Source organism: Thiomonas sp. SCN 64-16, assembly GCF_001725585.1.
Lineage (GTDB): Bacteria > Pseudomonadota > Gammaproteobacteria > Burkholderiales > Burkholderiaceae_C > Thiomonas > Thiomonas arsenitoxydans.
In genome coordinates, this window is the sequence record NZ_MEGQ01000016.1 from 1 (window position 1) to 48,550 (window position 48,550).

Below are 48,550 nucleotides of genomic sequence, written 5' to 3' on the forward strand. Positions count from 1 at the left end.
CACATCGGCGTTGCTCAGCCCGAAGCGTTCGCTGCCGAAAACAAAGGCCACGCGCCGCCCCTGCTCCGCACTTCGCTGCGCCAGTTGGGGCAACCACTCCGGCGTGTGCAGCGGAGGGCCGAAATCGCGCACCCGCGCCGACAGCGCCACGACCACGCCACAGTCCGCCACGGCGTCACCCAGTTCTCCGTGCACTTGTGCAGTCTTCAGCACATCTTCCGCGCCGCTGGCGAAAGCCAGGGTTTCGGGCTGGGTGAGCACATCGGCAAAGCGCGGAGCGACCAGCCGCAGGTTGGCGAAACCCATGTTCTTGAGGGCGCGCGCCGCGGCGCCCACATTGCCCGGATGACTGGTGCCCACGAGCACGAAGACCGTGTCATCCAGCGACGGTGCACACGCGGCCGCCTCGGCGTCGATAAAATGCGCGTCTTTCATCTGTTCTTTGTCACTTCCCGAAATTTCTCGCGCCATTGTCGTTGCTGGCGCCCAGGACACCATGCACCCCATGCTCAATGTGGCCGTTCGCGCAGCGCGCGAAGCCGGCAAAATCATCAACCGCGCGAGTCTCGATATTGACCTGCTGCGCGTCGCGCAAAAAGCCGCCAACGATTTCGTCACCGAGGTCGATCGCGCCGCCGAGCAAGCCATCATCGACGTGCTGCTCAAGGCCTATCCGCAGCATGGCATTCTGGGGGAAGAAACCGGCAGCGCCTTCGGCGATGCTTCGTCGGAATATCAGTGGATCATCGACCCGCTCGATGGCACCACCAACTTCATCCACGGCATGCCGGTGTACGCCGTCTCCATCGCACTGGCCCATCGCGGCGTGGTGCAACAGGCCGTGGTTTACGACCCGACCCGCGACGAACTCTTCACCGCCACGCGCGGCGCCGGGGCGTTTCTCAACAGCCGCCGCATCCGCGTCTCCAACCGCGTGCGGCTGGAAGACAGTCTCATCGGCACCGGGTTTCCGTTTCGCAAGAACGACGACATCGACACCTATCTCGAAATGTTCAAGCTCGTGGCGCAGCGCTGCGTCGGCCTGCGCCGCCCGGGCGCTGCCGCCATCGACCTGGCCTACGTGGCTGCGGGGCGCTACGACGGATTTTTCGAAACCGGGCTCAAACCCTGGGACATTGCCGCCGGCAGTCTGCTGATCACCGAGGCCGGTGGCCTGGTGGGCAATTTTGCCGGCGATGGCGACTTCCTTTTCACCGGTGAAGTGCTCGCCGCCACGCCCCGCGTCTATGGTCAGATCGTCAGCCTGTTGCAGCGGTTTTCCAAAGTCTCCCCAGCAGAATCGGGGCGCCGCGCGGAGCCCGATGCCTCTGCAACCGCCGCCCAAGTCGAATTGATGACTGCTGGGGCCGACAAAAAATCGGGCACTCTGGCCGTACCCGAAAGCAAACGGGTGAAAGCGGCACCGCGCCGCATCAAAGCCAGCGACGTTGCCCAGCCGCGGCAAACCGAAAAGTCGCTTCCCCCTTCCGTCTACAAGCCCAAACGCCCTAAGGAATAGATCGGCAACTCATTGAAATTATTGACATTTCAATAATTTTGCTGCAATGCACAAATTTTTCTTGCAATTCAGGAAGTCATCTCTACAATATGGATTGTGCAGTGCACAAATGAACCTGAGAAGGCCGTCATCTTCGTGACACCGTTGCGGGTTCAAAATGTGTTGGCTGCCGCCCCCTTTAGCAGTTAAACCGCAGCCAACGCCCTCAACCCAGGAGAGACATCATGATGACCCCCGAGCAATTCGCCGCAGCACAAAAAGCCCAGTTCGAAACCTTTTTCGGTCTGGCCGCCAAGTCCATGGACAACATGGAAAAACTGGTTGACCTGAACATGCAAGCCGTCAAAACCTCGCTGCAAGAAAGCGCCGATCACACCATGGCGCTTCTGTCGGTCAAAGACCTGCAGGAGCTGTCGACCCTGCAATCGGGCTGGATGCAGCCGATGGCCGAGAAGGTTCTGTCCTACTCACGTCATGCCTACGAAATTGCCTCTGGCGCCCAGGCCGAATTGGCCAAGACCGCCGAGTCGCAAATTTCTGAAACCCACAAGAAGTTCATGGACCTGGCCGAATCCGCCGCCAAGAATGCCCCGGCCGGTTCGGAAACCGCCGTGGCCATGATGAAAAGCGCCATGAACGCCGCCAACAACGCCTATGACTCGGTGCAGAAAGTCACCAAGCAGGCCGCCGAAGCAGTGGAAGCCAATATGAACGCCGTGACCAGCACCGCAATGAAAGCGGCGCAAACCACCAGCCGCACCGCCGCCAAGCGCGCCGCGGCCTGATCGTTCAGCCGTTATTTCGCGGTGTGGCGGCTTGTCAACTTTTGCTCCCACGCTGCGTTGACTGCGCATGAGGCTGAGCGGCCGATTCAAAAAGCGCCGCCTATCGCCCAAACAGTTGTCTCCTCGGTACCCCAAAGGTACCCTTCCAGCCGGTCTCTGACCGGCTTTTTTTTGCCAATCTTCAAGCCTTGCAAACCTGCCGATCAAGCTCACCCAGCAGGGCGCTCAGCGTTTGCAGAGTGGGCATGGGATGGTGGGCGAGGCGGGCCATTTCCAGCGGAGCGTGCAGCAAGGCGGCGATCTCCAGTGCGCGGCCGCGCTCCAGGTCTTGCAGGGTGGACGTTTTCACCGGGCCGATGCCGCGGGCGATGTCCATGCGTTGATCGATGCTGACCAGCGGATCGCAGCCATAGGCCCGCGCCAGGCCCATGATCTCGGCCATGCCGTCGCGGATGAGGGCGACGAGTTCGGGGTTGTCGCAGATGGCGTTCATGCGCGCTCGCGTCAGCGCGGCCACCGGGTTGAAGGTGGCATTGCCGACGAGTTTCATCCAGATGGCGTCGCGGATGCGGTCGGTGACTTCCGGCTCGCAGCCCGCCGCACGCAAGAGATCGGCCAGCGCCTGCACGCGTGGGCTGCGGGTGTGTATGGGTTCGCCGATCACATAGCGGTATTGCCCATTGCCGCGTATCACGCCGGGGCTGGCCACCTCGGCGCTGGCGTGCACGACGCAGCCCACGAGATGCGCCGGGTCGATGGCGCCCAGCAAGCGGCCACCGGGGTCGATGCTTTCCAGATGCGCGGTGCGCCCCTGCGCCGTGCGCGCCTGCGGGCTGGCGTCGGCGTGGAAATACCACCAGGGCACGCCGTTGATGGCGGGCAGCACAACCGTATCGGCATGCAGCAAAGGGCGAAGCTGCGGCAGAACGGGGCCGAGTTGATGCGCCTTCAGGCCCAGAATCACGAGGTCTTGCGGCGCGAAATCGGCCAGATCGTCGCTGGCCTGCACCTCGACACAAACCCGCTCTTGCGGGTCTTCCAGACACAGCCCGGCGCGTTGAATCGCCTGCAGATGCGCGCCACGCGCCAGCACGCTGACCGTGTGTCCGGCTGCCGCAAGCCGAACGGCCAGCGTACCGCCCACGGCGCCCGCGCCAACAACCAGAATTTTCCAGGGGGATGCCATGCTCTTGCTCCTCGTAGCACGTTCAGCCGTGCGCAAATAGACAACTCTCCAACGACAATAGCACGCAAAAAACACCTCCCATGCTGACACCGCGACAAGTCCTCGTTCTGCTCCACGGCCGCTACTTCACTAGCGGGCTGGTGTCGGCCGTGGGCGTCGCCCTGTTCGGCTTGGCGACCTACGCAATCGCGGGCTTGGGCCCTGCGATCGCCCTGGGCAGCGGCGCGCTCACCGTGTGCTTCGCCGACAACCCGGCGCCCACCCGGGTCAAGCGCGTGGAGTTGTTGTTTACCAGCGTGGCGAGCACGGTCGCCTTTGCGCTGGTCGGTGCCAGCCTGTGGTGGCCCGCGGTGCAGATCGTGCTTATTCCCGTGCTGGGTTTTATCAGCGGGTTGATCGCCGTGTGGGGCAAGCGGGCGCTGGCGATGAGTTTCAGCGTGCTGTTCATCTCGGTCATCACCTTGGGTTCTCCGCCATTGCAAGGCCCGGTGCAACTGGCTGCGGCCGTGACGCTGTTTTTCATCGGCGCATTGCTCTACACCGCCTATGCCCTGCTGCTGGCGCGCTGGCTGCGTCGGCGAACCAAAGAGCAGGCGTTGGCCGAGTTGCTGGCGCAGCTCGGCCAGTTTGCGCATTGGCTGGCCAATCACTTCGGCGGGCAGTCTTCTGGATTGAGCGGCGCGGTGGCGCAACTCACCGCGATCAACGACACCTTGCAGAACACGCGCGACATCGTGCTCCGGGATGTGCGCACCGCGGCTGATCGCGCCCTGGCGGCGCGGCTCATTCTGCTGCTGGAGGTCAACGAAGCCCTGCTGGCCGGCCAGACCGATGGCGACCTGATTCTCAAGCAGTTCGACGCCACGCCCGTGCCCGATGCGCTGCGCGACTGGGCGCAACGCATCGGCGATGCCCTCGACCAGCGCGCCGACGCCTTGTTGCGCGGCAGGCCGGCCAACACCCTGCCCGCCCACCTGCCCTGCGCGCAAACCATCGAGCACGCACTCGCCACCCTGCAGCCCAGCCAGCCCAGCGCCGAATTCGAGCAGGCCCGCATGGCCTTGCGCGCCAGTGCCGACAAGTTTCAGCGCATCAGCGATCTGCTCGCTCAAGAAAAACCCGTCGGGTCGCCGACTCAGCCCGATCCGCTGCAAGGCATGGATCTGCAGGCCTTTCTCAGCCCGCTGCGCTACGACCCGAACGCGCTTTGGCAATCCATCCGCTTTGAATCACCCATCCTGCGCTATGCCATCCGCCTGGCGCTGGCCTTGTTCGCAGGCGAATTGGTGCTGCGCGCCCTGCCCTATCACCCGCACGACTACTGGGTGTTGCTGACCATCGGCGTGATTCTGCGGCCGAATTACAGCGTCACCCGCCAGCGCATCAAAGACCGTGTGCTGGGCACGTTGCTGGGCTGCATACTGGTTGCGGCCCTGCTCTCCACCCACCCGTCGTTGGGGGTGATGACGCTGGGGGTGTTCGTCTCCCTGGCCTTTGCGCGCACCTTCATCACCCTCAACTACCGCTTCACGGCCCTGTTCGCCAGCGTCAACGCCCTGCTGCTCGTGGCCTTGCTGGAGCCGGGCACCCAGTTTCTGGTCACCCAGCGCCTGCAAGACACGCTGATCGGCGCGGCGCTGGCCTGGGCTTTCAGCTTTGTGCTGCCCAGGTGGGAGGCCAACGATCTGCGCCGCCAGGTCGATGCCTTGCAGCGCGCCGCGCTGGGCTATGCGCAGGCCGTGCTCGACCCGCAGCAGATCAGCGACCTGAACTACCGCCGCGAGCGCAAGCGCATTCAAGACGCGCTCGCCGCCGTAGGCGGCCTGCACGCTCGCATGCTGGAAGAGCCGCGTCAGCATCAGCGCATGCGGCGCGAACTCGCCGAGTTCATCGCCCACAGCGATCTGCTCAGCGCCCACCTCGCCACCTTGCGCGTGCTCAGGGCGCAGCGCGGCGACCGGGTGCTGTCTGCCGCCGAGCAGGCCCGCCTGCGCCACACCCTTGCCCTGTTGCAAGGCTGTCTCGACCAGGATGGGCAGGCAGTGTGCATCGAAGCGGCCGAAACCGGCGCCATCGACACCCCGATCGAGCGCCGCCTGCGCGAGGTGGAAGCGGAAGGGCGCACGATCGCCCAGTTGTCGCGTCAAATCCTTTCGCCCGTCGCCACCTAAAATAGTTGTTTGTGCGGCAACGCCCGCACGCCCCGGCACTCCCGGCCGGGCGCACTCCACCCCGTTCACCATGACTTCCAAGCGCCGATTCTTCGTCACCACCGCCCTGCCCTACGCCAACGGCCCGTTCCACATCGGCCACATCATGGAATACATCCAGGCCGACACCTGGGTGCGCTTTCAGCGCATGCAGGGCCATGAGGTGCACTTCGTCGGCGCCGACGATGCCCACGGCGCGCCCATCATGATCGCCGCCGACAAGGCGGGCAAGACGCCGCAGCAGTTCGTCGCCGACATCGCCGCCGGGCGGGCGCAATACCTCGACGGCTTTCACATCCGCTTCGACAACTGGCACAACACCGACGCGCCGGAAAACCATCAACTCGCGCAGGACATCTACCGCGCGCTGCGCAAGAACGGCCTGATTGCGATGCGCGACATCGAGCAGTTTTTCGATCCGGTCAAGGGCATGTTCCTGCCCGACCGCTACATCAAAGGGCAGTGCCCCAAGTGCGGCGCGGCCGATCAGTACGGCGACGCCTGCGAGGTATGCGGGGCGGTGTACGCGCCCACCGAACTCAAGCACCCTTATTCCACACTTTCCGGCGCCACGCCCGAGCTGCGCAAGAGCGAGCACTACTTCTTTCAGCTCTCGTCCGACCGCTGCGCCGACTATTTGCGCGACTGGACGCAGGCCGCCAACGCCCACGGTCAGCCGCATCTGCAAACCGAAGTGCTCAACAAGGTGCGCGAGTGGTTCACCACCGACGAAAACGGCCACGGCGGCCTGGCCGACTGGGACATCTCGCGCGACGCCCCCTACTTCGGCATCGAAATTCCCGACGCGCCGGGCAAATACTTCTACGTCTGGCTCGACGCCCCCATCGGCTACCTCGCCAGCCTGAAAAACCATTTCGACAAGGGGCAGGCCGCACAGCACTGGCACGCGCCCTCGCGCACCGCCCAGAGTTTCGACGCCTTCGTCGCCGATCCGGCGGTGGAGCAGGTGCATTTCATCGGCAAGGACATCGTCTATTTCCACACCCTGTTCTGGCCGGCCATGCTGCACTTCTCGGGCCGCAAGACGCCAAGCCAGATCAATGTGCACGGCTTTGTCACTGTCGGTGGCGAGAAGATGAGCAAAAGCCGGGGCACCGGCATTTCGCCGTTGAAATACCTCGACATCGGCCTCAACCCCGAGTGGCTGCGCTATTACCTCGCCGCCAAGCTGACCGCGCGGGTGGAAGACGTGGACTTCACGCCGGAAGATTTTGTCGCCCGGGTCAACAGCGACCTGATCGGCAAGTACGTCAACATCGCCAGCCGCGCCGCCAAATTCATCAGCCAATACTTCGACGGCAAGCTGGGTTATGCCCACAACACCGGCGATTTGCGCGACGCCGCAAAGGCGCTGGCCGACGACGTGGCCGCTGCTTTCGAAGCGCGCGAATACGCCCGTGCGCTGCGCGAAATCATGGCCTACGCCGACCGCATCAACACCGCCTTCGACGCCGCCCAGCCCTGGATTCTGGCGAAAGACGAAGCCCGCCGCGCCGAGCTGCAAGACGCCTGCTCGCAGGCCTTGGCCGGGTTCTGGCTGCTGTCGGTCATGCTCAGCCCGGTGCTGCCCGCGCTCACCGCTCGCGTGGCGCGCGAGCTGTTCGGGCTGGAGCGCGATTTCGTCTGGAGCGACGCCACCGAACTGCCGCAACACGCCGCGCCCTATCAGCACCTGATGCACCGCATCGACCCCAAGCGCCTCGACGCCCTGTTCGAGACCGATCCGCCCGCAGCGCCAGTCGCTGCCAAACCTGTTGCCAAGCCTACCGCCAAGCCCGCCGCCCAAGCCATGACGCCCACAGCACCGACTGCCGACGCCACGCAAGACCCCTTCATCACCATCGACGACTTCGCCAAGATCGATCTGCGCATCGCCCGCATCCAGCACGCCGAAGCCGTGGAAGGCTCGACCAAGCTGCTGCGCCTGACTCTCGACGTGGGCGAAACCACGCCCGACGGCCAGCCGCGCACCCGCAATGTGTTCTCCGGCATCTCCAGCGCCTACAAGCCTGAAGACCTGATCGGCAAGCTCACCGTGCTGGTCGCCAACCTCGCGCCGCGCAAGATGAAGTTCGGCCTGAGCGAAGGCATGGTGCTGGCCGCCAGCGCCGCCGACGAAAAGGCGCAGCCCGGCCTCTACATTCTCGAACCGCATACGGGAGCGCAGCCCGGCATGCGGGTGCGGTAACGCAGCCTCGTTACAGTCGCGCGCATCTCCGTCTCTCCTTTTCGCAAAGCCCTCATGAAACGCGTCGAACATGCTCTGGAAGTTCTGATTTTCGGCAGCCGCTGGCTGCTGGCGCCGTTCTATATCGGCCTGGTGCTGGGCATCGTTTTGCTGCTGGTGAAGTTTGTCAAAACCTTCGTCGGCGCGGTGTCCGTGGTGTTTTCCGGCACGGGCGGCGAGGCCATGCTGGCCATTCTGTCTTTGGTGGACATCGCCCTGGTGGCCAATCTGCTGATCATCATCATTTTTGCCGGCTCCGAGAATTTCGTCTCCAAGATCGACACCGGCGACCACGAAGACCGCCCCAGCTGGATGGGCCACGTCACCTTTTCCGATCTGAAGCTCAAACTCATCGGCTCCATCGTGGCGATCTCGGGGGTCGAACTGCTCAAATATTTCATCAATGTGCGCCAAGCTAGCCGTGACGACATGGCGTGGGCCATCGCCATCCATCTGGTGCTGGTGTTCTCCGGCGTGATGTTTGCGCTCATGGACCGGCTGTCGGGCATCAAGGCGGACAATCACTGAGCACCCTATTCTGTGCACCGTAGGCAGTCTATTTTTTGCAGGAGGTCATATGGCCGCACTCGACGACACCATCCGCAACTTTCCCGATACCGCCTGGGATGCCAGCCCTACCGAGCGCGCACCCACCGCCGGGGTGGAGCATCTGCTCGAAGGCGGCCATGTGCTGTGCTTCCCACAGCTGCACTTCGAACTGAGCGCAAGCGAGCGCCGCTTTCTCACCCCGGCCATCAGCGACGGCAAAGCCAAAAACATCAGCCTGCGCGATGACGGCAGCATTCGCGGCGCGTCGGGCAGCCCGCAAGACCAGGCCGAATTGCGCGACATGATTCAGCGATTCTCCCATCAGGCCCAGTCCCTGGTCGACCGGCTGTTTCCGCACTATCGGGGCAAGCTGCGCGCGGCCAAGGCCTCGTATCGCCCAATTCAGGTCGAGGGCCGCGAGACGAGCTGGCGCAAAGACGACACCCGGCTGCACGTCGATGCCTTCCCCTCCAACCCGATTCATGGCGTGCGGCTGCTGCGCGTATTCACCAACCTCAATCCCGAAGGGCGGCCGCGTCAGTGGCGGGTGGGCGAGCCCTTCCCCGAATTTCTGCAGCGCTTTGCACCACGGCTCACCCCCCCCGTGCCCGGCTCGGCGGCGGTGTTGCGCGCGCTCAAAATCACCAAATCGCATCGCACCGACTACGACCACTACATGCTGCAGTTGCACGACAAAATGAAGGCCGATCTGGCCTATCAGAAAGACGCGCCGCAGCGCAGTGTGGACTTCGCGCCGGGCACGACCTGGGTAGTGTTTTCCGATCAGGTGCTGCACGCCGTCATGGGCGGGCAATACATGATGGAGCAAACCTTCTACCTCGAACCTCGGCACCAGCTCTATCCGCACACCGCGCCGCTCAAGGTGCTCGAAGACCTGATGGGCAAAGCCTTGCTGCCCGCCGCATGACGCGAGCGCAGCTCCCACTGCGGTGGGGTCAGGGCGCCCTGCCGTCAGCCCCGCAGCGCATGCTGCTGGTGCAGTTGTCCGCCATGGGCGATCAGGTGCAGACTCTGCCCGCCGTCTCCGACATCGCCGCACGCTGGCCCGGCATCGAAATCGATTGGGCGGTCGATGCCCGCTTCGCCGACATTCCGCGGCTGCACCCCGCCGTGCGTCAGGTCTTTGCCCTGCCGCTCAAGGCGGTGCAGCAGCAGCGCAGCCTCGCCGCATGGCGCGAGTTGCGCGCTGTGCTACGCGCCCTGCGCGCCGAGCGCTACGACCTGATCTGGGACCCGCACAGCGTGCTCAAAAGCGCCATCATCTCCCGTCTAGCGCGTGGCGCGCTGCGCGTCGGCTATCGCGCGCAAGACTGCGGCGGCGAACCGCTCGCCGCTCGCGCTTACCACTTGCATTTCGCCCGACCCGTCGGCTTGCATGGCACCGAGGGGCGGCGGGTGTTTGCGCAGGCCGTGCTCGACACCGACCTGCACGGCCCAGTGGACTATGCGATCGATCAGCGCTACGCCCGCGAGCCAGGCGCTGCCAAGGCCGATACCGTCTTCCTCGCGCATGGCGCTTCCAAGCCGGAAAAGCTCTGGCCGCTCGACCACTGGCAGGCGCTATCCGCCCGTCTGGTGCAGGCTGGGCTGCGGCTGCAACTGACCTGGGGAAACGCCGCCGAGCAGGAGCGTGCGCAGCGCATCATCGCCGCGCTTCCGGCGGGCAGCGCGGCGATTCTCGACCGCCGCAGCCTGCTCGACATGCTGCCCGTCATTGCGCAGAGTCGGCTGGTGGTGGGCGTCGATACCGGCTTCACCCATCTCGCCGCGGCGCTGCGTCGCCCGGTGGTGGGACTGTTCGTCAGCACCGGGCCCGAGCTGTTCACCCCCACATCCCCCCACCTGGCCCGCACCCTTGGCGGCGATGGCATTACGCCGAGCATTGACGCCGCCTGGCAAGCGGTCGAAGAATTGCGCTGACCCGCCCTTCGCATCCCGCGTTGATGATGCGGTGCTTATGCGGCCGCCATGTCGGTGCGTCTGGCCGTGCTCCTGCAGCGGCCACCAGAACACCGAGCCGATATATTGGTCACACCGCAAATCCACTGGCTGAATAGCGCCACGGGGCGCACCCTAGGCTGGCGAGCCGCGGACTTGCAGCAAGGGCAAACCCTGGCCAATCAGGGCAAGTTCGTATAGGGCTTGTCTGGCTCCCAGCAACCCCAGCTTGCGCGTGGGGTAGTTGCCTGTAGTTGCCGATCTGCGGTGAGCGCATCGAGATCGGCCTGTGTGGCCCGCCAAAATCACGCTACCTGATGAAAAAACTCAGTCTTTCACTCGCACGGCCAACAACGCGGCGCCGACGATCAGCACCGTTGCCAGACCGATCCAGATCGTCAGCGCGCGCCCGGTCACGGCAATCAGCAGCAGGGTCGACGCCAAAGGCGTGAGGTAGCTCAACACCCCGATGGTGCGCGGATCACCCAGTTTCAGCGCCCGGTCCCACAACAAAAAGGCGCCGCCCAGGGGCCCCAGACCCATCACCACGATCAGCAGGCCATCGCGCAGGCCGAGGTGCAAAGGCGGTTCCAGCCAGACATGGCAGCCCAGCGCGAGCAGGCCGGAAATCAGGCCGAACAAGCCCAGCGCCGCCGTGGGAAACCCCTTGCCCGACTGCGCCATGCGGCGGCTACCCAGCGAGAACGTGGCCCAGATCAGCGCCGATCCCATGGCCGGAAGGTAGCCCCAGGCCCAGGCCGCCTCTAACGAGTGGCCGCCCAGAATCGCCAGCCCCGCCCCCAGAAAGCCCAGGCCAGCCGCCAGCACATGCGCAGACCGCAGGCGCACCCCGGGCAAGAGCAGCGGCGCCAGCACCACGATGAACATGGGCCAGAGGTAATTCACCAGATTGGCCTGCACCGGCGGCGCGTGGCGCAAGGCGATGAACAACAGAAAATGGAATCCGAACAGGCCATACACGCCCAACGCCAACGCCGCGCGAGACACGCGCCACTGCCGCCAATGGCCCCACGTCGGCACGCTGCCGATGATCAGTGCCACTCCGGTCAGCGCGAAGGCCGGCACCTGTGAAAGCGCCACCCCCAGGGTAGCGAGCGTTGCCCACAGGGCAATGGCGCCGAGGGCGTAGAGATTGGCTTGGGTGCTGAGTTTCATCGCTGCGCATGGTAGTGGGCCGACCTGTCATGCTTTTGTCAAAACGGTTACGCACACTTGGCTCTCATTAGCGGACCACCTGCCCAGATCGTGCCGATCAAACATTCTGTTCTATCGCTTCAATTTGCCTCAGCCCCCACACCCTGCCAGGACAGGAACAGCCAGCCTGTCGATGCCGATGAGGCCCTACGACGGCTGAAAGTCGGTGATGCCTGGGCCGTACTGGCTATCAGCGGCGAGGACGTGCATGAACTGACCAACTGGCTGATGCGCCTGCGACATCCTCTCGGAGGCCAAACGTCCCGCGTCATCGCCTTTTTGCCAGACTGCGCCTCACCCGGCGCCATGGCTGCGCTAAACGCGGGCGCCGATGCCCTGCTGCCGATCGACAGCCCGCCGCAGCTCATACGCGCCCAGCTCGCTCGCCTGCGTGAACGCCTCGCACCGCAGACTGGGCACCGCGTCCAGCTGGAACCCCTTCTGGAGCTCGACGGACAAACGCGGACGCTCCGCATTCAGGATCATTGCCTCAGTCTGCCCTCGCAGCAGTTTCTGCTGTTGTGGGCTCTGGGCGCACGTCCGGGCGACATCCTGAGCCCGCAAGAGCTGCGATTGGCCATGGACATTCCCGCACGCGCGCACGCCGATACCGTACACACCGCGGTGGCTCGCCTGCGTCGGCACCTTCGTCCGCATGATCTGCATCAGCGTGTGCAAACCGTGCATGGCGCGGGGTATCGCTGGGCCACGGAAAAGTCGATGCAGTGAAGCGAAGCATTCGCACTGTCAAGATTTGTTTACATCTTTGGCACGGCTGGACAGGATTCAGACAGGTTCTTGCAACCCCGCGGACATGTCGCAGGAATGGAATGACAGCTTTCGTCAACCCACCCGCCACCGCCCAAGGGAGCAATCAGTCATGTCTCGCCATCGACCCACCTTCAAGCCATCGCGACTCACCGAGTCCGTCCTGGCCGCCCTGCTCGTCATGCCGTTTGCCGCAGCCCACGCGCAGACCTCTCCCGAGAATCTGGGCACGGTGCAGGCGGGCGGGCAGGAAGGTCAGAAACCTCAGCCGGCGAAAAGTCACGAGGCAACCAAGCTTGAACAAACCCATGTGTTCAAGTCGGACCAATCGATCAAAGTACTCAGTAAGCGAGAGTTACAAGCAGCAGGCCCCGTCGGCGGCAGCGCGCAAGCCCTCTCGCTGGCCCCCGGAGTTGGCGTAACGGGCTATGGAGCGACGGGATCGACCAAAACCTCCATCAGTATCAATGGCATCAAACAGGGTTGGGGCGGGTTTTCAGGCGGCCAAATCGATAACGGCAGCATTGCCGTGACCTTCGATGGCGTCCCCATGTCGAATCCATCGACCGGATTGTGGGAATCGCCGCAAGTGCCGCAGCTTGGCCTCCTACAGGGAATCGGCATCACCTATGGCCCAGGCAGCGCCAAAGATCGTTGGTACAACAACATCGGCGGCGAAATTGCTTTCGTGCCGCTGCAGCCCACAGCCAAGGCTGGCGGCACGGTCGGTCTGAGTGTCGGCAGCTATGGCGCACGCAATCTGTCGTTGAGTCTGCAAAGCGGCATGCACGACGGCTGGGCCACAGTTCTCGCCGGAGGAGTAGGTTCCTCCGACAGTTATCGCACCAGCAGCGACGGTTTCAAAAACCATAGCCATAACTACGCCTGGTTCCTGAAAACACGCAAGACATTCGAAAAAGGCGATTTTTCCTTGGGCTTTTATCAGGCTGAAGGTCAGGGATATCGCCCAGTGCCGATCCCTTTGCAGCCGATCAGTGGCGTCACACTGGATGGCACTCCGAACACACCCTTGTACAGCCAATCCACATCCGGCTATTACAGTTCAATCCCTGCCAACGTCTGGTTCAAAGACGACACCAACAAGACGCGCATCATTTATGGCAAGGCCAATATTCAGGTGGACGACACCTTGTCACTGCACAATCTAGTATGGTATCGAATGGGTGAACGCCTGCATTATCACTACAATAATTATGGCCTGAGCAATCCTGCGAATCTTTACGAATACAACAACCCAAGCACGCAGGTTTATGGCGACAAAGCCTGGGCAGATATTTCATTACCTCATAATCTTGTGAGTCTAGGTGGTTTTTTCCTGAAAAGCCATTACAATTCCAGAAACGCATTCTACAATACAAATCCGCCTTATAACGGCAGCCAGGGTGTGCCAAACGCAAAATATCGCAGCGATTATTGGGATCAGACCGATCTAGCGCTGTTCATGCAAGATAAGATCAGTCCCATTGCGAACTTCGAAATCACTCCAGGTATCCGGTTTATCAACTATCAAACAAATTACTACCCTGCTGGGCAGAGCGATTTCAGCCAAGCCTACGCACTGTATCCGCAGCACGACCAGGGCAAATTGCCTGCGGCGAACGTGACACATCATGAGACCGAACCGTCGATCGCCGCCAACTGGCGCATCACACCGACGCTGGCGCTGTTTGGAAACTATGCAGTGGCGTACAAAGAGCCACAGGTCGGCGGCGGCGGGGGTATTTATCAGTCCACGCCCCCGGTTTACAACCTGGAAAAGAGCACGGACTACAACCTCGGGTTCAAGATGCATGTGAAAAACGATGGAATGCTGCGCAACTTCTTGCTGAGTGTGTCGTATTACCACCTACACTATACGAACCAGTACATCACGCTGAGTGACGCAAACGGTAATTTCCTCGGCGACGCCAATGGCGATTCGGTTTACAAGGGCTTCAACATCGCGGTAGCGGACGACATACTTTACAACCTGCACGCGTTTGCCAACATGAATTTTGAGAGCGCCGATTTCAATAACTACACAACAGGCGGCGTGAGTTATGCAGGACTTCCCGTCTCAAACGTACCCAACAAGACTTTCAATGTCGGATTTGCCTACGAAGACTACATCTCTGGAATATTGTTAACACCTCGCATATGGTATCAATATGTCGGCAAACAGCATATGTTCGACAATAATCTCGGAGCCCCAAGCCAGAAAACCATCCCTGCCTATGGTCTGCTGAATGTCGGGCTCGATGGCGAAGTACCCTTCAGCCATGCAGCCGTGCACGACGTACGTTTCAGCGTGAATGTTCTTAACGTGCTGAACAAACAATACAACCCGTTTGAGGAAGTGACCAGCGGTGGCCTGCTAGGCGGCAATTCGCAAGGGCAGATTCTGGGGCTTCCGGGTGCGCCACGCACGCTTTACGCCAGTCTGAGTGCAAGTTTTTGACGTTAATCCGGTTGCTCGCAATCCGTCATCGGCTCTTCACCTGGGCCGGTCAAACTGCACACTTGTTCCTTGAACATCTGGAGTTAGATCATGTCTCTCGACACCCTCACCCACCTGGCCCAGACCTCGGGCGGGATTCTCTACATCATGGCCTTGCTGTTGTTCATCGCGCTGGCCGTCAGCGTGGAGCGCTTCTGGGCGATTTCGCGCATGCTGGCTTCGGCCAAAGGCTGGATCCGCGAGCTCAAGAGCCACGCGCATGTGGATGTGAAGCAGCTCAAAGCCAAGGTGGATGATGACGCCGATTCGCCCGCGGCGCAGGTGGTCGCCGTGGCGCTGCAGCACGACCTGGCCGACCCGCTCGATCACTTCACCGACCGGCTGGAAGAAGCGGTGATGGATCAGGCCCCGCGCATCGACCGCGGGCTGTGGATGCTCGACACCATCGTCACCCTGGCGCCGCTGCTCGGTCTGCTGGGCACCATCATCGGCATGTTCAACACCTTCTCGGCGCTGTCCAACCCGGGGGCGGCCACGCAAGCGGTCACCGGCGGCGTGGGCGAAGCGCTGTTGGCCACGGCTGCGGGGCTGTTCATCGCCGTGCTCGGGTTGGTGGCCTTCAACGCGCTCAACCAGCGCGTGCGCCTGGTGATGCATCAGCTCGAGCGCATCAAGCTCATGCTGTCCAACCGCATGTACCCGCATTACCGCGAGGGCGGTGTGCGCCCGGTGGTCGTGGCGCAGAACGGGCAGGCCGTGCGCCCGGCGGCACAGCCGGCCGCAACTCTGCAGCAAAAGATGGCCTGACGCCGTTCGCACAACTTCTCCAGGTCGCGTGCGCTGGAGTTCGCACGCTTGGGCTGCGGCGCAATCGCCGCGGCATTTTTGTTTGATCCGCCATGAAATATTTTGAAGCGAAAAAAGCGCGCATCGAGATCATTCCGATGATCGACATCATGTTTTTCCTGCTGGTGTTTTTCATCATGGTCACGCTGCACATGATTCCAGACGCGGGCATCGCCTCGCGCCTGCCCACCAGTTCCACCGCGCAGAGCATGCCCAAGCCGCAGATCACCCTGGCGGTGGACAAGTCCGGCGCCATTCACTACGACAGCAAGGTGCTGTCGCCGCAGCAACTCACCGCCCTGCTCAAGAGCAAGCCGGACACCGATGCGATGCAGGTCACCATCGCCGGGGAACAAGACGTTTCTCTGCAGCAACTCATGACGGTCATGGACGCCTGCCGCGTTGCCGGGGTCACAAAAATCGGGCTGGCAGCCCGGCAGGCCGGGGACGGCGGGCAATGAGCGCCGTGCTGCATCATCCCCCCGCCCCGTGGCGCGAAGACCAGGACGGCAAACGCTGGCCCCTGGCTGCGCTGGCGGCGCTGTTGCTCGAAGCGGCACTGATCGTCGCCATCGTGTGGTGGAGCAGCCACCCTGCGCCACCGCCCCCGCCGTCGCCCGTGCAGATCGTGCTCGAAGCGCCCAAGCCCGCCCCCAAGACCGTGACCCCGCCCACGCCTAAGCCGCCGGAGCCCAAACCCGTGCCCAAGCCGGTGGTCAAGCCACTGCCCAAGCCTATCGTCCACAAGGTGCAACCTAAGTCGGTGCAGCCACCGCCGCCGCAGCCTGCACCACAACCCGATCCCGAACCCACGCCCAAGGTGCAGGCGCCGCCCGCACCCGCGCCCGACACCAGGCCCGCCATGCCGGTGGCCGCGCCCACTCCGCCCGCACCGCCGCAGCCCCCCGCCCCCCAGCGCCGGATGTGGCCTCGATCAAGGCCACTTTCGAGGCCGAGTTGCGCAGCGCCATCCAGGCCGCCGTGCGCTATCCGCAGGCCGCCCGCATGATGCAGCTCACCGGCAAGACGCTGGTGGGCTTCGACTTCCGCGACGGCGCCGTCAGCCATCTGCGCGTCGTCACCTCCAGCGGCGCCGACCTGCTCGACCATGCCGCGCTGGAAGCCGTGCGCAACGCCCCCTACCCCGCAACACCCAAGGAACTGCAAGGCAAGAACATGGCCTTCACCATCTGGGTGCGGTTTCACCTGAGCGATTCCTGATGTCAGTCTCCACCCGTTCTTTCGTCAACAAGCTGGCGCGCCTGCTGGGCAGCACCGCGCTTTGCGCCGCCGCCCTTGGCACGGCACAGGCCGCCACCCTGACCGTCTATGGCGCCATGGGCTATGACCAGCATGTGGCGCAGGCCTTCACCCGGGCCACCGGCATTCCGGTCAACCTCATTCACCTGAGCACCGGCCCGCTGCTGGCGCGGGTGCAGGCCGAAAGCCGCAACCCGCAGTGGGACGTGCTCTGGCTCGACGGCAACCAGGCCATGCAGACCTTTGCCGCGCAGGGCCTGCTGCAGTGCGGCTGGACGCCCGGGGTGCGCTACACCGCGCTGGGCCAGCAACTCGTGCCGCCCAGCCACTGCTGGCAGCCAGTGGGCGTGACCTATGCCGGCGTCATCCTCTACAACCCCAAGGCCATCGCTGCGGCCGACTGGCCCAAGACCTGGAACGATCTGGCCAAGCCCGCGCTGCGCGGCAAGGTGGGCATGGACAACCCGGCCATCTCCGGGCCGACTTATCCACTGGTCGCTGGTCTGCTGCAACACCTGGGCGATGCGCCTGGAAAGGCGTTTTTCGCGCGCCTCAAGGCCAACGACCTCAAGGTCTTCCCCACCAATAGCGTGACCCTGCGCGCGCTGCAATACGGTCAGATCGACGCTGCCGTGGTGCAGAGTTCGGCGGCCATCGGCTTCCTGCACGAAATGCCCGGTCTGCGCATCGCCACCCCGGCTCCGGCCACGGTGCTGCCGTCCGATCTGGCCATCGGCAAACAGGTTTCCGGCCCGCTCGAACAGCAGGCGCAGCGCTTTGTGCAATGGGTGTTGTCGCCAGCGGGACAGGCCGCGATGCAGCAGGGTGATGCCAATGCAGATTCCAACTACCTGCCCCTGGTCGAGGGCGTCGCCCCGCTGCCCAGCCTCAAGCAACTGGGCACGGTGCAGCCGCTGGTGATCGACCCTGCGGTCTGGGGGCCGAAAGAGCCGCAGGTGATCGACTGGTTCACCGCGCACATCGCCCGCTGAGATTGAACAGCGACGCACCATGATCGCCCTGCTTCAAGCCATGAACTGGCTGCCCGGCGCCGACGCCTCAACAGCGGCTGGCCGCAGGGCGGCTGGTCTGCGACATTGGGTATCGCGCCTCGGTCTGCTGCTCGCCGCCGCCGTATTCATCGCACTCTGGGCCTATCCGCTGCTGGGCTTTCTGCTCTCGGCGGCGATGCCGCATCTGCTGCAAGGCGACCTGCGGCCCACACTTGAACCCATGCTTCACGCCGTGCAGGGCTATGAACTCCACGCCCTGTTCAACTCGCTGTGGGTGGCGCTTACCGTGGGCGCTGCGGCGCTGCCGTTCGGTCTGTGGCTGGCCTGGCTGCGCGAACGCACCGATCTGCACGGACGTGGCTGGATCGAGGCCGGGGTGTGGCTGCTGCTGATCTTCCCCGACTTCTTCCTCGCCTCGGGATGGATGCTGCTGGCCGCGCCCATCGGCCCGCTGGCCGCATGGCCCGCGGCGCTGCATGCGGCGCAATGGCTGCTCGGGCCGGTGGGCATCGTCATCACTCTGGCGCTCAAGGTCGTGCCCTATGTGTTTCTGGTGGCGCAAGGCAGCCTGCGCCACACCAGCGCGGCACAGCAGGAGGCGGCGCGCGTGCATGGCCTGTCCAGGCTGTGGCGGCTGCGGCTCGGGCTCAACGCCCTGCTGCCCGCGCTGGCAGCCGGGTTTGCCATCGCTTACGCCGAATCGCTGCGCAACTTCGCGGTGGTGGCCACGCTGGGTGCGAGTAGCGGTTTCACCATGGGCACGTATGCCATCTATCAGGCGGTCAACGGCATGCCGCTGAACTTTCCGCTGGCCGCGGCCACGTCCTGGCTGCTGCTCGGGCTGGTGATTCCCGCGCTCATCCTGCAGAACCGCGTGGGGCAACGCGCCAGCCAGCACCAGACCCTGGGCGCCAAGCACCGCCCCGCCGCGCGGGTGCGGCTGCGGGCCAGCCATCAGTTGCTGCACGGCGTTTTGCTGATCGCGCTGGGCCTGTTCGCCCTGGCGCTGCCCAGCTTCGCCGCACTGGGCGTGGCCTGGCCCAAGGCGGGCTGGATGCAGATTGCCGCGTCACTGCCGCCGCTGCTTGCCGCCATCGGCTATTCGCTGCAACTGGCGCTGGTGGCCGCCAGCCTGACGGTGGGCATCGCCCTGCCGATTGCCTGGATGATCGCCCGCCCCGGTCGCGTGGGCCGCCTGCTCGACGTGGCCTTGCTGGCAATGATGGCGTTGCCGCTCATCGTGCTGGCCGCCGCCTATCTGCAGGCCTACAACCAGCCTTACGCGCCGCTGTATGGCGGCAGTCTGCTGCTGGGCATGGCCTATGTGGCGCTGGCCGTGCCCGCCACCAGCCGCGTGCTCATGGGGCCGGTGGCGCAGTTGCACCGCTCACTGGCCGACGCGGCGCGGGTGCATGGACTGTCGCGCTGGCAAACCCTGCGCCATATTCATTTACCGCTGTTGTCCGGCGCCTTGTTCTATGGCTGGCTGCTGGCGGTGCTGTCGATTGCCTTCGAGCTGCCGGCCTCTGAGTTGCTCTACCCCGCCGGGCATCCGCCACTGGCCGTGGCGCTGCTGCAATACGCCGGGGGTTTCCAGTTGCATCAGCAGGCACGGCTGCAGGTGCTGGGCATGGCGGTGCTGCTGGCCTTCGCGCTGCTGGCGCGCTGGGTCTATCAGCGCTTCACCCCCGTGGCTTGGCGCCAACTCGGCGCCCACTGAACCATGACCCTGCTCCACATCGATTCGGCGCGCAAGCGCTTCGGCGGCACCACCGCGCTGCACGACCTCAGCCTGCAACTGCAGGAAGGCGAGATCCTTTGTCTGCTCGGCCCCTCCGGCTCGGGCAAAACCACGCTGCTGCGCCTGGTGGCCGGACTGGAGCGGCTCGATGGCGGCAGCATGCGCCTGGGCGCCACCGTGATCGACGCCGCGGGCGGCCCCTTTCTGCCGCCAGAGCAGCGCCAGCTCGGCATGGTGTTCCAGGACTATGCGCTGTGGCCGCACTTGAGCGCCCTCGACAACGTCGCCCTGCCGCTGCACCGCCTGGGCCGCGACAAGTCGCGCGAGCAAGCCCGCGCCATGCTGGCCGATGTGGGCCTGGCCGATCTGGCCGAGCGATATCCGCACGCCCTCTCCGGCGGGCAGCAGCAGCGCGTGGCGCTGGCCCGCGCGCTCGCGGTGCGGCCTCGGCTGCTGTTATGCGACGAACCGCTGTCCAACCTCGACGCCGGGCTGCGCGAAGAACTGCGCGATCTCATCGGCAGCGTGGTGCGCGAGCACGGCATCAGCGCGCTCTACATCACCCACGACCACCGCGAAGCCCTGGCCCTGGCCGACCGCGTGGGGGTGATGGCGCAAGGCCGCCTGCTGCAGCTCAGCAGCCCGCGCGCCCTGTTGCGCCAGCCGTCAACCGAGTTCGTCGCCCACTTCACCGGGGCGCATGGGCCGTGGCCAGCGCAGCTGCGTGCCGGGCGCTTGCATGCGCCTTGGGGTGAGGTGTGTGCCCCGCCGCAATGCAAGGCGCTGGCCGATGGGCCGCTCTGCCTGTATTTGCGCACCACGGCGCTGCACCTCCCCCATGCCCGCGTCAACCAGGACGCTCTGCTGTGGCCGGTGCAAGCCCGGGTGCTCAGTCGCCTCACCGTGGGCGAGCACACCGAATTGCGCATCGACCTGCACGGCGTGACTCTGCGCCTGCCTGTGCCCGATGACCTTGCGCCTGCTGCGGGCAGTACCGTCTCCTTGCGCATCGCCGCCGAGCAAACCCTGTTCTACCCCACCATGAATCCCACACGCAAAACAACGACAGAGGAACTCACCTGATGAACGCAACCCAATGGGGCGGTATGACCGCCATTTTCCTGGCCTCCGCCGTCGAGTGGGTGGAAGCCTTCACCATCGTGCTTGCCGTGGCGCTGACCATCGGCTGGGCCCGCGCCGCCGGAGCAGCCGCCGCCGCATTGGCGGTGGTGGCCGCGCTCATCGTCGTCACCGGCACGGCGCTGAATGTGGTGCAGGCCGACATCGACCTCATCCGCGCTGCCATCGGCCTGTTTCTGCTGCTGTTCGGTCTGCGCTGGTACGTCAAAGCCATCCGCCGCTACGCCGGACGCACCAAGCTGCACGACGAAGCCAAGGAATTTGCCGAAACCCGCCACAAAATCGACCACGCCGAAGCCCGCGTCGCCTGGGCCGTGGCCTTCAAGGGCGTGCTGCTCGAAGGGCTGGAAGTCTGGCTGCTGGTGGTGGCGCTGGGCCGCTCCATCAGCTACGGACAGGCGGCGGGCAGCGCGGTGGCCGCCTTGCTCGCCGTCATCGCGATGGGCCTGGTGCTGCGCGCACCGCTGACCAAAGTGCCTGAGAACACCCTCAAGTTCACCGTGGCCTGCGCCCTGCTCGCCTTCGGCACTTTCTGGAGCCTTGGCGGCCTGCTCGACGAAGCCAAAGTGTGGCCACTGGGCGATGCCACGCTGCTCTTGCTGTTCGCCGTTTATGTCGTCGCGGGCCGCCTGTCTGCATTCAAGCTGCGCGTACCGCAACTCACCCCCCAAGGAGCCCGCGCATGAAAAAAGTCTTGCAACTCATCTTCGGCGACGCCCGCAATGTGGCCTCGGTGGCCGTGGCCGTGGCGCTGGCCTGGGGCGCCGCGCAATGGCAGCCTGCAGCCAGCGGCTGGGTGCTAGTAGCCGCACTGATCGCTGCGACGTTCTGGCAGGCAGTCTGAGCGGACTCAGCCCCGATGCAAGGTCTTACTTCGCCTTTTTCGGCCTGCCGGTCTTGATGGCGGGCACGGCCTCCAACGCGGCCAGCAAGGCGGCATCGTTGAGCGCGGCCAGCACGGCAATGCCGGCGCGCAGCACTTCGCTTTTTTTCGCAGGACGCGTCAGCTTGACCAGACGATCCTTAATCGCATCGAGCATCTCGTACTCAGCGCGAGGAATGGTGAAACTGTCGCGCACCAGTTTGATCTTGGGCGGTTTGCTCAAGGCGGCAGGCGCGGACGTTGATTTCTCTGCCTTGGCGACTGCCGTCTTGCGTGCGGGCGCCTTGACGGTGGGTTTAGTCGCCCCCTTGGCAGCGCCCTTGGCTACCACATGAGGGGTCGCCCGCTTCGCGGCGGTCTTTTGCGGCGTGGCGGGCTTGGCGGTTTTGCGTGGCGCGGAAGCGGGCGCTCGTGCGGGCACGACGGCGGATTTAGTGACTTTGGCGGACGGGTTGGATTTGGCAACAGGCATGGTGGCCTCCTTCAATGAAAATAGAATAAACAGTTTATACCGTTTTTCCAAAACCGCAATTTCGCGCAGGCGATGCCTCTTGTCTGACACAAATGGTCACCTCTTTTTTTGATCTTGACACGCCCGTGACGCTGTTCCTGCCTATGTTCAACAGCGACTTGTTCAACGCCAAATTCAATGACCAGAGGTCTACACGATGACTCGTCCTTCCCCCCCTTACCCATCCCTCCTTGTGTTCGGCGCCCTTAGCCTGTCCCAGAGCGTCCTCGCGGCTCAAGCGCCAAGTGCGCTCCTGCCCAGCGGCCGCCTGCTCACCCCGGCAGGACAAATCGTTGAAACCCCGAACTTCCCCACCCAGATCGCCCTCAGCGACGGCCATGTGGCCGTGCTCACGGGAGGGGCGAGCAAACAACAAAACGTGCTGCGTTTCGCTGCCGAGACCCTGCAGCCCGAAGGCCGGGTGGGTGCCCTTTTTGCCAAGGACAAAAAGCATGCAGCACCCGGAGCGACGGTCGCACAGGGCGATCAGAATGGCGGCAAAGCCGATGACGGCGAGCAAATCATCAAGGGCCAAAGCCTGTTTCAGGGGCTGGCCGCGGGGCCTGACGGCACGCTCTACGCCACGGGCGGCAATAGCGACGACCTTCTGGCCCTCGGCTCGTCTGGCAACGGCCCGCTGCGTCTGCTTCGCCGTTATCGCTTGCAGTGGCAGCCCTTCCCGCGGGATCAATACCCCTATCAATATGCCGGCGACTGGCAGCAGACCCGTCACTTCTATCCCGACAGCGTGGTCATCGGCCCGCACGGGCGGCACGCCTATGTGACCGGGATGCTGGCCAACAGTCTGGCGCGCATCGACCTGCAGACTGGGGTGACCCACTATCTCAACGTGGGCAGCTACCCCTTCGCCGTCACTTTGGCCGATGGCGGCAAACGGCTGGTGGTGAGCAACTGGGGCGGCAATGGCGTCACCATCATCGACCGCGCGGCCTGGAAGGTGCTGGGCGCAGTGCCCACAGGCCCGGTGCTCGGCCCGCGCAGCGGCGCAGCCGGCGCCCATCCCACCGCGCTGGCGGCGCAACCCGACTCACCGAACGTCTGGGTGGCCGACGCCAACCTCGACCGCCTCGTCGCGGTGAACACACAGACCCTCAAAGTCGTGCGGGTGATCGACGACAGCCCCTACCCCGGCGCGCCGCCCGGCTCTTACCCGGACGCACTGGCGGTGTCGCAAGGCAAGTTGTTCGTGGCCAACGCCGGCAACAACGATGTCGCGGTGTACGACCTCGCCAGTGGCAAACGCCTCGCCCTCATTCCGACGGCTTGGTATCCCACAGCGGTGACGGTACAGGGCAACGCCCTGTACGTTGCCAGCGCCAAGGGCATGGGTGGCGGGCCGAATATCCACCATCAATGGGTGGGCAATTTCATGCAGGGCGTGCTGCAACGCATCGACCTGCGCGAGCTGCCCATACACGCCCCGGCCTGGACGCAAGCTGCCTTGTCGAACAACGGCTTCAGCGCCGCGCAGCGTCGGCAACTGGCGTCCGAAAACGCCAAAGCCGCAGCCTGGTTGCACGGCCACATCCAGCATGTCGTGTTCATCCTGCGCGAGAACAAGACCTTTGACGAAGACTTCGGCAAATACGCTGCGGCGGGTCATTGGGCCGACCCTGCGCTCAACCTCTACGGCCCGCGCGAACTGCCCAACCTCTATCGCATGGCCGACCTGGGCGCGCTGTTCGTCAATTTCTACGCCGATGGCGAAGTGACCTCGCAAGGCCATCAATGGACGACCGCCGGATCAGACTCCGACTTCCTTCAGCGCACCTGGCCGTTGTACTACTCCGACCGCGGCTACATCGCCAATTCGGGTTGGACGCAGTCGCTCGCCCCCGGCGCCAGCGATGCGCGCAACCCTTATGCGATCTACAAAAATCTCTCCGCGCTCGGGCATTGGAGCAACCCCTGGATCACCTACCCGGCGCGGCTGTTTCTGTTCAACGATCTGCTCGCGCACAAGGTGAGTTTCGAAGACTTTGGGGAGTTTGCCTCGCGCAACAAAATCGGCGACATCTCGCCTGCACTGCGCGCCCATCTGGCCATGGACTACCCGGCCTGGGATCGCCTCATCCTCGACACCGACCGCGCCAAAGTCGTGGACAACTGGCTGCGCCATCACCCCCTGCCGCGCGTGCTCTATATCTGGCTGCCCGACGACCACACCGCCGGCCGCCATCCCTGCCTGCCCAGCCCGGACAGCTATGTGGCCAACAACGATGAAGCCACCGCGCAGGTCATCCACAGCCTGTCCAAACTGCCGGGTTGGAAGCACACCCTGGTGCTGCTGACCGAGGACGACGCGCAGTCGGGCGCCGATCACATCGACGCCCACCGCACCTTCGCCGTCGCCGCCGGGCCGTGGGTCAAGCCTGGCGTGCGGGTCACGCAGCATCTCTCGCAGGTCGATCTGCTGCGCACCATCGAAACCGTGGCCGACATTCCGCCGATGTCCCAATGGGACGCCAACGCCCATGTGCTTTCCGGCATCTGGCGCAGCACGCCCGATGCCGCGCCCTACCCCGTGCTGCCGTCTCTAGTGCCGATGCAGCGCAACCCCGGCGTCTGCCCAGCCGACGCCCCTTTTCGCGCACTGCCTGAAGTCGTGGTGCCGGGTGTCGGCCAGGTGGCCCAGAGCGCACCGCCCCCTGCTCACCGCTATACCCCGACCGCATTGCTCAAGGTTTCCGGCCCCGAGCAGATGCGGCAGGAATGGCTGGCCAGCCGAGGCCCAGCGGCCTACGCCGCCATGCTTGCGCATGTGCAAGCCCTGGCCAAAGCACAGCGGCGACCTGCCTCCAGCCTGATTGCCGGTCAAGACGACGACTGAAATCGATGCACCCCAAAAGGCATTTAAACCCATCTCACCAGGCCCCGAAAGGGGCCTTTTTCATGGCAAGAAATCCCGCGTCTGCAGAAAAACAACGTCATCGTTCTGACACATGAATTCAACAGATTTTCACATCGTGTCTCAAAAATGACGAGTTCTTTTCCCCCTTCTGCAACCACCATGAAACCCGCTGTGCATTGCCCATCACAAAACCCACTCAAGCGATCAAACCTCAAGCTCACCGTCGCCCTCGCGCTGGCTTTTGGCGCCGCAGCGCAAGCCCACGCGCAAACCAGTCTGGGCGAAGTGCAGGCGCAAGGACAGACCAGCGCCACAAAGCCGGGGGACGGCTTTTTCCTGAAAGCGCCATCGGGCACGGTAACCTCCATCCCCGAAAGCCAGCTCAACACCATCCAGCAGTTCAACCCTGAGGCCACACAGGCCCAAACCGAAATCACTGCCGGCCAGTTTCAGTCGCTCGACCCCACCGACTCGTTCACCCGCGGGCTGGAAAACATGCCCAATGTGGTCGTCACTAGCGATGGCGACAGCATGAACGGCGACACGGTGTACATCAACGGCTTCGGACAGAATCTCATCAACTGGACACTCGACGGCATACCGCTGAACGACAACGACAGCTACGCCTTCTACACCAACGAGTTCATCCACACGCGCCTGATCGCGGGGACGCGATATTTTCCGGGAGCCGCTTCAGCCGCCATTCCGGGCTTGGCCGCATTTGGCGGCTCGGTCGAGACCTATTCGCTGAACCCGAGCGCCAAACCTTCTGTTTCCCTGCTCGGCGGATACGGCTCCTTCGGCAAATACAACTTCGGCACCCTGGTCAACTCCGGGCTGCTCGGCGCCAATAGCGGCGCCCCGACTTCATTGTGGTTCTACGCGAACAAAACCCACAGCGACGGCTATTTCGACAACACGCCCAGCGACCAGAAGCAATACCTGTTCAAGAGCGTGACCCAACTCGGCACCGGCGCGCTGACCCTGTTCTACACCCAGAACAACCAGAAGTTCAATTACTACGGCGGTTGCACCAAGGCCGACTACGCCAAATATGGCGACACCTGCAACGTCTACCGCGGCGACCCGGTCGTCAATGGCAAACAAAACGGTCTCTCGCCCACCTACAACTACAACCAATATCAAAACTGGCTGACCTATGCCAAATACGAAGCCACCTTCGGCAAGGTCACCGTCTCCAACCAGCTTTATTACTACCGGGGCAACGGCTACGGCGGCGGCGCTTACACCAACAGCACCTACAACCTGCTGCAGCCCAATGGGGTGTATGGCTCGGTCAAAGCGCCAGTGGGCGGCCTGTTCATGTCGCATGGCATCAACGACACCCGGCGCTGGGGCAATATTTTCAAGCTGACCACGCCCATTACCGACAACCTGGGGCTGGAAGCTGGCATCTGGTTCAACAAGAACGACACCACGCACGACCAGCAGTTCATCAGCAGCACCACGGGCCAGTATCTGGGTTCGGTGTACAAGGAACCGGTCTCGACCAAGCTCTACGAGCCCTATTTCAACTTTACCTTCAAGCCCACCGACCGCCTGACCCTGCAGGCCGGACTGAAATACCTCAAGACTGAGCGCGACTTCATCGACTATGCGGCAGTCGCCAAATCCAAGGGTACTGCGGGGCAGTACAGCTCCAGCTTCTCGACCACCATGCCCTCTCTCGGCGTGAACTACAAGCTGGCACAGGGCATCAACGTTTACTCCAACTACACCCGCAACAGCAATCCGCCGCAATACAACCAGTACTACACCGGCACCTACAACCCCGATCTTGCCCCGCAGAAGGCCACGACCTACGACGCTGGCGTGATCTACGACTTCGGCATGTGGAGCGGCGGCGTGGATGTATTCCGCGTCAACTTCGACGACTACATCCAGAGTTTCAGCTACACGCCGCCTGGCGCCACCCAGTCCATCTCCATTCTGGCCAACGTGGGCAAGGCTGTGAATGAGGGCATCGCCTGGCAGAACAATTTCCAGATCGACAAAAACTGGTCGGCCTACGCCAACCTGGGGCTGCTCAACGCGCAGTTCACCTCGGCCAAGGTGCCCATGCCGTATTCGCCACACTCCACGATGGCGCTGGGCGGCATCTACACCGTCGGCCCGTGGCGAGCCAAGCTGGGCGTGCGCCACACCAGCGAGGCCTACTGGACGGACTTCAAGTCCCCCATTCCGGCGCACACCATCGCCGATGCCTCGCTGCGCTACACCTGGAAGGGCGGCGACACGGTGCGCGGCTTGGGTCTGCAAAAAGTCAGCGTAGGCTTCAACGTGAACAATCTGTTCGACAAGCGCTACATCACCAAATACAGCACCGGCTTTCCGGGCAGCGCCAAAGACCCGCTCATCAAATACAACCTGCCACGCAGCTACTACCTCAGCCTGGAGGCGCAGTTCTGATGGGCGCGGCGCCGAAGACCGCGTTGATCCCTCCGACCCGCCGCGCATTCTTGCGGGGCGGTCTGGTGACTTCCGCGCTGCTGGCCACCGGGCAATGGCCCTTTCCTGCAGCCTGGGCTGAACCAGCCGCCCCCGGCGTGCTCTACGCCGGGCCGATGCAGGGCTATGTGGCTGCACGCTCTGCCCTCATCTGGGTGCAGACGCCCGGCGCAGCCGAAGTGGCGTTGGAGTATGCCCCAGAGAATCAGCCCGGCGAGAAAAAGCGCTCCGCGTCGGTTCGCACCGATGCGGCAGGGCAGTTCTGCGCTCATCTGGTCATGGACGATCTCTCTCCCGGCACGCGCTACCGTGCTGTGGCCTGGGTCAATGGCAAACCGGCTGCGAATCGCACCCTCGTCGTGCGCACGCAGCCCATCTGGCAGTTTCGTTCACCGCCGCCCGATGTCACCCTCCTGACGGGTTCTTGCGCGTATCTGAACGACCCGCTATTCGATCGGCCGGGCCAGCCCTATGGCGGCGGCTACGAAATTTATGAGCCGATGACGCAGGAAGGCGCCGATCTGATGGTGTGGCTGGGCGACAACCTCTATTACCGCGAGGTGGATTGTCAGAGCCCGCAAGGCATGGCGCTGCGCTACCGCCAACAGCGCGGCTTCGCTCCGCTGGATGCGTTTTTACGCTCAACCCCGCAAGTGGCGATCTGGGACGACCATGATTACGGCCCGAACGACAGCGATGCGAGTTTCGAGTTCAAGAACGCCTCGCTCGATCTGTTCAAAACCTATTGGGCCAACCCGACGTATGGCGTTGGCGACGTCGCCGGAGTGTTCACCAAGACCAGCATCGCCGATGCCGATATTTTTCTGCTCGATGATCGTTGGTGGCGCAGCGCAGACGCCACCAGCCCGGGTGACCGCGGCAAGGTGATGTTCGGCCCGGCGCAGATGCGCTGGCTGCGCAACGCCCTGCTGTCCTCGCGCGCCCGCTTCAAGATCGTCGCCGCTGGCGGCCAGTTTTTCAACGACGACGACGCTTACGAGGGCTGGAACCAGTTTCCCGAAGAACGCGCCGCATTTCTCGGCTGGCTGCAGCAATACCGCATCCCCGGCTTGCTGTTTCTCTCGGGAGACCGGCACATCACCGAGCTGATCCGGTATCCGCGTCCGGCCTACGGCGGCAAGCGCGACTATCCGCTGGTGGAGTTCACCTGCTCGCCGCTGAATTCCAGGCCGGCCAAAGGCGACGGCAATCCCAACCGCGTACCCGGCACGCTAGTCGCTGAGCGCAACTACGGCGTGCTCAAATTCAGCGGCGAGGGCAAGGAGCGGCGGCTGGAGCTGCAAGCCAAGAACGTCGGCGGCAAGCTGCTGTGGTCGCACACCCTGGCGCTGGCCGACCTGGGCTGGAGCTAGAGCGTACATTCGCTGCCCACCGACGCCTCACCACGACGCCTCGCGCTCCGGGGTGGCGCTGATGCGGTGGATGGAGAGGTCGGCGCCGTTGAATTCCTCTTCGGCGTCGAGGCGGATGCCGAGGGTCTTTTTCAGCACGCCATAGACCACGAAGCCGCCGATCAGGGCCACTGTGATGCCCATCAGCGTGCCGACGATCTGCGAGGCCAGCGACACCCCGCCCAGCCCGCCCAGCGCCTTCATGCCGAAAATGCCCGCGGCAATGCCGCCCCAGGTGCCACACAGGCCGTGCAGCGGCCACACCCCCAGCACGTCGTCGATCTTCCAGCGGTTTTGCGTCAGGGTGAACATCCAGACGAACAGCGCCCCGGCCACCGCGCCGACCACCAGCGCGCCCAGCGGGTGCATCACGTCTGAACCCGCGCACACCGCCACCAAACCGGCCAGCGGCCCGTTGTGCAGAAAGCCAGGGTCGTTTTTGCCCGCGGCCAGCGCCGCCAGGGTGCCGCCCACCATCGCCATGAGCGAGTTCACCGCCACCAGACCGCTGATCTGGTCGAGCTTTTGCGCGCTCATCACATTGAAGCCGAACCAGCCCACGATCAGTATCCACGAACCCAGCGCCAGGAATGGGATGGACGAGGGCGGATGCGCCGACATCTGCCCGTTGGCGTGATAGCGGCCGCGACGCGGCCCGAGCAAGAGCACGGCGGGCAGCGCGATCCAGCCGCCCATCGCATGCACCACTACCGAGCCGGCGAAATCGTGAAAGGGCGCGCCGAAAGTGGACTGCAACCATGCCTGAATGCCCAGATTGCCGTGCCACACAATGCCCTCGAAAAACGGGTAGATAAAGGCGACGATGGTGAAGGTGGCGATGAGCTGGGGCCAGAACTTGGCGCGCTCGGCAATGCCGCCGGAAATGATGGCCGGAATGGCCGCGGCGAAGGTCAGCAAAAAGAAGAACCGGGTCAACTCGTAGCCATGATCGCGGGTGAGCACGTCATCGCCCACGAGAAAATGATGACCGTAGGCGATGCCGTAGCCGAGCAGAAAGTAGGCAATCGCCGAGACGGAAAAGTCGGTGATGATTTTGGAGAGCGCGTTGACCTGGTTTTTCTTGCGCACCGTGCCCAGCTCAAGAAAGGCGAACCCGGCGTGCATGGCGAGCACCAGAATGGCGCCGAGAAGGATGAACAACACATTTCCACTGGAGGCGTCTTGCACGATTGGGGTTCCTGATAAGAGTTAGGTAGATACAGCAAACTTCGTGCCCATAAATGGCGCACGGTGCCCCTGTTGGGTTCACAACCGCTCACAAACTGCGCATTTTCGGTGCATGACAGGGCTTGGTTCGCACCATATCAAGGCGTTGCGCACCGTATTCGGGCGCATCGATCAGAGCAGCCGCTTGCTTAGAATGGCGGGCTCGTTGTTCCTCCTGCGGTTTCCATTCGAGAACGTCCATGCCTTTCAAAGTCAAACCTTACGTTTCTGAAGTGACGCATTTCATCCAGGATCTGAAGCACAGCGATCCGCAGCTTGAGGCCAAGCAAAAAGAAGGGCGTGCCCGGCTTTGGGACAAACCGCAGAACCCCGAGCTGACCCGGGAATTCCAGGCGGCCCGCGTGCCGCAGAAAGCCTACGTTTACGGCAGTCACTGAAGTCGCCCCGAGCGTGGCGAGCTTCGCTGCAAGCCATTCCATGACCGCCGCGCCCGGCGACGCCGCGCTGATGTCTCCGGCGGTGGACAGCACCCCGGCCACGGTCGACGGCATGGCGGTCGCGCGGCTGTACGGCGAGCCGCTGTTCGAGCTGCCGCAAGACCTCTACATCCCGCCCGATGCGCTCGAAGTCTTTCTCGAAGCCTTCGAAGGGCCGATGGATCTGCTGCTCTACCTTATCCGCAAGCAGAACTTCAACATCCTCGACATTCCGCTGGCGCAGGTCACGGCGCAGTATCTGAGCTATGTCGAGCAAATCCGCCGACACAATCTGGAGCTGGCCGCCGAGTATTTGCTGATGGCGGCCATGCTCATCGAGATCAAGTCGCGCATGTTGCTGCCGCGGCCGCCCACCGAGCCCGGCGCCGAGCCCGAAGATCCCCGCGCCGAACTCGTGCGCCGGCTCTTGGAATACGAACGCTTCAAGCTCGCTGCGCAGCAGCTCGACGCCCTGCCCGTGCTCGGACGCGACTTCTGGCGTGCGCAAGCGCTGTTCGACCGTGACGCCGCACCGCGCCTGCCCGACGTGACGGCCGACGAACTACAACAGGCGTGGAGCGACATTCTCAAGCGCGCCAAGTTGCATACTCACCACAAGATCACCCGCGAGCAACTTTCGGTGCGCGATTACATGAGCCGCGTGCTACGCCAGTTGCAAGGCAAGCGCTTCCTCGAATTTCACGAACTGTTCGACCCCGCACAGGGCGTGCCCGTCGCCGTGGTCACGCTGGTGGCGCTACTCGAACTCACCCGGGAAGCGCTGGTGGAAATCACCCAGGCCGAAGCCTTCGCCCCTCTGTATGTGCGGCTGGCTTACACCCCAAGTTGATGCGCAGGCCAGAAATCGAACGCTCGTTCGCAAAAACCAACCCGGCGCGGGCATAATGCCCCGGTTTCCACCTGAGCTCAAGCCATGTCAGCAGACTCTCCCGCGCCCTACGGCGCTGCGCCCCGCAGTGATAGCGCTCCGCGCAAACCGCTCACCCTGCACCGCCTGCGCGCCATGCGTGAGGCCGACGAAAAAATCGCCATGCTCACCGCTTACGACGCGGCCAGCGCCAGCTTGCTCGACGCTGCCGGGGTGGATTGCCTGCTGGTGGGCGACTCGCTGGGCATGGTGATGCAGGGTCACGGCTCCACCCTGCCCGTCACGCTCGAACAAATGGTCTATCACACGCAGTGCGTGGCGCGCGGCAATCGCAGCGCCTGGCTCATTGCCGATCTGCCCTTCGGCAGCTACCAGGGTGGAGTCGAGCAAGCCGTGGCCAGCAGCGTGGCGCTAATGCAGGCCGGTGCGCAGATGGTCAAGCTCGAAGGCGGCGGCTGGACCGCGCCCGTCATCGCCGCCCTCGTGGAGCGCGGCATTCCCGTCTGCGCCCACCTCGGCCTCACGCCGCAGAGTGTGCATGCGCTCGGCGGCTACCGCATTCAGGGCCGCGACGCGCAATCGGCCGACACCCTGCGCCGTCATGCGGCCGAAGTCGGCGCTGCGGGCGCGGCCATGCTGGTGCTCGAACTCGTGCCCTCCGATGTGGCAGCGCAGATCAGCGCGGCCTATCCCGGCATCACCATCGGCATCGGCGCGGGCGCGCGCACCCATGGCCAAGTGCTGGTGCTGCACGACATGCTCGACATCACCCGCGGCCCCAAACCGCGCTTCGTGCGCAACTTCATGCAGGGCGCGCCCAGCCTTCTCGACGCCGTGCGCGGCTATGTCGACGCCGTCAAACAAGGCACCTTCCCCGACGAAGCCCTGCACGGCTATACCGCCTGATTCTTCCTCCCGCCCTTGCCCATGCTGACCGTCCACACCGTCGCCGACCTGCGCGCCGCGCTCGAGCCGCACCCTGATCGGACTCTAGTGCCCACCATGGGCAACCTCCACGCCGGTCATCTGGGCCTGATCGCCCGCGCGCGGCAGGAAAACGTCCCGGTGGTGGCGAGCATTTTCGTCAACCGCCTGCAGTTCGGGCCGAACGAAGACTTCGACCGCTACCCGCGCACCCTTGCGCACGACGCGGCGCTGCTGGCCGACGCCGGCTGCGACCTGCTGTTCGCCCCTGACGAAGCCGAGATGTACCCGCAGCCGCAGACCTTCCGCGTGTTGCCCGATCCGGCCATCGCCGACATTCTCGACGGCGCCGCCCGCCCCGGTCATTTCGAAGGCGTGGCCACCGTGGTGATGAAGCTGTTCCAGATGGTGCAGCCGCGCCATGCCGTGTTCGGCAAAAAGGACTATCAGCAGTTGCTTCTCATCCGTCGCATGGTCGAGCAGTTCGCCCTGCCCATCACCATCATCGGCCTCGACACGGTGCGTGCCGACGACGGACTGGCGCTGTCTTCGCGCAACGGCTACCTCACGGCTGAAGAACGCGCGCAGGCACCGCAACTCCAGGCCGCGCTGCGCGCCCTGGCCGAAGACGCCCGCAGCGCGACCGCCCCCGAGCAGATTCACCTGCTCGAACAACAGGCCATGACCCGCCTCGACCATCTCGGCTGGACGCCCGATTACCTCACCCTGCGCCGCCGCGCCGACCTGCAGCCGCCTACCGCGCAAGACCTGCACCGCGGCACGCCCTGCGTCGCGCTGGCCGCCGCCCGCCTGGGCCGCACCCGGCTGATCGACAACCTGGAGTGCTGAACGCCCCCCGGCAACCTTGAGACGGCGCCCTCAAGCCCGGTATCCGGGATCGGTGCGTTCGAGCTTGCGCAGCAGCGCAGGCCAGACAAAGGCGCCGCCCATGCCACCGGTCTGCACCCGCATGGCCTCCGCCACGCCGCTGAGAATCTGCGGATGCACCTGGCGCAGCCCTTCCACCCCCTGCTGACCCGCCAGCGCGGCGATCTGGATCTGACAGGCGCTCTCCAGCACATACATGCCCAGAAAGGCATCGGCGATGCTAGCGCCCACGGTCAGCAGGCCGTGATTGCGCAGAATGAGGAAGTTGGCGTCCCCCAGATCATCCTGCAGACGCGGCTTTTCGTCGGAACGGAACGCCACGCCCTCATAGTCGTGATAAGCCACCGATGCCAGCACGAAAGTGCTCTGCTGACTGATGGGCAACACGCCGTGCTCCTGCGCGCTCACCGCCACACCGGCGCGGGTATGGGTATGCAGCACGCAGACCGCATCCGGCCGCGCCTCGTGCACCGCACTGTGGATGACAAAGCCCGCCGGATTGACGAGATAAGGGCTCTCGCTCAACTTGTTGCACTCGGCGTCCACCTTCACCAGACTCGACGCCGTGATCTCCTCGAACATCAGGCCATAGGGATTGATGAGAAATTGGTGGTCGCCACCGGTCAGCGAAAGCGGCAGCTTGGCGCTGATGTGAGTGAACACCAGATCGCTCCAGCCGTGCAAGGCCACCAGCCGATAACAAGCCGCCAGATCGCAGCGCAGCGACCATTCCTGCGGGTCCACCGCGTGTTCCAGGTTCGGTATGTTCATGTTTGTCTCCTTCGTTTTTATGGAAGCTGATTTTCGGCCCATTTGCGCGCCTTGTCAGCGAACAAGGCGCTGGCCGCGCGAACAAGGGACAATCACCTTTTCATCACCCCTTCACTGACGCCCCTCCTCCAAGCGCTGACCCACGCGTTGACCCACCATGCCCCAAAGTGATGTTCTGATCCTCGGCGCCGGTCTGGCCGGCCTGTCCACCGCACTGCATCTTGCCGAGCGCCTCAAGGTGACGGTGCTGGCCAAGCGCACGCTTGACGTCTCGTCCAGCCAATGGGCGCAGGGCGGCATTGCCGCGGTGCTGGCCGAGGGCGACAGCTTCGAGGAGCACGTGCACGACACCCTGGTCGCCGGTGCGATGCTGGGCGATCTGCCGGCCACGCGCTTTGTCATCGAGCACGGGCCGGACGCCATTGCCTGGCTGCGCGAACAAGGCGTGCCCTTCGACACCGAAGGCGCCGCGCTGCACCTCACCCGCGAGGGCGGCCACAGCCAACGCCGCATTGCCCATGTGGTGGACGCCACGGGCGCGGCCATCCAGACCACGCTGCTCGCCCGCGCCAAGGCCCATCCCAACATCACCCTGCTGGAAAACCATGTCGCCGTCGATCTCATCACCGACCGTCATGTGGACGGCAAGGCCAGCCCGCGCTGCTGGGGCGCCTACGCCCTCGACACCGCCAGTGGCCGGGTCGAGACCTTCGCCGCAGCGCACACCGTGCTGGCCACCGGCGGCGCCGGCAAGGTGTATCGCTACACCACCAACCCCGACACCGCCAGCGGCGACGGCCTGGCGATGGCCTGGCGCGCAGGCTGCCGCGTGGCGAATATGGAGTTCATCCAGTTCCACCCCACCTGCCTGTATCACCCCAAAGCCAAGAGCTTCCTCATCACCGAAGCGGTGCGCGGTGAAGGCGGCAAACTCGTGTTGCCCGACGGCGCCCGATTCATGCCCGCGCACGACCCGCGCGCCGAACTGGCCCCGCGCGACGTGGTGGCCCGCGCCATCGACTTCGAGATGAAAAAGCGCGGCCTCGACTGCGTCTATCTCGACATCACTCACAAGGGCGAAGCCTTCATCCGCCAGCACTTCCCCACCATTCACGCCCGCCTGCTCGAACTCGGCATCGACATGGCGCGCGAGCCCATACCTGTGGTGCCCGCAGTGCATTTCACCTGCGGCGGCGTGCTCACCGACCTGTCGGGCCGCACCGACCTGCCCGGCCTCTACGCAGCGGGCGAAGTCGCCTACACCGGCCTGCACGGCGCCAACAGGCTGGCGAGCAACTCCCTGCTGGAATGCGCGGTGTTCGGCAAGGCCGCCGCGCTCGCCATCCAGGAAGCCGCGCCTCCCGCCGTGCCCACGCCCCGCCGCTGGGACGAAAGCCGCGTGAGCGACGCCGACGAACTCGTGGTCATCAGCCACAACTGGGACGAACTGCGCCGGATGATGTGGAACTACGTTGGCATCGTGCGCACCGACAAGCGGCTGGAGCGCGCCGCCCACCGCATCGCCCTGCTGCAAGCCGAGGTGGACGAGTTCTACGCCAACTTCCGCGTCACCCGCGATCTGCTGGAGCTGCGCAATCTGCTGCAAGTCGCCGCTCTCATCGTGCGCTCGGCGCAGTTGCGGCACGAAAGCCGCGGCCTGCATTACAGCCTCGACTGGCCGCAGACCGCCGCGCCCGCCGCACCCACCATTCTCGTGCCCTGACTGCCCATGCCCACACCGCACGCCCTCCCCGATCTCGCCCTGGTCAGCGCCTTGCTGCGCAACGCCGCACGCGCAGAAATTCTGCCCCGTGCGCAGTCGCCCGACCCACGCCTGAAGGCCGACGGCACCTGGGTCACCGACGCCGATCTGGCCATGCAAACCCGAGTGCAGCACGAACTCGCCGCCCTCTGGCCGCACATTCCCTTGCTGGGCGAAGAAATGACCGCCGAAGCGCAACAGCAACACATGGCGAAAGAAGCCGCCTCGCCAGACGGCCCCGGCCTCTGGGTGCTCGACCCGCTTGACGGCACCAGCAACTTCTCCGCCGGCCTGCCGGTGTTCGGCCCCTCGCTGGCGTGGATACAGGGCGGCCGGGTTCGGCTGGGCGTCGTCGTCGATGTGATGCGCGACGAAGTCTTCAGCGCCGCCCTGGGCGCCGGCGCATTTCTCAACGGCCAGCCCTTGCGCGTACCCGCCACACAAGTGCCGCTATCCAAGACCATCGCCTGCATCGACTTCAAGCGGCTTTCAGCCCCGCTGGCCACGCAGTTGGCGATGCGCCCACCCTACAGCTCGCAACGCTCCATCGGCTCAGTAGCGCTCGACTGGTGCTGGGTGGCCGCAGGCCGCTTCCACCTCTACCTGCACGGCAGCCAGGGCCTGTGGGACTACGCCGCAGGCAGCCTCATCCTCAGCGAAGCTGGCGGTCATGGGCAAACTTTGGTGGGCGAAGCCGTGTTCAACAACACCCTCGAAAAACGCTCGGCCGTATGCGCGGGAGATGCGGGGTTGTTTGCGCAATGGACGCAGTGGTTGGCTGCGAACGGCGGCGCGCTCGACTGAGCGCCCAACCGCCCGAGCTGCGGGCAAGTCTTGGCACTACCGCGGGCGGACGCTTTGCTTGAAACCCTGTTGCTTGCCCATTGAAATTCGTCTTTACTGTAGCTACAGTAAAGCATGCGTATCGAGTTCGACCCAGCCAAGGATCTCTCGAACCAAGCCAAGCACGGCGTGTCGTTGGCTTTTGCCGGTGAACTCGACTGGGAAGCTGCGTTGGTGTGGATCGATGCGCGGTTTGACTACGGCGAGACGCGAATGATCGCCCTCGCCCCAAAAACCGGCACCCTCTACTACGTGGCATTTATCGATCGCGACAACACGCGAAGGATCATCAGCCTTCGCCGCGCCAATCGACGTGAGGTCAAACACTATGTCCAAAACTTCTAATCGCCCCATCGTTCGTATACCGACGACCGAAGAGGACAAAGCCATCACTGCGACCGCTCGAAGCGACCCCGATGCTCAACCGCTCACTCCCAAGCAACTCAAGGCCATGGTTCCCCTAGCCTCGGTTCGTAGCCGCCCCAAGTCCGCAAACAAGAAGTTGCTCGTGTCGGTGCGCTACAGCCCCGAGGTCATCACCTATTTCAAATCCACCGGCGAAGGTTGGCAGTCCTTGATGGACAGCGTTCTCCGCAAATACGTCGCACGTCATTCTCGCGGTGCGTAAGCTGTCTGGATTATGGTGCTCCTCGTTAACAAGCAACCAGTTATGGATGCAACCGCTAGACCTGACGCCAATCATATGACCCCAGCTGTGCAAACATGCGTGACCCCTAACCATGCGCCGTATGCAGCCATTCGTGTAATCTTCTGTAATGACACTCAACACTGATAATAGTAGGCAATTTTCTAACTTGGAACGGCAGGTATTGAGAATGAACGTGGCTCTGATTGATGGGATTCGTGATGTTCTATCTACAGGATGGGTGGGAAATTTTATTGGGATCGCAGGAGCAATATTGGCTATATATTTTTATTATTTATCCCGCAAAAGATCCATTATTGCATTTCAGGAAATGCATGAGAAATTATTAGGCGGAATGCTCCCAAAGGCGATTACTATATTCTACGATGGGAATAAAATTCCAAAGCTTTCTCGTTATACGGCGATTATTTGGAATGCTGGGGAAAATACAATAAATGGCAGCGACATAGTTTCATCCAATCCAGTTCGAGTCAAGCTGAAAGATAAATCCCTTAAAATACTAGACAGCAGGATAATTGAAACGACGAGAGATTTTTTGGGCATAAAATGCATATACCCATCACAGGATGATATTGCAGCAGAATTATATTTTGATTATCTTGACGCAAAGGATGGATTTACATTAGAGATTCTTCATACAGGTGACCCAAATTCTGTAGAACTATGTGGCTCCATAAAAGGCATCCCAAATGGATTGACGAATTATGGCTTATTGCCAGCATCTGCAGCGGCCAAAAAATCAAATAGAATGCACCTTAAAAGTGGATTTTTTATTTCCAAATCATTCTCAGGTTGGATAGTTTTTATTGGCGGCATCGTGTTTTTTGTGGGCAATTTATTCTTTCCACTGCACTTTCGGAGTGGATTTTATTTTAATAACAAGCCTATAGATTACTTATACACATATCTAGGGGCTATCTATATAATTATAGGACTCAGGCTTATTTTGCGCGTAAGGCGTCGATTTCCAAATACTTTAAAATTCCATAAACTTGAAGATCGCTGGTGAAATCGATGAACGCGCGTACGAGTTACGGGGGTCACGCGCTCGACGCACGCGTACGCGTAACGGGGGTCAGGTAACGGGGGTCTAACTTCGTAGCGCCCGATCCATCACTCGCCCCGCCTTCACCGCCCCAACGCCGCGCCGAAGACTTTGCCCAGCAGCTTGCTGCCGGTGCCCACGGGGTCGGTGCGGATGGCTTTTTCTTGCTCGCCGATGGCTTGGTACAGGCGCTTGAGCGCCTCTTGGGTGACGTACTGCTGAATGCTGGCCTGATCGGCCTTGACGAGGCCGAACTGCGCGGCCTGCCCGGCGAAGCGGTTGTAGGTCTGGGCGAGGCCGACCTTGTCGGTGGCCTGGGTGACGATGGGCAGGAATTTTTGCGTCAGGGGTGCTTCGGTCTTGCGTTTGAAGTAATCGGTCGCGGCCTCGTCGCCCCCGGTGAGAATGCCTTTGGCGTCTTGCACTGACATGCTTTTCACCGCATCTACCAGCAAGGTTTTGGCTTCGGGCACGGCGGCTTCGGCGGCGCGGTTGATGGCCAGATCGAGCTGGTCGGCCTGAGCGCCCATGCCGGCCATGCGCATCAGGCCGCTGGCCTTCTCGATGGCGGGCGGAAGGGGAATGCGCCACTTGGCGTTGCCATAGAAGCCGTTTTCGCGGCCCAGCTCTTTCACTGCGATGTCTGCGCCGCGCGACAGTGCGGTCTTCAGTCCCTGATCGACTTCGCCGTTGCTCAGCGCCGCCACTGCGGCATTCACCGCGCCCGAAGACGCCCCGCTGCCCTGCCCGGCCGAGTTCGGTTGGGCGGCTTGCTGCGCAGGCGCTTGCGCCGTGCCCAGCGCGCCGCTGAGCTGGTTGGTCAGGTTGCCGAGATCGAAGGCCATTGCGGGCAGTGGCGCGGCGAGCGCCAGCACGACGGCAAGGGCAAGAGGCAAAGCCAGGGGACGTGTTTTCATCGAATTCTCCGAGGGTCAGCGTTGTGGATCTGGGGTGGCGCGCAGCACTTCGTCGAGCGTGGTGACGCCTTCGGCCACCTTGATGGCGCCAGCCAGGCGCAGCGGCTTCATGCCGTCTTTGATGGCTTGCGCCCGCAGAGGCGCGAGTTCGGGGCTGCGCACCAGCAACGCCCGCAGCGCCTCGCTGCAACTCAGCAGCTCATACAGGCCGATGCGGCCGAGATAGCCGGTGTTGCGGCATTCCACGCAGCCCACGGGTTTGTAGGGGCGCACCTCCGATTGCGTTTTCCACGGCGCCACGGCCGCGCGAAAGGCCTCTTGGTCGAAGGCGTCGTCGGGCTGCTTGCAATGCGGGCAGAGGGTGCGCACCAGACGCTGCGCGAGCACGCCGAGCAAGGTGGCACTAGCGAGGTAGGACGGCACGCCGAGTTCGAGCAGGCGGGTGATGCTCGACGGTGCGTCGTTGGTGTGCAGGGTGGACAGCACCAGATGCCCGGTGAGCGCGGCCTGCACCGCCATGTCGGCGGTCTCGCGGTCGCGGATTTCGCCGACCATGATGATGTCGGGATCTTGCCGCATCAGCGCGCGCAGGCCTTCGGCAAAGCTGAGGTCGATGGCGGGCTGCACCTGCATCTGGTTGAACGCGGGCTCGACCATCTCGATCGGGTCTTCCACGGTGCAGACGTTCACCTCCTCGGTGGCTAGGCGCTTGAGGGTGGAATACAACGTGGTGGTCTTGCCGCTGCCCGTGGGCCCGGTGACGAGGATGACACCGTTGGGCTGATGGGTCAGGCGCTGCCAGTCGCGCGCTTCGTGCGCCGGAAAGCCGAGTGCGGGCATGTCGCGCACAACCACGTCGGGATCGAAGATGCGCATCACGAGTTTTTCGCCAAACGCAGTGGGCATGGTGGCCAGGCGCAGCTCCACCTCGTCGCCCGAAGGCCGACGGGTCTTGATGCGGCCATCTTGCGGGCGGCGCTTTTCGACCACGTCCATGCGGCCGAGCAGCTTGACCCGGCTGGTCATCGCGCCCATCACCGAACCGGGCACCTGATAAACCGTGTGCAGCACGCCGTCGATGCGAAAACGGATGACTCCCATGTCGCGCCGCGGCTCGAGGTGGATGTCGGAGGCGCGCTGCTCGAAGGCGTATTGCCACAGCCAATCGACCACCTGCACCACGCCGGCGTCGTTGGCGTCGAGCGTCTTGCCGCTGCGGCCCAGTTCCACCAACTGCTCGAACTGGTTGACCCCGCCGGTGCTGCCGTTTTTCTGCGCATGTTTGACCGAGCGCGCGAGGTTGAAAAACTCCACCGTGTAGCGGGTGATGTCGGCCGGGCTGGCGACCTGCAGCTCGATGGGGCGGCGCAGCATGCGCTCCATCTCGGGCACCCAGCCGCGGTCGAAGGGCTCGCAGGTGGCGATGGTGACCGCCTCGGTCGAGGCCGCCACGGGCAGAATGCGGTGGCGCTCGGCGTAGCTGGTGGACATGAGATCGCCGATCTTGCTGATCTCGACCTTCAGCGGATCGACGCGCAAATAGGGCAGATTGGCACGCTGCGCCAGCCATTCGGTCAACACATCCAGATCGAGCGTGCGGCCATCGCTCAGACGCTTGAGCCCGGCCAGCGCCACGCGCTGCAGCGCATGCAGCTTGCCGCTGGCGTGAGCGCAGCGCTCCCAGCCGTAGCGGCCCGCAGCCGCGTCAATCAGGCCGTCTGCCTCCAGCCACTGCAGCAGTTCGCGCCAATCGAGCCGACCCTGCGCCGCAGGCGGCGCACCCGGTGCAGATCGCGCCTTGGGCGGGGCGGAAGGGTCGGCCGAGCGAGTGGGGGGGCGGGAAACGTCCATAAAAACCGAGTGTAGGACAGCCCCTTGTGACGCCGTGTTAACGCGCCGGATGCAGGCGCTTGAGCAAGCGCGCCCAGCGCCGCGCCGGCAGGCCGCCGGTGCGCTGCGCCACGGCATCGGCGCGCTCCAGCAACTGCGCGCGCGTCGGCAGCGGGCTCTGCGTGGCGTCGCGCAGGGCGATGGCGATGAGGTTACCGTCGCGGTTGGGCGGTAGCTGCCACACGCTGTCGCCCGGCTGGTTGAACGCCGCGACGATGCGCTGCAGATTGCGCTCCAGCACGCGCACATGACCCGGCCCGCTGAACAGATTGACCACCATCACCCCCTGCTCGCCCAGCAGTTGGCGGCATGCGGCGTAAAACTCGGCAGACTCCAGCGCGGGGGCCGCGGCTTGCTCGTCGTACATATCCACATGCAACACCGCCGCACTGCCCGCATAGGCGGGGTCGGCCGCATACGCGCCGGCATCCGCGCACAGCACTTGCAACTTGCCGCCAGGCTCTGGCAGCGCAAACCAGCGATGCGCGGCCAGAATGACGCCCGGGTTCAGCTCCACCGCCACGCAGGGCAGCCGCAAGCGCTTGAGCATGAATTTGGTGATCGCCGCGGCGCCCAGGCCCAACTGCACCGCCGTGCCGCCGCGCCAGGCTTTGTCGGGCAACAGCAGCATCCAGGCCATCATGCGCTGCACATACTCCAGTTCGAGATCGTTGGGACGGGCGATGCGCATGCTGCCCTGGATCCAGGGCGTGCCCAGATGCAAATGGCGCACGCCGTCCTCTTCGGAAAGGGTGGGTTGGGGCAAGGTGGGTTTACGGGCCATATCAAATGAGTTTTGCAGCGATGAATGCCTCCCGCCAGGCGGCACGCTTGCGCTCCAGACTCCAGCTCGCATTCGCCGGGCTGGTGGAGGGCAGACGGCGCACCTCGGGGCCGAGGCTGCGGGTGATGCGCATGGCGCGGGCCGATTCGCCCCCGTTGTGCGCGATGAGTTGCAGCGCAGGCAGCCGCGCGACGAGGGCAGGAAGATCATTGGGCAGCGCATCCGCAATGGCGCTGTCCAGACTGCCCTGGCGGCGGCAGTGGGCGTACACATCCCAGATGCCCAGCCCGCGCGCGCACACCGCCTCGATGCGCTGCGCGTAGGGCCGCTGCATCAGATCCAGCCCGAACAAATCGCCCACGATGGGCCAGAACTGATTGCGCGGATGCGCGTAATACTGCTGCGCCTGCAACGAGGCGACGCTCGGGAAGCTGCCCAGCACCAGCAGGCGGCAATCGCCCCGCACCGCAGGCGCCAGCCCCCGCAGCATCGGCGCGGAAGGTGCAACAGGAGCAAGGGCGGAAGCGAACGAACGAGCCATACCGTCATTGTCGCCGCTGCCGCCATGGCCGCGGCCAAGCACCTGCCTATAATCGCCAACCTTGTCGCGTCGCGGGTGTAGTTCAATGGCAGAACGGCAGCTTCCCAAGCTGCATACGAGGGTTCGATTCCCTTCACCCGCTCCAAATCATCTCCGGCCTGAGCCGGATTTTTTTCGCCATGACGGCTGACCCTAACCCCGCAACAGACGACGCCGACACGCTCCGGCAACGCGGCATCCGCAGCTTTGTACTGCGCGCCGGGCGCACCACCGAGGCGCAGACGCGCGCGCTGGCGGAACTGGGGCCGCGCTGGATCGTGCCTTATGCCGACGCCGTCACCGATTGGTCCGCCGTGTTCGGCCGCGCCGCGCCGCGGGTGCTTGAAATCGGCTTCGGCATGGGCGACGCCACGGCGCAGATCGCCGCAGCAAAGCCCGAGATAGATTTCATCGGCGTGGAAGTGCACCCACCCGGCGTGGGCGCGCTACTGCAGCGCATCGACGCCGCCAAGCTCGCCAATTTGCGCATCGTGCAGCACGACGCGGTGCAGGTGCTGCGGCACATGATCGCGCCGCACAGCCTGGACGGACTGCACATCTACTTTCCCGATCCGTGGCCGAAAAAGCGGCATCACAAGCGGCGCCTGATCCAGCCGGAATTCGTGCGGCTGGCCATCAGCCGTCTGCGCCCGGGCGGCTATCTGCACTGCGCCACCGACTGGCAGCCCTACGCCGAGCACATGCTGGAGGTGTTGCGCGCCGAGCCGGGACTTGTCAACACGGCCGCCGATTACGCCCCGCGCCCGGACTGGCGCCCGGTGAGCAAATTCGAGCGCCGCGGCCTCAATCTCGGCCACGGCGTCTGGGATCTGGTGTTCACCACCCGGTGAATCCGTCGAACTTCATCCAGACCAGTTCACCCAGCCGCCCCAGGCGGTGACCAGCACCAGCGCGCCGAATACCACCCGGTACCAGGCGAAGGGCACGAAGCTGTGCCCGCCCACATAGCGCAGCAACCAGCGCACCACCATCAGCGCCGAGACAAATGCCACCGCCATGCCGAGGCCGAAGGTGGGCACATCGCTCAGGCTGAGCAAGGCGCGATTTTTGTAAAGCTCGTACACCGTGGCGGCCAGCAGGGTGGGAATGGCGAGGAAGAAGGAGAACTCGGTGGCAGCCGCGCGGCTGAGGCCGAACAACATGCCACCAATAATCGAAGCACCCGAGCGGCTGGTGCCGGGAATGAGCGCAAACGCCTGGGCGATGCCGACCTTGACCGCATCGATGGCACGCATGTCGTCCACATGGTGAATGCGCACATGCTGCGCCGACCGCTTCTGCCAGGCTTCTGCCCAGAAGATCACCAAGGCGCCAACGATAAAAGCCAGCGCCACCGGCACGGGTGCGAACAGCCAGCGTTTGATGGCGCTGGCAAACAGCAAGCCCAGAATGGCCGCCGGGATGAAGCCGATGAGCACATTGATGGCAAAGCGCCAGGCGGTGTTGCGGCGCGCGGGTTCGTCGGCGGTCAGTCCGGTGAGCACTTCGCCGATGCGCATGCGGTAATGCCACATCACCGCCAGAATGGCGCCGCTTTGAATCGCGATTTCGAACACCTTGGCCTTGTCGCTCACCCAGCCCAGCAAGCTGGCGGCGAGAATGAGGTGGCCGGTAGAGGAAATCGGCAGAAATTCGGTCATGCCCTCGACCAAGCCGAGAATCACCACCACGATGGCGGAATGCGCGTCCATGCTGACCCTTATGACAAAAGGTTGCGATTATCCGCAAACTTTGCGTCAAAAAGGCTCACACCAGGCTGCTCAGCCCCCCATACACCCCTAAACCAGCGGTCAGCACCACCACGGCGACGACCACCCAGAAGTACGCGCCGCGCAGGCGATGCTCTGGGGGCAGTGCCTTGGCAGCCAGCGCGACCAAAAACCCCAGCACCAGCGGCAGCATCAAGGCGTTCATCACTTCCACCCCGATGGACAGAGCGACCAGATCGGGCACGAAAGCCACCACCAGCGCCCCGCCAATCACCCCCGCGCTGAACACGGTGTAGAACCACGGCGCTTGCCTCGGATGCAGTTCCAGCGAGTGCTTGTAGCCGGTGACTTCGCCAAACCCCCAAGCCGCCGCCAGCGCCACCACGATGGCGGCCACCATGGCCGCGCCCAGAATGCCCAGGCCAAAGACGGTGCGCCCTAGCGTCTCGCCCAGCGTCGGGGCGAGCGCCTGCGCTATTTGCCCCACGGTGTTAAGCGGCGCGGTGCTGTGCCCGCTCCAAAGCACCGCAGCGGTCACCATGAGCACCGCCGCCATGATGAGCTGGGTGAGCGCGGCGCCCACCGCCGTGTCCCAGCGGGCGGCGGCGTACTGCTCCGGCTTGAGCCCTTTGTCGGCCACGGCGGACTGTTGATAGAACACCATCCACGGCATGATGACCGCGCCGATATTGGCCGCCACCAGATACCAATACGCCGGATGCTGCACCGGCACATGGCCCAGCCCCTGCAACACCTGCGCGCCATCGATCGGCGCGCGAAACGCCACCCAGACGAACACCAGCTCGAACAGCCCAAGCGCGATGGCGATGCGCTCCACCCGGCGGTAAGACCCCGTCCACACCACCGCCAGCAGAAATATCGCCGCCAGACCAAGGCTCCAGCCGCGCGGCACGCCGAACAGCGCCCCCACTCCGGCGACCCCCGAAAACTCGGTGATGATGGCCCCGACCGAAGCCACCGCCAAGCCCGCCACCGATACCCAGGCCCAGCGCGCACCGAAGGTCTCGCGAATCAGCTCGCCATGCCCCTTGCCGGTGAAAATGCCCAGCCGCACCGTGAGCTCCTGCACCACATACAAAATGGGAATGAGTACCAGCTGCAAGCTGAGCAACTGGTAGCCCCACTGCGCCCCGCTTTGCGCCGCAGTGATCACGCTGCCGACGTCAGTATCGGCCAGCATGACCACCAGCCCCGGGCCGAGCACGGCCAGAAAAATGGCCAGTCGGGACAGCGCCCGGGGGCCGGGCTGTGGCAGGGTGGAACTTGCGGACATGGCATTTGCCTCTCATCTGCCCACGCGGGAGCGAAGGCTTATGCTGCAAATGCTATTTACTTTTATTTGTAATTCAATCGCATTTACTCCTGCTCACACTTCTTTCGTTCTTCGCCAACCATCAAATCAGCTTCCACAGCAATAGCGCATTCAGTGCGATGATCAGCGCCGTCACCGCCCACCCAACCCAGCGCACCGTCGGCCGATTGACCAATTCGCCCATCAAACCCCGGTTGGAGGTGAACAGCAGCAAGGGCACGAGTGCGAAGGGAATGCCGAACGACAGCACCACCTGCGAAAACACCAGCGTGCGCGTCGGATCGATGCCCAACATCACCACCCCGACAGCCGGCAAGCTGGTGACCAGACGGCGCACCCACAGCGGCACGGTGAAACCCACCAGCCCCTGCATCACCACCTGCCCCGCCATCGTGCCCACCACACTGCTCGAAATGCCGCTGGCCAGCAGCGCCAGGGCGAACACCGTGGCCGCGCCCGCGCCGAGAATGGGCGTGAGGGTGCGATAGGCCTCGCTCAGATCATTGGCCGCGAGGCCCTGCTGGTGAAAGGTGGCCGCAGCCACCGCCAGCATGGCCATATTGATCAGACCGGCCAGCCCCATCGCCAGCATCACGTCCTTCCAGGCGAAGCGCATCAGCAGTGCCCTGCGCTGAACCGGCACCTGAATGCGCCGCTGTGTCAGGCTGGAATGCAGATAGATGACATGCGGCATGACGGTGGCGCCCAGAATGCCCACCGCCAGATACACCGCATCGGAGCTGCCGCCGAAACTCGGCCTCAGCGTGCCTTGGAGGATGGGAAGCAAAGCAGGATGGCTCAGCGCCAGTTGCAGGCCGTAGCCAAGCGCAATCACTCCCACCAGCGCGGCCACCACCAGTTCCAGCGGACGAAAACCCTTGCGCTCCAGCGTCAGAATGCTCATCACCACGACAAACGCCGCCAGCACCGAAGCCCCCATGGGCAGGCCGAACAGCAGATGCAGCGCCAGCGCCGCGCCGAGAAACTCCGCCAGATCGGTCATCATCGCCACGATCTCGGCCTGCACCCAGTAAAACCACACCAGCTTGCGCGGAAAACGCTCGCGGATGAGTTCGGGCAAATTGCGTCCGGTGGCGATGCCCAGCTTGGCCGACAGACCCTGCACCAGAATCGCCGCCAGATTGGCCCAGAGCACCACCCACAGCAGGGTGTAGCCATGCTGCGCGCCCGCCTGAATGTTGGTGGCGAAGTTGCCCGGATCGACATACGCCACCGAGGCCACCACCGCCGGGCCAATAAAAGGCAAGATTCGCCGCAGCCCCTGCACGCCTTTTGGGTCGCCGCTCAGGGCGATATGCGCGGCCTGAGCGGTACGTTGATCGAGTGTGGAGGCATACGACATGACCTTCTCCGTGCTGAACGTCTTGTCGATAATTTATGTCAATTACGATAAATTTCTAATTGGATTTGAATATGGCGGTCTTAGCGCGGAACAATGCGGCAACCGGCGCGAAATTTGCTCTTCGGCAGACACCGCACCGCCCGCCGGTTTTGCATCACAAATTAAACTGTGGCACTTTCACCCTGCGTTGCGGAGAACCCATGAGCATCGAGCAAGCCCGTTTCAACATGATCGAGCAGCAGATTCGTCCCTGGAATGTGCTGGACGCCGGCATCCTCGAACTGCTGGGCAGCGTGCGCCGCGAAGACTTCGTGCCCGCGGCCTATCGCGGTCTGGCCTTCATGGACACCGAAATTCCCCTGCCCTGCGGCCAGAACATGCTCGCCCCCAAGGTAGAGGCGCGCATCCTGCAAGAACTCGCGGTGCGCAAGGATGAATGGGTGCTTGAAATCGGCGCGGGCAGCGGCTTCATGGCCGCCCTGCTCGGCCACCGCGCCGCTGCGGTGCAGACCCTGGAAATTCATGAAGAACTGGTGACCATGGCGCGCGCCAACCTGCAGCGCGCCGGCATGAACAACGTCACCGTCGAGCAGGCCGATGGCGCGCATTACGCGAAAAGCGCCGAATTCGATGTGATCGTGCTCTCCGGCTCGGTCGCGCAAATTCCGCAAGACCTGCTGCAACGCCTCAAACCGGGCGGGCGGCTGGCGGCCATCGTCGGCGACGAACCCGTGATGCGCGCGCAGATCGTCACCCGCGCCACCGCCACCGACTTCCGCACCCGCGATCTGTTCGATACCGTGGCCACGCGGCTGGAGCATTTCCCCGAGCCCTCGCGCTTCCAATTCTGAACCGAGAGGGTGTGAATGACTCCGCCATGCCCGCTCATCGCGCCCAAAGCGTCCCACTCGGCGTTGCAAATGCGCGCCGTGCCTACGGGCACGGCTGTGCTTTGCGCCTTGATTGGAACCCTCTGGGTGCACTGCTCTGTCACGCCGGACTCATTCACACCCTCTGACAAAACAAGGACTCCCTGATGATCAAGCAACTCAGCGTGCGCGAACTGGCCGACAAGATCGAAGCCGCCACCGCCCCCATCACCGACTGGCAATTCCTCGACGTGCGCGAGCCCTGGGAATTTCAGATGGCAGCGATCAAGCATCCGCACTGCCCCGTGACCCACATACCCATGAGCATCGTGCCCCTGCGGCAAAACGAGCTCGATCAGAGCAAGCCGCTGGTCGTCATCTGCCGTAGCGGCAACCGCAGCATGATGATCGCCCGCTTTCTGGAGCAAAACGGCTTCGGCGAGTTGTACAACCTCAACGGCGGCATGACCGCCTGGCAGGCCGCCGCGCTGCCGCTCACCCGCCAGCCCACGCCCGCGCCGACGCCCAGCACGTTCACCCCGCAACTCGACGACGCCCTGCTCGCCACCCGACCCGAAGTGGCGCAC

General features: G+C 63.8%; 46 protein-coding genes and 1 tRNA gene. 34 read left to right on the forward strand and 13 right to left on the reverse strand.

Features of this window, described 5'->3' with window-relative positions; genetic code table 11:
* Positions 1–435, reverse strand: a 435-nt coding sequence (locus ABT24_RS06005; RefSeq protein WP_286737509.1) for an RNA methyltransferase, incomplete at its 3' end; no start/stop codon positions are given.
* Between the two features lie 61 nt (positions 436–496).
* On the opposite strand from ABT24_RS06005, the gene ABT24_RS06010 reads away from it, so the two are divergent.
* Positions 497–1,519: an inositol monophosphatase family protein gene (locus ABT24_RS06010; protein WP_276727725.1), complete on the forward strand. Its 1,023-nt coding sequence runs from the start codon at positions 497–499 to the stop codon at positions 1,517–1,519.
* Positions 1,520–1,743: 224 nt separating this feature from the next.
* Complete coding sequence (gene phaP, locus ABT24_RS06015) at positions 1,744–2,304, forward strand: TIGR01841 family phasin (RefSeq protein WP_013105286.1); 561 nt, start codon at positions 1,744–1,746, stop codon at positions 2,302–2,304.
* A gap of 181 nt (positions 2,305–2,485) precedes the next feature.
* On the opposite strand, the gene ABT24_RS06020 is transcribed toward phaP, so the two are convergent.
* Entirely contained in the window at positions 2,486–3,490 is a 1,005-nt protein-coding gene (locus ABT24_RS06020; protein ID WP_276727376.1) for a ketopantoate reductase family protein, read from the reverse strand.
* Between the two features lie 80 nt (positions 3,491–3,570).
* On the opposite strand from ABT24_RS06020, the gene ABT24_RS06025 reads away from it, so the two are divergent.
* From ABT24_RS06025 to waaC, 5 genes are all read left to right on the forward strand, one after another.
* Positions 3,571–5,661, forward strand: a complete 2,091-nt coding sequence (locus ABT24_RS06025; protein WP_276727379.1) for an FUSC family protein — start codon at positions 3,571–3,573, stop codon at positions 5,659–5,661.
* Positions 5,662–5,731: 70 nt separating this feature from the next.
* Positions 5,732–7,909 (forward strand): methionine--tRNA ligase, encoded by a 2,178-nt coding sequence (gene metG, locus ABT24_RS06030; protein ID WP_276727382.1) that lies wholly within the window; start codon positions 5,732–5,734, stop codon positions 7,907–7,909.
* Positions 7,910–7,963: 54 nt separating this feature from the next.
* Complete coding sequence (locus tag ABT24_RS06035; protein ID WP_286737513.1) at positions 7,964–8,476, forward strand: TIGR00645 family protein; 513 nt, start codon at positions 7,964–7,966, stop codon at positions 8,474–8,476.
* Between the two features lie 49 nt (positions 8,477–8,525).
* Positions 8,526–9,425, forward strand: a complete 900-nt coding sequence (gene kdoO, locus ABT24_RS06040; protein ID WP_276727385.1) for a Kdo hydroxylase KdoO — start codon at positions 8,526–8,528, stop codon at positions 9,423–9,425.
* Positions 9,422–10,438: a lipopolysaccharide heptosyltransferase I gene (waaC, locus tag ABT24_RS06045; RefSeq protein ID WP_276727388.1), complete on the forward strand. Its 1,017-nt coding sequence runs from the start codon at positions 9,422–9,424 to the stop codon at positions 10,436–10,438. The genes kdoO and waaC overlap by 4 nt, the downstream gene beginning before the upstream one ends.
* A 345-nt stretch (positions 10,439–10,783) precedes the next feature.
* Here waaC and ABT24_RS06050 read toward each other — a convergent pair whose 3' ends face one another.
* Complete coding sequence (locus ABT24_RS06050) at positions 10,784–11,632, reverse strand: DMT family transporter (RefSeq protein WP_276727392.1); 849 nt, start codon at positions 11,630–11,632, stop codon at positions 10,784–10,786.
* 90 nt (positions 11,633–11,722) lie between these two features.
* Between ABT24_RS06050 and ABT24_RS06055 the strand changes: the two genes are divergently transcribed.
* The 11 genes from ABT24_RS06055 (at position 11,723) to ABT24_RS06105 (ending at position 21,741) form a co-directional block, all read left to right on the forward strand.
* Entirely contained in the window at positions 11,723–12,400 is a 678-nt protein-coding gene (locus ABT24_RS06055; RefSeq protein ID WP_276727395.1) for a winged helix-turn-helix domain-containing protein, read from the forward strand.
* A gap of 85 nt (positions 12,401–12,485) precedes the next feature.
* Entirely contained in the window at positions 12,486–14,897 is a 2,412-nt protein-coding gene (locus ABT24_RS06060) for a TonB-dependent receptor (protein ID WP_276727397.1), read from the forward strand.
* Positions 14,898–14,987: 90 nt separating this feature from the next.
* Entirely contained in the window at positions 14,988–15,704 is a 717-nt protein-coding gene (locus ABT24_RS06065; protein WP_276727400.1) for a MotA/TolQ/ExbB proton channel family protein, read from the forward strand.
* 92 nt (positions 15,705–15,796) lie between these two features.
* On the forward strand, positions 15,797–16,204 hold the full coding sequence (locus ABT24_RS06070; protein WP_276727403.1) for an ExbD/TolR family protein: 408 nt from the start codon (positions 15,797–15,799) through the stop codon (positions 16,202–16,204).
* A complete protein-coding gene (locus tag ABT24_RS06075) occupies positions 16,201–16,752 on the forward strand; it encodes a hypothetical protein (RefSeq protein ID WP_276727406.1) in 552 nt (183 codons plus the stop codon). The genes ABT24_RS06070 and ABT24_RS06075 overlap by 4 nt, the downstream gene beginning before the upstream one ends.
* Positions 16,701–16,964 carry an energy transducer TonB gene (locus ABT24_RS06080; protein ID WP_286737516.1) on the forward strand — a complete coding sequence of 88 codons (264 nt, stop codon included), beginning with the start codon at positions 16,701–16,703 and terminating at the stop codon, positions 16,962–16,964. The genes ABT24_RS06075 and ABT24_RS06080 overlap by 52 nt, the downstream gene beginning before the upstream one ends.
* The gene (locus ABT24_RS06085) at positions 16,964–17,995 is read left to right on the forward strand and encodes an ABC transporter substrate-binding protein (RefSeq protein WP_276727412.1); all 1,032 of its coding nucleotides are present in this window, start codon (positions 16,964–16,966) and stop codon (positions 17,993–17,995) included. The genes ABT24_RS06080 and ABT24_RS06085 overlap by 1 nt, the downstream gene beginning before the upstream one ends.
* Before the next feature lie 19 nt (positions 17,996–18,014).
* Positions 18,015–19,736 carry an ABC transporter permease gene (locus ABT24_RS06090; protein ID WP_276727414.1) on the forward strand — a complete coding sequence of 574 codons (1,722 nt, stop codon included), beginning with the start codon at positions 18,015–18,017 and terminating at the stop codon, positions 19,734–19,736.
* A 3-nt stretch (positions 19,737–19,739) separates the two neighbouring features.
* Positions 19,740–20,840 (forward strand): ABC transporter ATP-binding protein, encoded by a 1,101-nt coding sequence (locus ABT24_RS06095; RefSeq protein WP_276727417.1) that lies wholly within the window; start codon positions 19,740–19,742, stop codon positions 20,838–20,840.
* Positions 20,840–21,583, forward strand: coding sequence for a COG4280 domain-containing protein (locus tag ABT24_RS06100; RefSeq protein ID WP_276727420.1), 744 nt, complete (start codon positions 20,840–20,842; stop codon positions 21,581–21,583). The genes ABT24_RS06095 and ABT24_RS06100 overlap by 1 nt, the downstream gene beginning before the upstream one ends.
* The gene (locus ABT24_RS06105; protein WP_172979059.1) at positions 21,580–21,741 is read left to right on the forward strand and encodes a hypothetical protein; all 162 of its coding nucleotides are present in this window, start codon (positions 21,580–21,582) and stop codon (positions 21,739–21,741) included. The genes ABT24_RS06100 and ABT24_RS06105 overlap by 4 nt, the downstream gene beginning before the upstream one ends.
* Positions 21,742–21,766: 25 nt before the next feature.
* On the opposite strand, the gene ABT24_RS06110 is transcribed toward ABT24_RS06105, so the two are convergent.
* Positions 21,767–22,252, reverse strand: coding sequence for a hypothetical protein (locus ABT24_RS06110; RefSeq protein ID WP_276727422.1), 486 nt, complete (start codon positions 22,250–22,252; stop codon positions 21,767–21,769).
* 196 nt (positions 22,253–22,448) lie between these two features.
* Between ABT24_RS06110 and ABT24_RS06115 the strand changes: the two genes are divergently transcribed.
* From ABT24_RS06115 to ABT24_RS06125, 3 genes are all read left to right on the forward strand, one after another.
* Positions 22,449–25,142 carry a bifunctional YncE family protein/alkaline phosphatase family protein gene (locus ABT24_RS06115; protein WP_276727424.1) on the forward strand — a complete coding sequence of 898 codons (2,694 nt, stop codon included), beginning with the start codon at positions 22,449–22,451 and terminating at the stop codon, positions 25,140–25,142.
* Positions 25,143–25,322: 180 nt separating this feature from the next.
* Positions 25,323–27,593 carry a TonB-dependent receptor gene (locus ABT24_RS06120; protein ID WP_286737521.1) on the forward strand — a complete coding sequence of 757 codons (2,271 nt, stop codon included), beginning with the start codon at positions 25,323–25,325 and terminating at the stop codon, positions 27,591–27,593.
* Positions 27,594–27,616: 23 nt separating this feature from the next.
* Entirely contained in the window at positions 27,617–29,005 is a 1,389-nt protein-coding gene (locus ABT24_RS06125) for an alkaline phosphatase D family protein (RefSeq protein WP_276727429.1), read from the forward strand.
* Positions 29,006–29,032: 27 nt separating this feature from the next.
* Here the strand turns inward: ABT24_RS06125 and ABT24_RS06130 are convergent, their stop codons facing one another.
* Entirely contained in the window at positions 29,033–30,232 is a 1,200-nt protein-coding gene (locus ABT24_RS06130; RefSeq protein WP_286737523.1) for an ammonium transporter, read from the reverse strand.
* Between the two features lie 239 nt (positions 30,233–30,471).
* On the opposite strand from ABT24_RS06130, the gene ABT24_RS06135 reads away from it, so the two are divergent.
* The 4 genes from ABT24_RS06135 (at position 30,472) to panC (ending at position 33,370) form a co-directional block, all read left to right on the forward strand.
* Positions 30,472–30,669 (forward strand): DUF3460 family protein, encoded by a 198-nt coding sequence (locus tag ABT24_RS06135; RefSeq protein ID WP_013105261.1) that lies wholly within the window; start codon positions 30,472–30,474, stop codon positions 30,667–30,669.
* A 40-nt stretch (positions 30,670–30,709) separates the two neighbouring features.
* Positions 30,710–31,558, forward strand: coding sequence for a segregation and condensation protein A (locus ABT24_RS06140; protein ID WP_276727432.1), 849 nt, complete (start codon positions 30,710–30,712; stop codon positions 31,556–31,558).
* Positions 31,559–31,642: 84 nt separating this feature from the next.
* Positions 31,643–32,503 carry a 3-methyl-2-oxobutanoate hydroxymethyltransferase gene (gene panB / locus ABT24_RS06145; protein ID WP_276727435.1) on the forward strand — a complete coding sequence of 287 codons (861 nt, stop codon included), beginning with the start codon at positions 31,643–31,645 and terminating at the stop codon, positions 32,501–32,503.
* Between the two features lie 21 nt (positions 32,504–32,524).
* The gene (gene panC, locus ABT24_RS06150) at positions 32,525–33,370 is read left to right on the forward strand and encodes a pantoate--beta-alanine ligase (protein WP_276727438.1); all 846 of its coding nucleotides are present in this window, start codon (positions 32,525–32,527) and stop codon (positions 33,368–33,370) included.
* 30 nt (positions 33,371–33,400) lie between these two features.
* On the opposite strand, the gene ABT24_RS06155 is transcribed toward panC, so the two are convergent.
* A complete protein-coding gene (locus ABT24_RS06155; RefSeq protein WP_276727441.1) occupies positions 33,401–34,180 on the reverse strand; it encodes a class II aldolase/adducin family protein in 780 nt (259 codons plus the stop codon).
* Between the two features lie 157 nt (positions 34,181–34,337).
* Here ABT24_RS06155 and nadB point away from each other — a divergent pair, with 157 nt between their 5' ends.
* The 5 genes from nadB to ABT24_RS06180 all read left to right on the forward strand — a co-directional run bounded on the left by nadB (position 34,338) and on the right by ABT24_RS06180 (position 38,461).
* On the forward strand, positions 34,338–35,903 hold the full coding sequence (nadB, locus tag ABT24_RS06160) for an L-aspartate oxidase (RefSeq protein ID WP_276727445.1): 1,566 nt from the start codon (positions 34,338–34,340) through the stop codon (positions 35,901–35,903).
* A 6-nt stretch (positions 35,904–35,909) separates the two neighbouring features.
* Positions 35,910–36,746, forward strand: coding sequence for an inositol monophosphatase family protein (locus tag ABT24_RS06165; RefSeq protein WP_276727448.1), 837 nt, complete (start codon positions 35,910–35,912; stop codon positions 36,744–36,746).
* Between the two features lie 114 nt (positions 36,747–36,860).
* Entirely contained in the window at positions 36,861–37,130 is a 270-nt protein-coding gene (locus tag ABT24_RS06170; protein ID WP_013105254.1) for a BrnT family toxin, read from the forward strand.
* Complete coding sequence (locus ABT24_RS06175; RefSeq protein WP_276727451.1) at positions 37,114–37,413, forward strand: BrnA antitoxin family protein; 300 nt, start codon at positions 37,114–37,116, stop codon at positions 37,411–37,413. Before ABT24_RS06170 ends, ABT24_RS06175 begins: the two co-directional genes overlap by 17 nt.
* A 148-nt stretch (positions 37,414–37,561) precedes the next feature.
* The gene (locus ABT24_RS06180) at positions 37,562–38,461 is read left to right on the forward strand and encodes a hypothetical protein (protein ID WP_286737525.1); all 900 of its coding nucleotides are present in this window, start codon (positions 37,562–37,564) and stop codon (positions 38,459–38,461) included.
* A gap of 119 nt (positions 38,462–38,580) precedes the next feature.
* Here the strand turns inward: ABT24_RS06180 and ABT24_RS06185 are convergent, their stop codons facing one another.
* Genes ABT24_RS06185 through ABT24_RS06200 form a run of 4 tightly spaced genes read right to left on the reverse strand, consistent with a single transcriptional unit; the run spans position 38,581 to position 42,629 of the window.
* Positions 38,581–39,414 (reverse strand): DUF4197 domain-containing protein, encoded by an 834-nt coding sequence (locus tag ABT24_RS06185; protein ID WP_276727458.1) that lies wholly within the window; start codon positions 39,412–39,414, stop codon positions 38,581–38,583.
* A 15-nt stretch (positions 39,415–39,429) separates the two neighbouring features.
* A complete protein-coding gene (gene tfpB / locus ABT24_RS06190; protein ID WP_276727461.1) occupies positions 39,430–41,265 on the reverse strand; it encodes a type IV pilus assembly ATPase TfpB in 1,836 nt (611 codons plus the stop codon).
* A 37-nt stretch (positions 41,266–41,302) separates the two neighbouring features.
* Entirely contained in the window at positions 41,303–42,088 is a 786-nt protein-coding gene (locus ABT24_RS06195) for a class I SAM-dependent methyltransferase (protein WP_276708442.1), read from the reverse strand.
* Between the two features lies 1 nt (position 42,089).
* Positions 42,090–42,629, reverse strand: a complete 540-nt coding sequence (locus ABT24_RS06200; protein ID WP_276727464.1) for a DNA-deoxyinosine glycosylase — start codon at positions 42,627–42,629, stop codon at positions 42,090–42,092.
* Between the two features lie 71 nt (positions 42,630–42,700).
* Here ABT24_RS06200 and ABT24_RS06205 point away from each other — a divergent pair.
* A tRNA-Gly gene (locus ABT24_RS06205) sits at positions 42,701–42,774 on the forward strand.
* 34 nt (positions 42,775–42,808) lie between these two features.
* Positions 42,809–43,519 (forward strand): tRNA (guanosine(46)-N7)-methyltransferase TrmB, encoded by a 711-nt coding sequence (gene trmB, locus ABT24_RS06210; protein ID WP_276727467.1) that lies wholly within the window; start codon positions 42,809–42,811, stop codon positions 43,517–43,519.
* Positions 43,520–43,531: 12 nt separating this feature from the next.
* Here trmB and ABT24_RS06215 read toward each other — a convergent pair whose 3' ends face one another.
* The 3 genes from ABT24_RS06215 to ABT24_RS06225 all read right to left on the reverse strand — a co-directional run bounded on the left by ABT24_RS06215 (position 43,532) and on the right by ABT24_RS06225 (position 47,094).
* Entirely contained in the window at positions 43,532–44,380 is an 849-nt protein-coding gene (locus ABT24_RS06215) for an undecaprenyl-diphosphate phosphatase (RefSeq protein ID WP_276727470.1), read from the reverse strand.
* Positions 44,381–44,435: 55 nt separating this feature from the next.
* Positions 44,436–45,692, reverse strand: coding sequence for an NRAMP family divalent metal transporter (locus ABT24_RS06220; RefSeq protein ID WP_276727474.1), 1,257 nt, complete (start codon positions 45,690–45,692; stop codon positions 44,436–44,438).
* A gap of 121 nt (positions 45,693–45,813) precedes the next feature.
* Entirely contained in the window at positions 45,814–47,094 is a 1,281-nt protein-coding gene (locus ABT24_RS06225) for an Nramp family divalent metal transporter (RefSeq protein ID WP_276727477.1), read from the reverse strand.
* A 200-nt stretch (positions 47,095–47,294) separates the two neighbouring features.
* Between ABT24_RS06225 and ABT24_RS06230 the strand changes: the two genes are divergently transcribed.
* Complete coding sequence (locus ABT24_RS06230; RefSeq protein ID WP_013105242.1) at positions 47,295–47,945, forward strand: protein-L-isoaspartate O-methyltransferase family protein; 651 nt, start codon at positions 47,295–47,297, stop codon at positions 47,943–47,945.
* A gap of 185 nt (positions 47,946–48,130) precedes the next feature.
* A partial coding sequence (locus ABT24_RS06235) for a rhodanese-like domain-containing protein (RefSeq protein ID WP_286737526.1) occupies positions 48,131–48,550 on the forward strand: 420 nt, incomplete at its 3' end.

Coding starts and splice junctions, on each gene's coding strand:
- ABT24_RS06010 (WP_276727725.1), top strand. CDS start 497: ATGCACCCCATGCTCAATGTGGCCGTTCGCGCAGCGCGCGAAGCCGGC.
- phaP (WP_013105286.1), top strand. CDS start 1,744: ATGATGACCCCCGAGCAATTCGCCGCAGCACAAAAAGCCCAGTTCGAA.
- ABT24_RS06020 (WP_276727376.1), bottom strand. CDS start 3,490: ATGGCATCCCCCTGGAAAATTCTGGTTGTTGGCGCGGGCGCCGTGGGC.
- ABT24_RS06025 (WP_276727379.1), top strand. CDS start 3,571: ATGCTGACACCGCGACAAGTCCTCGTTCTGCTCCACGGCCGCTACTTC.
- metG (WP_276727382.1), top strand. CDS start 5,732: ATGACTTCCAAGCGCCGATTCTTCGTCACCACCGCCCTGCCCTACGCC.
- ABT24_RS06035 (WP_286737513.1), top strand. CDS start 7,964: ATGAAACGCGTCGAACATGCTCTGGAAGTTCTGATTTTCGGCAGCCGC.
- kdoO (WP_276727385.1), top strand. CDS start 8,526: ATGGCCGCACTCGACGACACCATCCGCAACTTTCCCGATACCGCCTGG.
- waaC (WP_276727388.1), top strand. CDS start 9,422: ATGACGCGAGCGCAGCTCCCACTGCGGTGGGGTCAGGGCGCCCTGCCG.
- ABT24_RS06050 (WP_276727392.1), bottom strand. CDS start 11,632: ATGAAACTCAGCACCCAAGCCAATCTCTACGCCCTCGGCGCCATTGCC.
- ABT24_RS06060 (WP_276727397.1), top strand. CDS start 12,486: ATGTCGCAGGAATGGAATGACAGCTTTCGTCAACCCACCCGCCACCGC.
- ABT24_RS06065 (WP_276727400.1), top strand. CDS start 14,988: ATGTCTCTCGACACCCTCACCCACCTGGCCCAGACCTCGGGCGGGATT.
- ABT24_RS06070 (WP_276727403.1), top strand. CDS start 15,797: ATGAAATATTTTGAAGCGAAAAAAGCGCGCATCGAGATCATTCCGATG.
- ABT24_RS06075 (WP_276727406.1), top strand. CDS start 16,201: ATGAGCGCCGTGCTGCATCATCCCCCCGCCCCGTGGCGCGAAGACCAG.
- ABT24_RS06085 (WP_276727412.1), top strand. CDS start 16,964: ATGTCAGTCTCCACCCGTTCTTTCGTCAACAAGCTGGCGCGCCTGCTG.
- ABT24_RS06090 (WP_276727414.1), top strand. CDS start 18,015: ATGATCGCCCTGCTTCAAGCCATGAACTGGCTGCCCGGCGCCGACGCC.
- ABT24_RS06095 (WP_276727417.1), top strand. CDS start 19,740: ATGACCCTGCTCCACATCGATTCGGCGCGCAAGCGCTTCGGCGGCACC.
- ABT24_RS06100 (WP_276727420.1), top strand. CDS start 20,840: ATGAACGCAACCCAATGGGGCGGTATGACCGCCATTTTCCTGGCCTCC.
- ABT24_RS06105 (WP_172979059.1), top strand. CDS start 21,580: ATGAAAAAAGTCTTGCAACTCATCTTCGGCGACGCCCGCAATGTGGCC.
- ABT24_RS06110 (WP_276727422.1), bottom strand. CDS start 22,252: ATGCCTGTTGCCAAATCCAACCCGTCCGCCAAAGTCACTAAATCCGCC.
- ABT24_RS06115 (WP_276727424.1), top strand. CDS start 22,449: ATGACTCGTCCTTCCCCCCCTTACCCATCCCTCCTTGTGTTCGGCGCC.
- ABT24_RS06120 (WP_286737521.1), top strand. CDS start 25,323: ATGAAACCCGCTGTGCATTGCCCATCACAAAACCCACTCAAGCGATCA.
- ABT24_RS06135 (WP_013105261.1), top strand. CDS start 30,472: ATGCCTTTCAAAGTCAAACCTTACGTTTCTGAAGTGACGCATTTCATC.
- ABT24_RS06140 (WP_276727432.1), top strand. CDS start 30,710: ATGACCGCCGCGCCCGGCGACGCCGCGCTGATGTCTCCGGCGGTGGAC.
- panB (WP_276727435.1), top strand. CDS start 31,643: ATGTCAGCAGACTCTCCCGCGCCCTACGGCGCTGCGCCCCGCAGTGAT.
- panC (WP_276727438.1), top strand. CDS start 32,525: ATGCTGACCGTCCACACCGTCGCCGACCTGCGCGCCGCGCTCGAGCCG.
- ABT24_RS06155 (WP_276727441.1), bottom strand. CDS start 34,180: ATGAACATACCGAACCTGGAACACGCGGTGGACCCGCAGGAATGGTCG.
- nadB (WP_276727445.1), top strand. CDS start 34,338: ATGCCCCAAAGTGATGTTCTGATCCTCGGCGCCGGTCTGGCCGGCCTG.
- ABT24_RS06165 (WP_276727448.1), top strand. CDS start 35,910: ATGCCCACACCGCACGCCCTCCCCGATCTCGCCCTGGTCAGCGCCTTG.
- ABT24_RS06170 (WP_013105254.1), top strand. CDS start 36,861: ATGCGTATCGAGTTCGACCCAGCCAAGGATCTCTCGAACCAAGCCAAG.
- ABT24_RS06175 (WP_276727451.1), top strand. CDS start 37,114: ATGTCCAAAACTTCTAATCGCCCCATCGTTCGTATACCGACGACCGAA.
- ABT24_RS06180 (WP_286737525.1), top strand. CDS start 37,562: ATGACACTCAACACTGATAATAGTAGGCAATTTTCTAACTTGGAACGG.
- ABT24_RS06185 (WP_276727458.1), bottom strand. CDS start 39,414: ATGAAAACACGTCCCCTGGCTTTGCCTCTTGCCCTTGCCGTCGTGCTG.
- tfpB (WP_276727461.1), bottom strand. CDS start 41,265: ATGGACGTTTCCCGCCCCCCCACTCGCTCGGCCGACCCTTCCGCCCCG.
- ABT24_RS06195 (WP_276708442.1), bottom strand. CDS start 42,088: ATGGCCCGTAAACCCACCTTGCCCCAACCCACCCTTTCCGAAGAGGAC.
- ABT24_RS06200 (WP_276727464.1), bottom strand. CDS start 42,629: ATGGCTCGTTCGTTCGCTTCCGCCCTTGCTCCTGTTGCACCTTCCGCG.
- trmB (WP_276727467.1), top strand. CDS start 42,809: ATGACGGCTGACCCTAACCCCGCAACAGACGACGCCGACACGCTCCGG.
- ABT24_RS06215 (WP_276727470.1), bottom strand. CDS start 44,380: ATGGACGCGCATTCCGCCATCGTGGTGGTGATTCTCGGCTTGGTCGAG.
- ABT24_RS06220 (WP_276727474.1), bottom strand. CDS start 45,692: ATGTCCGCAAGTTCCACCCTGCCACAGCCCGGCCCCCGGGCGCTGTCC.
- ABT24_RS06225 (WP_276727477.1), bottom strand. CDS start 47,094: ATGTCGTATGCCTCCACACTCGATCAACGTACCGCTCAGGCCGCGCAT.
- ABT24_RS06230 (WP_013105242.1), top strand. CDS start 47,295: ATGAGCATCGAGCAAGCCCGTTTCAACATGATCGAGCAGCAGATTCGT.